The organism is Actinoplanes sp. NPDC051475 (assembly GCF_040689425.1).
Classification (GTDB): Bacteria; Actinomycetota; Actinomycetes; order Mycobacteriales; family Micromonosporaceae; genus Actinoplanes.
Map to the genome: position 1 here is coordinate 398,654 of NZ_JBFAZZ010000003.1, position 57,671 is coordinate 456,324.

At 68.6% G+C, this 57,671-nt stretch carries 48 protein-coding genes and 3 pseudogenes (2 of these 51 running past the window's edge); 33 read left to right on the forward strand and 18 right to left on the reverse strand.

Annotated features, from left to right (window positions below; genetic code table 11):
- Positions 1 to 959 carry the 5' portion of a ricin-type beta-trefoil lectin domain protein gene (locus AB0368_RS09150; RefSeq protein WP_366153283.1) on the reverse strand. It extends 151 nt beyond the left edge of the window, so the window shows 959 of its 1,110 coding nt (coding positions 1-959); the start codon lies at positions 957 to 959; the stop codon falls past the left edge of the window.
- Complete coding sequence (locus AB0368_RS09155) at positions 956 to 3,742, reverse strand: ricin-type beta-trefoil lectin domain protein (RefSeq protein ID WP_366153284.1); 2,787 nt, start codon at positions 3,740 to 3,742, stop codon at positions 956 to 958. Before AB0368_RS09155 ends, AB0368_RS09150 begins: the two co-directional genes overlap by 4 nt.
- 595 nt (positions 3,743 to 4,337) lie before the next feature.
- Here AB0368_RS09155 and AB0368_RS09160 point away from each other — a divergent pair.
- The 5 genes from AB0368_RS09160 to AB0368_RS09180 are packed head-to-tail and all read left to right on the forward strand — an operon-like array spanning position 4,338 to position 9,608.
- Positions 4,338 to 5,348: a phytanoyl-CoA dioxygenase family protein gene (locus tag AB0368_RS09160; protein ID WP_366153285.1), complete on the forward strand. Its 1,011-nt coding sequence runs from the start codon at positions 4,338 to 4,340 to the stop codon at positions 5,346 to 5,348.
- On the forward strand, positions 5,345 to 6,664 hold the full coding sequence (locus AB0368_RS09165; protein WP_366153286.1) for a DUF6271 family protein: 1,320 nt from the start codon (positions 5,345 to 5,347) through the stop codon (positions 6,662 to 6,664). Before AB0368_RS09160 ends, AB0368_RS09165 begins: the two co-directional genes overlap by 4 nt.
- Positions 6,664 to 7,848, forward strand: coding sequence for a type III PLP-dependent enzyme (locus AB0368_RS09170; protein WP_366153287.1), 1,185 nt, complete (start codon positions 6,664 to 6,666; stop codon positions 7,846 to 7,848). The genes AB0368_RS09165 and AB0368_RS09170 overlap by 1 nt, the downstream gene beginning before the upstream one ends.
- The gene (locus AB0368_RS09175; RefSeq protein ID WP_366153288.1) at positions 7,842 to 8,333 is read left to right on the forward strand and encodes a GNAT family N-acetyltransferase; all 492 of its coding nucleotides are present in this window, start codon (positions 7,842 to 7,844) and stop codon (positions 8,331 to 8,333) included. Before AB0368_RS09170 ends, AB0368_RS09175 begins: the two co-directional genes overlap by 7 nt.
- Positions 8,334 to 8,342: 9 nt before the next feature.
- Positions 8,343 to 9,608 (forward strand): MFS transporter, encoded by a 1,266-nt coding sequence (locus tag AB0368_RS09180; protein ID WP_366153289.1) that lies wholly within the window; start codon positions 8,343 to 8,345, stop codon positions 9,606 to 9,608.
- Positions 9,609 to 9,766: 158 nt separating this feature from the next.
- Here AB0368_RS09180 and AB0368_RS09185 read toward each other — a convergent pair.
- Positions 9,767 to 10,093: pseudogene (locus tag AB0368_RS09185) on the reverse strand (Lsr2 family protein); the annotation flags it as partial.
- Between the two features lie 1,084 nt (positions 10,094 to 11,177).
- On the opposite strand from AB0368_RS09185, the gene AB0368_RS09190 reads away from it, so the two are divergent.
- The 7 genes and pseudogenes from AB0368_RS09190 to AB0368_RS09220 form a co-directional block, all read left to right on the forward strand.
- Positions 11,178 to 11,873: a TIM barrel protein gene (locus tag AB0368_RS09190; RefSeq protein WP_366153290.1), complete on the forward strand. Its 696-nt coding sequence runs from the start codon at positions 11,178 to 11,180 to the stop codon at positions 11,871 to 11,873.
- Positions 11,874 to 12,522: 649 nt separating this feature from the next.
- A complete protein-coding gene (locus AB0368_RS09195) occupies positions 12,523 to 14,019 on the forward strand; it encodes a CoA-acylating methylmalonate-semialdehyde dehydrogenase (protein WP_366153291.1) in 1,497 nt (498 codons plus the stop codon).
- Positions 14,020 to 14,024: 5 nt separating this feature from the next.
- Positions 14,025 to 14,942, forward strand: coding sequence for a TIM barrel protein (locus tag AB0368_RS09200; RefSeq protein ID WP_366153354.1), 918 nt, complete (start codon positions 14,025 to 14,027; stop codon positions 14,940 to 14,942).
- 31 nt (positions 14,943 to 14,973) lie between these two features.
- On the forward strand, positions 14,974 to 15,981 hold the full coding sequence (locus AB0368_RS09205) for a Gfo/Idh/MocA family oxidoreductase (protein ID WP_366153292.1): 1,008 nt from the start codon (positions 14,974 to 14,976) through the stop codon (positions 15,979 to 15,981).
- Positions 15,982 to 16,003: 22 nt separating this feature from the next.
- Entirely contained in the window at positions 16,004 to 16,891 is an 888-nt protein-coding gene (locus AB0368_RS09210) for a sugar phosphate isomerase/epimerase family protein (protein WP_366153293.1), read from the forward strand.
- A 69-nt stretch (positions 16,892 to 16,960) separates the two neighbouring features.
- Positions 16,961 to 17,143 carry a 5-deoxy-glucuronate isomerase gene (locus AB0368_RS09215; RefSeq protein WP_366153294.1) on the forward strand — a complete coding sequence of 61 codons (183 nt, stop codon included), beginning with the start codon at positions 16,961 to 16,963 and terminating at the stop codon, positions 17,141 to 17,143.
- Positions 17,144 to 17,174: 31 nt separating this feature from the next.
- Positions 17,175 to 17,309 (forward strand): annotated as a pseudogene (locus tag AB0368_RS09220) (5-deoxy-glucuronate isomerase); the annotation flags it as partial.
- A 141-nt stretch (positions 17,310 to 17,450) separates the two neighbouring features.
- Here AB0368_RS09220 and AB0368_RS09225 read toward each other — a convergent pair.
- The 9 genes from AB0368_RS09225 to AB0368_RS09265 all read right to left on the reverse strand — a co-directional run bounded on the left by AB0368_RS09225 (position 17,451) and on the right by AB0368_RS09265 (position 26,057).
- Positions 17,451 to 18,194: an IclR family transcriptional regulator gene (locus AB0368_RS09225; protein ID WP_366153295.1), complete on the reverse strand. Its 744-nt coding sequence runs from the start codon at positions 18,192 to 18,194 to the stop codon at positions 17,451 to 17,453.
- A complete protein-coding gene (locus AB0368_RS09230) occupies positions 18,191 to 19,042 on the reverse strand; it encodes an IclR family transcriptional regulator (RefSeq protein ID WP_366153296.1) in 852 nt (283 codons plus the stop codon). The genes AB0368_RS09225 and AB0368_RS09230 overlap by 4 nt, the downstream gene beginning before the upstream one ends.
- A gap of 4 nt (positions 19,043 to 19,046) precedes the next feature.
- A complete protein-coding gene (locus tag AB0368_RS09235) occupies positions 19,047 to 20,081 on the reverse strand; it encodes a Gfo/Idh/MocA family oxidoreductase (RefSeq protein WP_366153297.1) in 1,035 nt (344 codons plus the stop codon).
- Positions 20,078 to 20,968, reverse strand: coding sequence for a sugar phosphate isomerase/epimerase family protein (locus tag AB0368_RS09240; RefSeq protein WP_366153298.1), 891 nt, complete (start codon positions 20,966 to 20,968; stop codon positions 20,078 to 20,080). The genes AB0368_RS09235 and AB0368_RS09240 overlap by 4 nt, the downstream gene beginning before the upstream one ends.
- 6 nt (positions 20,969 to 20,974) lie before the next feature.
- Positions 20,975 to 21,856: a sugar phosphate isomerase/epimerase gene (locus AB0368_RS09245; RefSeq protein ID WP_366153299.1), complete on the reverse strand. Its 882-nt coding sequence runs from the start codon at positions 21,854 to 21,856 to the stop codon at positions 20,975 to 20,977.
- Positions 21,853 to 22,869, reverse strand: coding sequence for a Gfo/Idh/MocA family oxidoreductase (locus AB0368_RS09250; RefSeq protein WP_366153300.1), 1,017 nt, complete (start codon positions 22,867 to 22,869; stop codon positions 21,853 to 21,855). The genes AB0368_RS09245 and AB0368_RS09250 overlap by 4 nt, the downstream gene beginning before the upstream one ends.
- Positions 22,869 to 23,801 carry a transketolase C-terminal domain-containing protein gene (locus AB0368_RS09255; RefSeq protein ID WP_366153301.1) on the reverse strand — a complete coding sequence of 311 codons (933 nt, stop codon included), beginning with the start codon at positions 23,799 to 23,801 and terminating at the stop codon, positions 22,869 to 22,871. The genes AB0368_RS09250 and AB0368_RS09255 overlap by 1 nt, the downstream gene beginning before the upstream one ends.
- A complete protein-coding gene (locus tag AB0368_RS09260) occupies positions 23,798 to 24,763 on the reverse strand; it encodes a transketolase (protein WP_366153302.1) in 966 nt (321 codons plus the stop codon). The genes AB0368_RS09255 and AB0368_RS09260 overlap by 4 nt, the downstream gene beginning before the upstream one ends.
- 109 nt (positions 24,764 to 24,872) lie before the next feature.
- Positions 24,873 to 26,057, reverse strand: a complete 1,185-nt coding sequence (locus AB0368_RS09265; RefSeq protein ID WP_366153303.1) for a Gfo/Idh/MocA family oxidoreductase — start codon at positions 26,055 to 26,057, stop codon at positions 24,873 to 24,875.
- 245 nt (positions 26,058 to 26,302) lie between these two features.
- Here AB0368_RS09265 and iolB point away from each other — a divergent pair, with 245 nt between their 5' ends.
- From iolB to ppsA, 10 genes are all read left to right on the forward strand, one after another.
- Positions 26,303 to 27,193, forward strand: a complete 891-nt coding sequence (iolB, locus tag AB0368_RS09270) for a 5-deoxy-glucuronate isomerase (RefSeq protein WP_366153304.1) — start codon at positions 26,303 to 26,305, stop codon at positions 27,191 to 27,193.
- 28 nt (positions 27,194 to 27,221) lie between these two features.
- Positions 27,222 to 29,102, forward strand: a complete 1,881-nt coding sequence (gene iolD, locus AB0368_RS09275; protein ID WP_366153305.1) for a 3D-(3,5/4)-trihydroxycyclohexane-1,2-dione acylhydrolase (decyclizing) — start codon at positions 27,222 to 27,224, stop codon at positions 29,100 to 29,102.
- A gap of 59 nt (positions 29,103 to 29,161) precedes the next feature.
- Positions 29,162 to 30,589 carry an NAD-dependent succinate-semialdehyde dehydrogenase gene (locus AB0368_RS09280; protein WP_366153355.1) on the forward strand — a complete coding sequence of 476 codons (1,428 nt, stop codon included), beginning with the start codon at positions 29,162 to 29,164 and terminating at the stop codon, positions 30,587 to 30,589.
- A gap of 56 nt (positions 30,590 to 30,645) precedes the next feature.
- Entirely contained in the window at positions 30,646 to 31,632 is a 987-nt protein-coding gene (locus tag AB0368_RS09285; protein ID WP_366153306.1) for a substrate-binding domain-containing protein, read from the forward strand.
- 61 nt (positions 31,633 to 31,693) lie between these two features.
- Positions 31,694 to 32,758, forward strand: a complete 1,065-nt coding sequence (locus tag AB0368_RS09290; protein WP_366153307.1) for an ABC transporter permease — start codon at positions 31,694 to 31,696, stop codon at positions 32,756 to 32,758.
- A 1-nt stretch (position 32,759) separates the two neighbouring features.
- Entirely contained in the window at positions 32,760 to 33,575 is an 816-nt protein-coding gene (locus tag AB0368_RS09295; protein ID WP_366153308.1) for an ATP-binding cassette domain-containing protein, read from the forward strand.
- 12 nt (positions 33,576 to 33,587) lie between these two features.
- Entirely contained in the window at positions 33,588 to 34,466 is an 879-nt protein-coding gene (locus AB0368_RS09300; RefSeq protein WP_366153309.1) for an SDR family oxidoreductase, read from the forward strand.
- Positions 34,411 to 34,824, forward strand: coding sequence for a universal stress protein (locus AB0368_RS09305; protein ID WP_366153310.1), 414 nt, complete (start codon positions 34,411 to 34,413; stop codon positions 34,822 to 34,824). Before AB0368_RS09300 ends, AB0368_RS09305 begins: the two co-directional genes overlap by 56 nt.
- 7 nt (positions 34,825 to 34,831) lie before the next feature.
- Positions 34,832 to 36,256 (forward strand): NAD-dependent malic enzyme, encoded by a 1,425-nt coding sequence (locus AB0368_RS09310; protein WP_366153311.1) that lies wholly within the window; start codon positions 34,832 to 34,834, stop codon positions 36,254 to 36,256.
- Between the two features lie 67 nt (positions 36,257 to 36,323).
- Entirely contained in the window at positions 36,324 to 38,690 is a 2,367-nt protein-coding gene (gene ppsA, locus AB0368_RS09315) for a phosphoenolpyruvate synthase (protein ID WP_366153312.1), read from the forward strand.
- Here ppsA and AB0368_RS09320 read toward each other — a convergent pair.
- On the reverse strand, positions 38,680 to 39,501 hold the full coding sequence (locus tag AB0368_RS09320) for a pyruvate, water dikinase regulatory protein (RefSeq protein ID WP_366153313.1): 822 nt from the start codon (positions 39,499 to 39,501) through the stop codon (positions 38,680 to 38,682). The two genes, ppsA and AB0368_RS09320, sit on opposite strands and share 11 nt — an antisense overlap.
- A gap of 636 nt (positions 39,502 to 40,137) precedes the next feature.
- Here AB0368_RS09320 and AB0368_RS09325 point away from each other — a divergent pair.
- Positions 40,138 to 40,476, forward strand: a complete 339-nt coding sequence (locus tag AB0368_RS09325) for an STAS domain-containing protein (RefSeq protein WP_366153314.1) — start codon at positions 40,138 to 40,140, stop codon at positions 40,474 to 40,476.
- A 328-nt stretch (positions 40,477 to 40,804) separates the two neighbouring features.
- On the opposite strand, the gene ptsP is transcribed toward AB0368_RS09325, so the two are convergent.
- From ptsP to AB0368_RS09345, 4 genes are read right to left on the reverse strand one after another with little or no spacing between them, the layout of a single operon-like run.
- Positions 40,805 to 43,309: a phosphoenolpyruvate--protein phosphotransferase gene (gene ptsP, locus AB0368_RS09330; protein ID WP_366153315.1), complete on the reverse strand. Its 2,505-nt coding sequence runs from the start codon at positions 43,307 to 43,309 to the stop codon at positions 40,805 to 40,807.
- Positions 43,306 to 43,968 carry a dihydroxyacetone kinase subunit DhaL gene (gene dhaL / locus AB0368_RS09335; RefSeq protein ID WP_366153316.1) on the reverse strand — a complete coding sequence of 221 codons (663 nt, stop codon included), beginning with the start codon at positions 43,966 to 43,968 and terminating at the stop codon, positions 43,306 to 43,308. The genes ptsP and dhaL overlap by 4 nt, the downstream gene beginning before the upstream one ends.
- A 1-nt stretch (position 43,969) precedes the next feature.
- Positions 43,970 to 44,971 carry a dihydroxyacetone kinase subunit DhaK gene (dhaK, locus tag AB0368_RS09340; protein WP_366153317.1) on the reverse strand — a complete coding sequence of 334 codons (1,002 nt, stop codon included), beginning with the start codon at positions 44,969 to 44,971 and terminating at the stop codon, positions 43,970 to 43,972.
- Between the two features lie 19 nt (positions 44,972 to 44,990).
- A complete protein-coding gene (locus tag AB0368_RS09345) occupies positions 44,991 to 45,740 on the reverse strand; it encodes an MIP/aquaporin family protein (protein WP_366153318.1) in 750 nt (249 codons plus the stop codon).
- A 322-nt stretch (positions 45,741 to 46,062) separates the two neighbouring features.
- On the opposite strand from AB0368_RS09345, the gene AB0368_RS09350 reads away from it, so the two are divergent.
- Both AB0368_RS09350 and AB0368_RS09355 read left to right on the forward strand, forming a co-directional pair.
- Positions 46,063 to 46,824, forward strand: coding sequence for an IclR family transcriptional regulator (locus AB0368_RS09350; RefSeq protein ID WP_366153319.1), 762 nt, complete (start codon positions 46,063 to 46,065; stop codon positions 46,822 to 46,824).
- A 281-nt stretch (positions 46,825 to 47,105) separates the two neighbouring features.
- Positions 47,106 to 47,669: pseudogene (locus AB0368_RS09355) on the forward strand (response regulator transcription factor); the annotation flags it as partial.
- 437 nt (positions 47,670 to 48,106) lie between these two features.
- On the opposite strand, the gene AB0368_RS09360 reads toward AB0368_RS09355, so the two are convergent.
- Complete coding sequence (locus AB0368_RS09360) at positions 48,107 to 50,980, reverse strand: BTAD domain-containing putative transcriptional regulator (protein WP_366153320.1); 2,874 nt, start codon at positions 50,978 to 50,980, stop codon at positions 48,107 to 48,109.
- Between the two features lie 506 nt (positions 50,981 to 51,486).
- Here AB0368_RS09360 and AB0368_RS09365 point away from each other — a divergent pair.
- The 8 genes from AB0368_RS09365 to AB0368_RS09400 form a co-directional block, all read left to right on the forward strand.
- Positions 51,487 to 52,110, forward strand: coding sequence for a DinB family protein (locus AB0368_RS09365; protein ID WP_366153321.1), 624 nt, complete (start codon positions 51,487 to 51,489; stop codon positions 52,108 to 52,110).
- A gap of 273 nt (positions 52,111 to 52,383) precedes the next feature.
- Positions 52,384 to 53,079 (forward strand): PP2C family protein-serine/threonine phosphatase, encoded by a 696-nt coding sequence (locus AB0368_RS09370; protein ID WP_366153322.1) that lies wholly within the window; start codon positions 52,384 to 52,386, stop codon positions 53,077 to 53,079.
- A 452-nt stretch (positions 53,080 to 53,531) separates the two neighbouring features.
- The gene (locus AB0368_RS09375; protein ID WP_366153323.1) at positions 53,532 to 54,503 is read left to right on the forward strand and encodes an acyl-CoA desaturase; all 972 of its coding nucleotides are present in this window, start codon (positions 53,532 to 53,534) and stop codon (positions 54,501 to 54,503) included.
- A 341-nt stretch (positions 54,504 to 54,844) separates the two neighbouring features.
- Positions 54,845 to 55,069 (forward strand): hypothetical protein, encoded by a 225-nt coding sequence (locus tag AB0368_RS09380; protein ID WP_366153324.1) that lies wholly within the window; start codon positions 54,845 to 54,847, stop codon positions 55,067 to 55,069.
- 425 nt (positions 55,070 to 55,494) lie between these two features.
- Positions 55,495 to 55,968, forward strand: a complete 474-nt coding sequence (locus AB0368_RS09385; RefSeq protein WP_366153325.1) for an ATP-binding protein — start codon at positions 55,495 to 55,497, stop codon at positions 55,966 to 55,968.
- Positions 55,969 to 56,165: 197 nt separating this feature from the next.
- Positions 56,166 to 56,624: a hypothetical protein gene (locus AB0368_RS09390; RefSeq protein WP_366153326.1), complete on the forward strand. Its 459-nt coding sequence runs from the start codon at positions 56,166 to 56,168 to the stop codon at positions 56,622 to 56,624.
- A 140-nt stretch (positions 56,625 to 56,764) separates the two neighbouring features.
- Positions 56,765 to 57,037 (forward strand): DUF5994 family protein, encoded by a 273-nt coding sequence (locus tag AB0368_RS09395; protein WP_366153327.1) that lies wholly within the window; start codon positions 56,765 to 56,767, stop codon positions 57,035 to 57,037.
- Between the two features lie 430 nt (positions 57,038 to 57,467).
- On the forward strand, positions 57,468 to 57,671 hold the 5' portion of the coding sequence (locus tag AB0368_RS09400; protein ID WP_366153328.1) for a hypothetical protein. The gene runs 138 nt beyond the window's last position; the window shows 204 of its 342 coding nt (coding positions 1-204); the start codon lies at positions 57,468 to 57,470; the stop codon falls past the right edge of the window.

Consider the following 57,671-nt stretch of genomic DNA (forward strand, 5'->3'; position numbering starts at 1 on the left):
GCCGTCGTGCCGTTGCAGGTCCACAGCTGCACTTTCGTGCCGTTGGCGGTGCCGTTGCCGCTCACATCGAGACACCGATCGCCGTAGATCCGCAGCTCACCGGCACCACTGAGGGTGATCCGCTGATTCGCGCCGCCGTGACAGTCCCAGATCAGCGCCTGCGCGCCGTCGGCGGTGCTCGCTCCGGCGATGTCCAGGCAGCGCAGCGACGTCGTGTGCGACAGCAGCACCGGCGACCCGGCCGGTGGCCTGCTCACCGGGGTGAGGCTGCCGGGCACAAACTTCAGCGCCGCGTACCAGGCGACGGCCATCTTGTCGTATCCGCCGGCGTTCGGGTGCAGACCGTCGGCCAGGTCCGCGGTCGTGAGGGCGGCATGCAGATCGACCAGATGGGTACGGGCACCCTTCTGCGCGACGATCCCGGGAACGGCGGCGTTGAACGTGCGTACCCGTTGCTCGCCGGCCGGGTCGGCGATCGGCGTGATCGTCGCGACGAAGACCTCCGCGACCGGGGCCAGGTTCCGGATCCGGTCGATCAGCGCGGACAACCGGGCCGGCGCGTTGGCGACGTCGTCGTTGCCGTTGATGTCGTTCGTGCCGATGTGCAGCAGGACCGTGCGCGGCGCGGATGTCCTGAGCCAGCCGTCGATGCTGGCGTCGATGTCCCGGATCTTCCAGCCCGAGTGGCCCTCGTGGTCGTGGTCGCCGAGCGCGGCGGGACCGTTGAAGCCCGAGCCGACGAAGTCCACCGTGCGGGCGTCGGCGGCCATCTGCTGCCACAGCTTGATGCGGTAGCCGCCGGGCACGTTGTACCCGTCGGTGATGGAGTCGCCGAGCGGCATGACGCGTACGCCGCCGTTGGACTCCGCCCGGGCCGGCGCCGCCACGGCGGTCGTCAGCCCGGCGGCCAGGGCCAGGCCGAGCCCCACGGCCGCCAGCCTCACGGTCGCGGCGCTCATCCGCGTGCCCAGCGCTGGTTGGCCGCACCGGTGCAGGTCCACAGAACCAGCGGGGTGCCGTTGGCGGTGCCGTGCCCGGAGGCGTCCAGGCACTTTCCGGAGCCGACGCCGACCACCGTGCCGTCGGCGTTGACCGTCCACCGTTGGTGCGCGCCGCCGTGGCAGTCCCAGATCACCACGGGTGTGCCGTCGGTGGTGCCGCCGCCGTACGCGTCGAGGCACTTGAGGTCGAAGACGGTCAGCTCGTTCGAAGCGGTGGATGTCCACGCCTGATTCGTGCCGTTGTTGCAGTCCCAGAGCGCGGGGGCCGTACCGTTGGCCTGGTTGCCGGCCGGCACATCGATGCACTTGCCGGACTCCTGGCCCCTGAGGATCCCGCTGGTGCTGCCGCGTGCCCACTTCTGGTTCACGCCCCCGTCGCAGGTCCGGATCGCCAGGGCGGCGCCGTTGGCCGTACCGTGACCGGTCGCCTCCAGGCACTTGCCCGATGCGACGCCGACGACCGTGCCGTCCGGGTTGAGCGTCCACTGCTGGTTGCCGCCGCCGGTGCAGTCCCAGATGTCGACCGGCGTGCCGTCGGCGGTCCCCGCACCGATGACATCGAGGCACTTCGTGCCGAACACGGTCAGCCGGCGCGACGGCGTGTACGTCCACTGCTGGTTGGCCCCGCTGTTGCAGTCCCACAGCACCGGGCGTGTCCCGCTGGTCTGGTCGCCGCCCGGCACGTCGACGCATCGACCGGACTCCACGCCCTTGAGGATGCCGCCGAGGTCGCCCGCGGCGTTCGGAGCGACGGTCAGGTTGTCGAACTGGTCGGTCTGGTAGCCGACGACCCCGAAGCCGACCTGCCCGGCGGTATAGGCGGTGTCCGTCGTCGTCCCGAGGGCCGTGCCGTCGACGGCCGCCGTGATCCGGTTTCCGGAGAACCCCAGCGACAGCCTGTGCCAGGAGTCCAGCCCCAGCGCCGCGCGGGTACCCGAGACGAGGGTCGTGAGCACGCCGCTGCTGCTGTTACGGGCGATGGACCAGGCGCCTGTGTTGCTCAGCCGCAGCTGGTACCCCGCCTGCTTGTACTGCGGCCGCAGCTGCGTGTTGGCCCGTCCGAGCAAGGTGACGGTGCCGGCCTGCTGCATGTTCACGTCGGTGCTGACCGTGTAGTCGCTCCAGGTGGTGTCGCCGATCAGGCCGTACGCGTCGCTGTCGTCCTGCCAGTTGATCGGCCTCACCGGCGCCACCTGTTGCAGGCACCGGCCGGAGCGTCCGGCGGCACAGTCGCGGATCTCGTACGCGCCCTGCATGGTCTGGAAGTACTTCGCCATACCCCGGTTCGGGTAGCTGTCGTACGTGTCGGAGTACGGCAGCGGCAGCGCGCTGGTCGCGGGGCCGGCCGCCGTACCCTTGCCCTGGCCGGTCGTGGTGGTCAGGGTGTAGATCCGGTTCGGCTGCAGGGTGAGGGAGTAGGCCCCGCCGGCCGGGGTGATGTCGGCTTGCTTGACGAAGTGCTCCGCCGGGTTCGAAGAACCCATGTTCGTCGACCACACATGTACGGTGCCGGTGCTGAGCCCGCCCGAGACGGTCACGTTCACCGTTTGCGTACTGGTGGTGCCGCTGGTCTCGTAGATGGTGGAGTAGTCGCTGTTGTTCGGCGACTTCAGCGACACGTAGCTGCCGTTGGCCCGGTCACCGCCGAGGTAACCGCCGGCCGAGCCGTTCAGGTAGCGCCACCCGGGCCGGGTGAACTGCCCGTAGTGCGCGTTCGCCCACAGGTTCTTGCCGACCCGGTACGCGCCCGACCACGGCGAACCGGCGTCCATCAGGCCGACGGTGGCGTACGGCAGGTTCGGGGTGATCGCGGCGATCAGCGGCCAGTTCATGTACCCGGTCAGCTCGGCGTCGAGGTAGCCGCGGTTGACCGTGCGGATGTACGGCACGACCCCGTCGTTGTCGTCCTGCGACCCGAACTCGCTGGCCCACAACGCTTTCCCGGAGTTCCGCGCGTTCTGGGTGGTGGAGCAGGACTCGGCCTGCGACAGGTACCCGCAGACGTAGTGGTTGCCGAGCACGCCGACGGCGCTGCGCAGGGCCGGGTCGGCGGCGAATTCATCCGCCATGCCCCAGCCGCTGTCGTCGCCGACGATCTGCACGGACCCGTATCCGGCGGCGTTCAGCGACGACCGCAGCATCTTGTACCAGCCGCTGTCGTGGCCACGCTCGTTCCAGCCGCCGAGGTAGTCGATGGTCAGGCCGTGCCCCTTGGCGCAGTTCAGCCAGGAGATGTCGTAGTCGATCATGTCCTGGGACCAGAAGTTCCCGCCGCCGATCCAGCCCGGTGCCGCCCACGGCAGCGCGACGAGCTTGATACCGGGGTTGCGCGCCACAGCCTGCTCACCGAGCCAGAACTCGTAGCCGACGTTGCAGTTGACGTCGCCGCGGACATGCTCGTGGCTGGGCTCGGCGCCGTCGGTGGAGTTCGCGTCGCCGCCGATCTCGAGCTTCAGCAGCTGCACCGCCGCGCCGTAGGCGGGCTTGAACAGGTAGTCGAGGATCTGCGATCGCTGTGGTTCCGGGTAGTCGATCAGCAGCCGGGAGTTGCCGCCGCCGCCACTGATGGCGCCGACACCATCGAACGTACGGCCGGCGATCGCGCCGTTGAGCGCGACCGCGGTGGCGGCGGCCTCCGGTACGGCGGCTTCGGCGGGTCCGGCCGGGGCGATCGTCGACGCGGCGACCGTAGCGACGGCGCAGGCGATGCGAAGTAGCCGGGGCGTGCGGGTAGGAGGCATGGCACTCCCAACAGGACGTGGCGTCTGGTGCGCGGCCGGAGGGTGGCGCAGCAATCGAAGTCTGTCTATAGACGGTTCGCAATGTCAAGGGCCGGTCGCACGGGAAACCACATAGCCGAACATCTATGGACACCGGGCCGCGGGCGCCCCGCGGAGGCGCTGCTCGCCCGATGCGCGTCGACACGGTGCCCTCGGGCGGCAGCAGTGCCCGATGGCCTAGTGACGGTGTTGCGGCCGACTTATCCTACGGAACGGTCAGTAGTGAAACCGCACCCATCGGTGACTTCCAGGTCCCGGCGAAAGCACATCGGAGCGCACTGTAAACAAAGTTTAGTGACCAATGACACACCGCTTTCCCGCCACGGGAGCGCGCCTATTACTTCTGGCCTGTGCAATCGCGGGATTCGCCCCCCGTGACGCGCACGTCCACAGTGGTAGCTCCGTGTTAGGTTCGCACCGATCACGAGCCCCGCCGATTTACACGTGCCGATCAGTGCAGCCGGTTAGATCTCCTTCGAATAAAAGGCTCCCGTCGAACACCGCCGTTCGGCAGGAATTCCGGTGCGCACGTAAACACCCGTGGGAGTGATGTCATATGCCGGAGAGCGACGAATTCCTGTACCGCTCATCGTCCGAGATTCCGTATTTCAGCCGAGATGGCGAGATCTATCTCGCCGAGGTGCCGCTTCGGGATGTGAAGAAGTCCCGGCCGCTGCGAGTGCTGTCCGAGGAGGACTTCGAGTTCTGGCAGACCTACGGCTATGTGATCGTCCGAGAGGCGGTACCGGCCGAGGTGGCCGGGCGGCTGCTCGACTTCGCGTGGGAGTTCCAGGGGTACGACCCGGAGCGCCCCGCGACCTGGTACCCGGAGCGGGAGTTCACCTCGGAGCTGGACCGTGACCTGTACCTCCTCGGCTTCGTCGAGGCGTACCAGCACCAGTACATGTGGGACACCCGGCAGTCCCAGCGGGTCTACGACGCGTTCGTCGACGTCTGGGACACCGACCACCTCTGGGTCAGCCTGGACCGCCTCAACCTGAACCCGCCGAACGTCGGCAACCGCGCCCGTGCTCTCATCCCGCCCACCGAGCGCGGGTTCGACATCAATCTGCATTGGGACGTCGACACCACGCTCGCCGTGCCCCCGCAGCGGGTGCAGGGCATCATCGCCCTCCATGACACCCGGGAGGAGCTGGGCGGGTTCCAGTGCTCACCGGAGCTGTTCCGCCGGTTCGAGGACTGGCGGCTGCGCCAGCCGGCCGGCCGCGACCCGATCCGGCCGGACATCGACCGCACCGAGTTTCCGGTGGTCCGGCCCGAGCTCAGGGCCGGTGACCTGCTGATCTGGAACGGGCTGGTGGCGCACGGCGTCGCCCCGAACACCTCCGCCGACGGGGTCCGCTCGGTGCAATACCTCACCATGATGCCGGCCCTGCCGACGCACGAGCGGCTGGTCCGGTCCCGGATCACATCGTGGCGCGAGCTGATGACGCCGGAATGGAACTCCACCCTGGTCGGCGACCCCTACCGGCACGAGTCGCTGCGCTACGGCCCGGCCCAGCTCACCGACCTGGGCCGGCGCCTGCTCGGCCTGGACGAGTGGTGACCGCCGACCGGCGCAGGGTCTGCCTCGCCCTGCCCACCCACCGGGAGTGTGCGGCCACCATCGCCGCCGTCGCGGCCGAGGCCGCATACGGCGCCGCCGCCTTCGGCGTCGAGGTGGAACTGCTGATCCTGGACTCGTGCGACCCGATGACGTACGCCGGCAACGCGGCCGCCGTACGCGGGCTGCCGGACGCTCCGGGCGTACACGTGACCCATCTGGACGAGGACGCCCAGCGGGAGTTCCTGCAGCGGGTGGTCGCCGACGCCGGCGTCGGGAAGCCCGAATTGATCGCCCAGCTCATGCTGCCCGACCAGGCCTCCTACGGGGCGTGCACCAACCGGGCGTTCCTGGTCGCGGCCGCACTGGGCTGCGAGTCGGTGCACCGGCGCGACTCCGACGTGGCCTTCCAGACGCTGGACGGCATGCCGCTCTACCCGATCCACCACGAGCTGGCCTCACTCGGCAAGCGCGCGGCCGACGCAGCCGCCGGCGTGAGCGAGGTAGCGCTCGACCCTGCGCACGCCGACAAGCCGGTGGTGTCGGTGGGCGCGTCGTTCATCGGCGACCTGTCCGTGGACCTCGAGGAAGTGCGGACGCTCGATCCCCAGGCGTACTACGACATCGTCAGCCTTTGGGCCGCGCCCGGCGCCTCCGAGCAGGCAAAGCGGGAACTGGTCGCCGAATCGTTCACGGGAGCCCCGGACGGCGCGTTCCGCGAGGATCGTTCCGTGCTCGCCCTGGTCGATCCGATGCGCGTCGACATGGCCAACATCAGCTATTACCAGGTGCACGAGGATGTTCCGTTGCCCCCCATGACCGAAACCCTTGGCAGCGACTATTTCCACATTCATCTAGTCCCCGACAGCACCCTTCCCAGCGTGCTGCACAACCGGCACGTCATCAATTACCACACGCCCGACCGCAAGGCCGAGAATGCGTTCCACGTCTACCACCTGCGGTTGGTCAAGTTCCTCCTGTCGATGCTCTACCTGCATTTCATCTACGCCCGTATGGGGGCGGCCGGGGAGCTGCTGCTCGATGCGGACCACCGGATCCGGGTCGCCTCCCTGATCGAGATGGTGCGGGACAGCACCGTCCTGGACACCGCACCTAACGTGCGCTGCCTCAAACAGCTGGAGCGGACCTATCGGAAGCTGGGCGGACGATATGCCCGGTTCGCCGACCGGCTGGCGGCTGGACATGACCGGCTCGTGGTCGAGGCCCGCCAGGACATGGAGGAGTTCGCGCTGTTGATCGAGGCGTGGGGTCCGCTGATCCGGGCGGCCAAGGCAGCCGGCCCGGCGGGTCGCCGCTGATGCCGGAAAGCTCGGCGCTACGGTCCGCCCTCGGCGCGGCGACGGCCGACCGCATCATTTTCGACCTTGCCGGCATCGTGGACCACCACGACGACCTGGCCCGGGAACTGCCCGGCGTCGCGGTCCGGTTCGCGGTGAAGGCGTGCCCGGTGGACGACGTGCTGGACGCGCTGGCCCGGGCCGGCGCCGGCTTCGACGCGGCCGGCCCGAACGAGATCGCCCAGGCGCTGCGTACCGGGGTGCCCGCGGACCGGGTGCACTACGGCAACACGATCAAGTCCGACTCCGACATCGCCGAGGCGTACCGGCGGGGTGTCCGGCTTTTCGCCACCGACAGCGTGGCGGACGTCCGGGCGATCGCCACGCACGCGCCCGGCTCACGGGTGTTCTGCCGGCTGGCCACGCGGGGCACCGGCGCGCTCTGGGGGTTGACCGGCAAGTTCGGATGCTCGGTGGCCGACGCGGTCGAGGTGCTGGCCGCCGCCCGGGCGTACGAGCTGATCCCGGCGGGACTGTCGCTGCACGTCGGCTCGCAGCAGATGACCGTGGCCGCGTGGCGGGAGGCGTTCGACGACCTGGCCCAGGCCATCACCCGGCTGGGCGCCCGCGGCATCCGGCTGGACCACGTCAACCTCGGCGGTGGTCTGCCCGCCCTCGGATACCTGGACAGGCACGGCGTACCGATGCGGCCGCGGCTGGACCTGATCCTGGCCGCGATCCGCGACGGCATGCGCCGCCTACGGCTGATCTGCGCTGCACCGCTCGACTTCCTCCTGGAGCCGGGCCGTCACCTGGTCGCCGACCACGGCGCGATCCGCGCGCACGTGGTCCGCCTGACCGAGCGGCAGGTCAGCGACGGCCGCCGGGCGCACTGGCTCTACCTGAGCTGCGGGCGGTTCAACGGGCTGTACGAGCTGGACCAGATCCGGTACCCGCTCGAGTTCCCGACCCACCGGGCCGGTCCCCGGGTGCCGGCCATGGTCGCCGGACCGACCTGCGACAGCGACGACGCGTTCAGCCCCGGCACCAGTATCGCCGTGCCGGCCGGCCTGGCCTCCGGCGATCCGGTGTGGATCCTGTCGGCCGGCGCCTACTCGGTCAGCTACACCACCGTGGGATTCAACGGCTTCGACCCGCTTCCGCACCAGACGGTCGGCGCCCTGGCCGAGGTCGCAACGTGCTGACCGCGACGGTACGGCAAATCCGGGACGCCGACTGGCCCGCCGTGGTGGTGCTGGAGGCCGCTGCGTACCGGGACCTCGGTCTGTCGGAGAGGCCGGAGCGGCTGCGCACCCGGGCGGCGGATGCGACGTCCTTCGTGCTGGAGGCGGACGGGGACATCGCCGGCTACCTATTGGCGCATCCCCTCCCGTACGGCCGCTTCCCGGTTCTCGCGCACCCCGGGCCGCCCCCGCGGCCGACGTCCAATCTGCACCTGCACGACCTCGTTGTGGCGTCGGGATATCGGCGGGCCGGTGCCGGAAGCCGGCTGCTCGAGCATCTGCTGACGGCGGCCCGGGCTTGCGCGTACCTTCAGGTCTCGCTCGTCTCCGTCGCCGGCAGCGACGCCTTCTGGACCACGCACGGTTTCCGTGCGCGACCGGAAATACCGGTCTCGGCCGACTACGGCCCAGGCGCCGCCTACATGTCCCGCACCCTGGAAGAATAAGGAACCGCCATGGCTCAATCCCCGTCTTTCCGCCGCTCCCAGGTGGCGATCGCCGCGCTGTTCTGCTTCCTGGGTTTCCAGTACGGCACGTGGGTGTCGCGCCTGCCCGCCCTGAAGACTCACCTGGACCTGAGCACCGCGGAGGTGGGCCTGCTGCTGCTCGCCCCCGGCGTGGGCGCGACCGTGTCATTCCCGCTCGTCGCCCGCCTGATGAAGCAGCTCGGCTCCCGGCGGCTGGCCACCGCGTCGGGGTTCGGACTGCTGGCAGTGCTGGCCGCGCTGTCAGTGGCGCCGAACCTCGTCGTGGCCATTGTGGTGCTGTTCCTCGACGGGATCCTGATCGCCTGCCTGAACGTGGCGATGAACGCACAGGGCGCCGCCCTGGAGACCCGGTACGAACGCAACACCATGGCCAAGCTGCACGCGGTATTCAGCGGCGGCACCTTCGCGGCCGCGCTGCTGGCCTCGGCGGTGACCGCCGGCACGGAGACCGTCCGGGTGCACTTCGCGGTCGGCGGGGTGCTGCTGCTGGCCCTGCTGCTGGTCTCCTGGACCGGGACGCTGACCGGCGAAGTCCCCGCCGACGAGGCCTCCGGCGAGGCCCCGGCGCAGAAGAAACGGCGGCGCTGGGCGCTGCCGTCGATGATGGTGGTCTGGCTGTGCATGGCGATGGTGTTCGCCGAGCTCACCGAGGGCGCAATGAACGACTGGTCGGCCCTGTACCTGCGGGACGTGGCACACGCGGCGCCCGAGCTCACGCCGCTGGGCATCGCCACGGTGTCGGCGATGATGGTGCTGGCCCGGCTGTTCGCGGACCGATGGCGGGCACGCTGGGGCGACAAGCGGGTGGTGCTGGTCGGCACCGCACTGGCCGGGGCCGGCCTCGGCGGCGCGCTGCTGCTGGGCTGCTGGGTCCCGGCGCTGGCCGGCTTCGCCTGCGTGGGGCTGGGCATGGCCGCGGTGACGCCGTGCGTGTACGTCGCCGCCGCTCGACTCGGACCGGACACGCTGGCCGTGGTCGCCGCCATGGGCACGGCCGGCCTGCTGGCGGGTCCTCCAGCGATCGGCTTCGTGGCCGGCGCGTCCAACCTGATCTGGGGCATGGCCGTGGTGGTCGCCGCGATCGTGCTGGTCGGGCTCAGCATCGCGCAGGTCCGCTTCACCGCTTCGGAGGCCGTGACCGCCGCTGAAGTCGTAGCTCCCGAGCCGGGAACTCCGGTGGCCGTGGCAGAGGATGCGGCGTTGTCGACCAGCGCGACCAAACCGACGCGCTGAGCCGGGCACATCGGACCAGCCGCGCGTCGAAGGCGTCATACTGCTGCGGCGGCCTTCTTTCTCGCAGTGCGCTTGGCGGCCTTGGCGGGCTCCTTCGTCTTCGTCTGCGAGCTGCGAGTGCGCTTCTCCGGCGTTGCGGCCGGGGCCTTCTGGGCCGCCTCATACGCGTCCACCACGCTGGTGGGAATTCGACCGCGGGCGGACAGCTCGTGCCCGTTCTCGGCCGCCCACGCGCGGATCGCCTGGTTGTCGGCCCTGCTCGTCCGCTGAGCGGTCGTGGTGAGGCCGGGACGCCACGTACCGGCGCCCCGGCCGACGCGGGTCCCGGCGGCCACGTACCGAGAGAACATCTCGCGCAGCGCAGTGGCGTTCTTCTCGGACAGGTCGATGGTGTAGTTCCGACCGTCGACGGCGAACGAGACCGTCTCGCTGGCCTCGCCGCCGTCCAGGTCGTCAATGAGCTTCTGGATGATCTGCCTTGCCATGTTATCTCCCTAATGAGGATTGCGGACCGCCACTGAGCGGGTAGGTAGACGTGTAGTGCACCGCACCCACTGGAGAGTCCTATGCGCGGCGGCAGACGCTATTCCGTATTCTGCACTCTATCCACTCACGTCGGACCCTTATTCTAAGGCTCTCCGCTTCGGCGCTGTGCCGCGACTGCCGCGCCGAGGGTATGGCCGGACTTGACGGAGCCGCCCTTCGACATATGCCCTCGCGCGACCCTTCACCAACGGCGGCCTTGGCCGCGACGTGGACCGACGTCGCGCCGCATCGCGGGCGGTAACCTTTCCAGGCGCGACGGACCAAGACGAGTGAGATGGGGCAGCCCCGAACACCGGCTGCCATCCGGTCCTCGGAATCCTCGGCGCAGCCAGGCTCGCGCGAGGATCAGTCGCCGCTACTCGCCGCCTCCGCCAAAGACGGCCGAAGCCGCGATCCACGCCTCCGCACCGGGCCCGTGCCGGATGGGACGCGACGAGATTGGTAGCTGCCCAAGAGCGGTGCGGGGCCGTTCTCCGTCCGCGAGGCCGGACGGCTTAATCGCCGTCGCCGTTGCAGGCGCGCACGTAGGTACCCCTCTCCGGTCCACACCTCGGTGGGCCGCGGGTCTGGAATTTCCGGCGACGCGCCGGCGATCAATCAAAAGCGGGCGATCCTCGTCGGTTGCTGGCACTCACCTTTGCGGCGCCGACGGCCAGGACGAGCATGAGGACCAGGCCGATGAGGAATCCGAACAAGTGCTGTCCCAGGGTTTCGGAGAGCTCCCATGTCTCCTTCAGCGCGATGAGAAACGCGCCGCCGGAGACCAACCGACGGAAGCCATCAACAACCCATCACCCTTTTTCGATTCAGTCGCCGGTTGGCCCACCTACGCTCGACTGATCGCGCCCCGCGATCTGGAGGTCCCTCCGTGCCCGACGAACGTCTTCTCGCCACCTGCTGGACCACCGCCGGCGCCGCGAACCCATTGCCCGGCGATCAGCGCAGCCCTATCCCCATCCGCGCACGCGTCGAAGCCGCCGCGACGGCCGGGTTCCGCGGCATCGGCCTGCTGCACGCCGACTCATGCCCGCGCTCGACGAGTACGGCGTTCGCGGCCTGCGCGCCCTGCTCGACGACCACGCCATCGTCGATCTCGAACTCGAACTGATCACCGGCTGGTGGACCACCGGCCCGGCTCGCACCAAGTCCGACCGCGTACGCCACGACCTGCTCACCGCGGCCGCCGCACTGGGCGCACGCCACATCAAAGTCGCACCCGACGTCACCGACAGCCCCTGGGACCGCGACCGCTGGGTCACCGAGTTCGCCGCCCTGGCCACCGAAGCCACCGACGCCGGCACCAGGATCGGACTGGAATTCCTGCCCTGGTCCAACATCAAAACCGTCCATGACGGACTCGACCTCGTCCAAGCAGCCGACCACCCCGCCGGCGGCCTCATAATCGACGTCTGGCACACCGAACGCGCACACACCCCACCCGCCGACCTCGCCCAGGTGCCGCTGCGATACATCGTCGGCGTCGAGCTGAACGACGCCGACGGCGAACCGGTCGGGACACTGTTCGTGGACACCGTCCACCGCCGGCGCCTGTGCGGCGAAGGAACCTTCGACCTCCCCGGCATCATCACCGCCCTGCGCACCACCGGATGGCACGGCCCGTGGGGCGTCGAGATCCTGTCCGACGAACACCGCAGGAAGCCTATCCAGCAAGCGGTTACGGACGCTTTCCGAACGGCCCGGACGCAACTGGACCGATAAGTGCTCGCTCGCGTAATTCACACGCACAGCCCGCCATCGCTGGCACGCAGGCGGCCACCCGTTGCAGGTCGTCCCAGGTGCTGGTGATCACGTCGGTGTTCAGCCGGCACGACGCAGCCGAATCCGACAGCCCGACAGCGAGCCACAGTCCGGCGAGGCGCGCTCGGCGAGACTCGGCGGGTAACGAATCCCGTCCTTCATTTCGTACCGACGCGCACGCTGCTACGCCGCAGATCGGACCGCGGCGACGATGTAGGGACTATCTCGCTACCGCGCCGCCTCCGTGCCGATACCACGGCGGCGCACCAGTAAGCCGCGGTCGACCAGGTAAGCCATGGCTCGTCGCGCCGTCGGGCGCGAGAGATTGAGGTCATCGGAAACGGCAACTCAGTGCCCTCCTCCAGATGCTTCGCCATCTGGAACCAGAGCGGAATCGGGCTCATGCGATCGACTTTGAGCAGCCCGAGAACTTCGGCGGAGGTCACGGTGGCCGCGGCGGGAGACGGTGCTTGCACCGTGCCACCATGACAGTACAAAGTGTCTTGTCAGCAATTAGGTATGTCATGACAAAGTCTTGACGGAGGCAACCGAACGGAGTTACATGACAGCCATCAGTCACTGACCGAGCTGAAGCCTTGAAGGGCCGCAGATGAGGATCATCGACCACTGGATCGGCGGTAAGCTCACCGCCGAGAGTTCGAGCCGCGCCTCGGCCGTCTACAATCCAGCCACCGGCCGGCCGCAGGCCGAGGTCCGGCTGGCGAGCACGGACGACGTCGGCGTCGCGGTCGCGACCGCCCGGGGTGCCTTTGCAGAGTGGTCGCAGTCGTCGCTGAGTAAGCGGACGAAGGTCCTCTTCGCCTTTCGCGAGCTGGTCAACCAGCACCTGGACGAGTTCGCGGCGTTGATCACCGACGAACACGGCAAGGTGCTGTCGGATGCCCGGGGCGAGGTGCAGCGCGGCCTGGAGGTCGTCGAGTTCGCCTGCGGCGTACCGACGCTGCTCAAGGGCGACTTCTCCGACCAGGTCTCCACCGGCGTCGACCTCTACTCGTTCCGCGCCCCGCTCGGCGTGGTCGCCGGCATCACGCCGTTCAACTTTCCCGCCATGGTGCCGATGTGGATGTACCCGATCGCGATCGCCTGCGGCAACGCCTTCGTGCTGAAGCCGAGTGAGCGAGACCCATCGGCCTCGCTGCTCGCCGCCGAGTTGTGGCAGCAGGCCGGTCTGCCGGACGGCGTCTTCAATGTGGTGCACGGCGACAAGGAGGCCGTCGACGCCCTTCTCGATCATCCCGACGTCGCCGCGGTTTCGTTCGTCGGCAGCACGCCGATCGCCCGGTATATCCACACCCGGGGAACGGCGAACGGCAAGCGGGTCCAGGCGCTCGGCGGCGCGAAGAACCACGCCGTCGTGCTGCCGGATGCGGATCTCGACTACGCCTCGGACCATCTGGTGGCGGCGGCCTTCGGCAGTGCCGGCGAGCGCTGCATGGCGATCTCCGCCACGGTGGCGATCGGTGGTGCGGCCGATGCCTTGGCAGAGGCCGTGTCCGCCAAGGCTCGCGCGGTCAAGGTCGGCAGCGGCCGGGACAAGGAAAGCGAGATGGGCCCCGTCGTCACCGCCGCCGCCCGCGACCGGATCGTCGGTCTGATCGGCAGCGGCGAGCAGCAGGGCGCCCGGCTACTGGTCGACGGCCGGGCGCTGGTCGTCCCCGGTTTCGAGGACGGGTTCTTCGTCGGGCCGACGGTGATCGATCAGGTCACCCCCGAGATGGAGGTCTACCGTGAGGAGATCTTCGGTCCGGTCCTGTCGGTACTGCGGGCGGACAACGTCGATGAGGCGATCAGCTTGATCAACTCCAATCCGTACGGGAACGGCACTGCGATCTTCACGTCCAGCGGGGAGGCGGCGCGCCGGTTCCAGCGCGGGGTCAACGTCGGCATGATCGGCATCAACGTGCCGATCCCGGTGCCGATGGCCTATTACTCCTTCGGTGGCTGGAAGGACTCTCTGTTCGGCGACAAGCATGTCCATGGCCCGGAGGGCGTGTCGTTCTATACCCGCGCCAAGGTCGTGACGTCCCGCTGGCCGCACGTCGAGCAGAGCATCGGCGCCAGCCTTCAGTTCCCGACCGCGTCGTGAGCACGATGGGCGCCAAGAACTACCGTCAGTTGCGCCTCGGCAGCTGTCCCGACTCGTGGGGTGTCTGGTTCGCGGACGATCCGCGACAGACTCCGTGGCCGCGGTTCCTCGATGAGCTGGCCGCGGTCGGCTACGACTGGCTGGAGCTAGGACCCTACGGTTACCTGCCGACAGATCCGGCCCGCTTGCGGGACGAGCTGGCGGCCCGCGAGCTCAAGGTGGCCGGCGGCACCATGCACGGACTCTCCGGCCTGCACCGGGCCGGCGACTTCGACGCGATCGTGGCGCAGTCCCGCAAGGTGGCCGAACTGACCCGGGCGGCAGGGGCGGACCAGCTGATCTTCGTGCCTGTGCCGGGCTACCGGGACGACACCACCGGCGCCTACCTCGAGCCGGCCGAGCTGACCGAGGACGAGTGGTCGACGCTGATCACCTCGGCCAACGAGCTCGGCAAGATCGTGGCCGGCGACTACGGCGTCCACCTGCAGTTCCACCCGCACGCCGACAGCCACGTCGAGACCCAAGCCCAGACGGAGCGGTTCCTGCAGGAGAGCGATCCGGCGGCGGTGAACCTGTGCCTCGACACCGGTCACCTGGCCTACCGCCGGGCCGACTGCGTGCAGATCATCACCGAGTTCCCCGACCGGATCGGTTACGTGCACATCAAGCAGATGGACCCGGCCGTCGTCGAGCGAGCCGAGCGCGAGGGCCTCGCCTTCGGCCAAGCGGTGGCGATGGGTGCGAGCTGCGAGCCACCGCTCGGGCTGCCGGACGTCCCGTCGGTGGTCGAGGCGCTGGCCGGCCTGGACGCCGAGATCTTCGTGGTGGTCGAGCAGGACATGTACCCGGCGCCGTTCGAGAAGCCCAAGCCGATCGCCGAACGCACCTTCACCTATCTCCGCGGCACCGGCATCGACGGATGACCGCCACCCGTCTGCATCAAGGGAGTTGACCATGGTCGTCCGCATCGGCGTGATCGGCGCCGGCATGATCGGGCAGGATCACATTCGCCGGATCAGTGAGGTGCTCTCCGGCTGCGAGGTTGTCGCGGTCACCGACGTCGACCCGGCCAAGGCCCGGGAGGTGGCCGACGCCCGCCCTGGCATCACCGTGCACGCGACCGGCGACGAGGTCGTCGCCGACCCCGCGGTGGACGCGGTCGTCGTCACGTCCTGGGGGCCGACCCACCGGCAGTACGTGCTCGCCTCGATCGCCGCCGGCAAGCAGGTGTTCTGCGAGAAGCCGCTCGCCGAGAGCGGGCAGGACTGCATCGACATCCTCGAATCGGAGGCGGCTACCGGCCGCCGGTCGGTCCAGGTCGGCTACATGCGCCGCTACGACTCCGCCTACCGCGCGCTCAAAGCGGTGGTCGACGCCGGCGAGATCGGCGCACCGCTGATGGTGCACTGCGTGCATCGCAACCCCTCGGTGCCCGGCCACTACCGCAAGGAAATGATGATCACCGACACCGCCGTGCACGAGATCGACGCCATGCGCTGGCTGCTCGGCGAGGAGATCGTCAGCACCCAGGTGCTCGTCCCCCGCAAGAACGCCAACGGCGTAGAGCTTCAGGACCCCCTGATCCTGCTGCTCACCATGGAAAGCGGCGCGATCGTGGACGTCGAGATCTCGGTGAACATCCGATACGGCTACGACATCCGCGGCGAGGTGGTTGGCGAGAACGGGACGGTCTCGCTGGGCGAGGCCAGCCCGGTCACCGTACGCCGGGAGGGCCGGTTCAGCGGCCACATCCCCGTCGGATGGCGTGAGCGGTTCATCCGCGCCTACGACACCGAGATCCAGGAATGGGTGGACGGCGTCGCCGCCGGCCGCCCGCCGGCCGGCCCGAGCTCGTGGGACGGCTACGTCGCCGCCGTGGTGTCCGAAGCGGGCCTGGAAGCCCTGCGGTCGGGCGCTCGCGTCGACGTGAAGCTGGTCGACAAGCCCGCGCTGTACACGTGATCCCCCCGGCAGAGGTGACCTCATGAAGATCGCGCTTGACCCCTACATGTTGCGCCGTACCCCGCTCGAGGAGCTGCCCGGTCTGGTCGCCGACCTCGGCTACGAGTACATCGAGCTGTCGCCCCGCGACGACTTCATGCCGTTCTTCCTTTATCCACGCGCGGACCGGGCGAAGATCCAGGCGTTCAAGAAGGCGCTGGACGTGGCGGGTGTCGCGATCGCCTCGAACCTGCCGCTGTACCGCTGGTCCGGGCCGGACGAGGACGAGCGTCAGGCGGCGGTCCGCAATTGGAAACGGGCCATCCAGATAACTGTGGATCTCGGCTGCACGGTGATGAACTCCGAGTTCAACGGCCGGCCCGAGCAGGCCTCGCGCAGCGAGAACCAGTTCTGGCGCTCGATGGAGGAACTCCTGCCGATCTTCGAGCGAGAGGGCGTACGGCTGGCTCTCGAGCCGCATCCGGACGACTTCTGCGAGGGCGGCAAGGCAGCGGTCGACCTGATCCGCGGCATCGACAGCCCATTGGTCAGCTTCCTCTACTGCGCGCCGCACACGTTCCACATGGGCGACGATTGCGCCGGAATCATGCGGTACGCCGGTGACCTGCTCACCCAGGTGCACGTCGCCGACTCGTTCAACCACCACGGTTCGTCCGGCCTGCGCTACATCGTGAACCCACCGGGCTCGGCCGCCCGGATTCACCAGCACCTCGATATCGGCCAGGGCGAGGTCGACTGGGAAGAGTTTTTCGGCACCCTCGGCGAGTGCGGCTTCGGCCGTGGGCAGACCCCGGCCGGCCCAGAGCCGATCATGACGGCCTGCGTGTTCGCGTGGGAGGAGCGCGCCGCGGACTCCAGCCGGTTCATGCTCGAGCAGATGCGTTCCTACACCACGAAATGGGCGAGCTGATCGCAGGGAACGAGATCGAGGTGCTCACGGTGGGCCGAGTCGGCGTGGAACGGGTTGGGGACGGTCGAGATGGCAGCCGGTGCGCGGGTCACCTTCCACACCGGACCGGACGAGGTGCTGGTGGTGCCGCTGTCCGGCGGTTGCGACGTGACCTGTGACGATGAGCGCATTACCCTGACCGGCCAGCGGTCGGTGTTCAGCCGGGTCACCGGCTTCGCCTATCTCCCCCGGGATACCACCGGGCGACGGTGAGTCGGAGCTCGAGGAGATCTACTACTTCGAGGTGGCCAAGTCGCCGGCGGGCACGCCGCGGTTGGCATATCAACGGGTGTACGGCCACCGGACCGCCCGATCGACGTCTGCGCCGAGGGTGCGCACCGGCGATGTGGTGCTGATCCCGTACGGGTGGCACGGGCCCTCGATGGCCGGACCGGGCGACCGCGAGTGGTTGGTCCATGACGACCCGGCCCACGGCTGGGTCCGCGACACCTGGAGCGGTCAGGACGTCGACCCGCCTGCCCCTGACCAGTTCTCAGCAAAGGATGCGCTCGTGAGGGGCCTACCGGCGCAGGCCCGCGGACAGTTGCGCTGCCGCGTCAGCCAGGACGCCGGCAAAACGCAGCCGGTCCCGGTCGACGTCGACCGCCAGGCCACCGATCGACACCGCCGCGGCCAGTTCGTCGTTGCCGTCCAACACGGCTGCCCCGAGGGCTCCGATGCCCTGGGTGACGTCCTGGTCCGAGATGGAGTAACCACGCGCCCGGGTCTCCGCCACGTCGGCGAGCAGCTCCTCGGCGGTGGTCAGAGTTCGGGGGGTCAGCCGGGGGAACGGCGCTCGCGCCAGCAGGCCGGCCAGATCACCGCGGTAGGCGAGGCACAGCCGGCCGGCCGCGCCGGCGTGCAACGGCAACGAACGACCGGGCCGCAGCACGAGCACGCCGATGCCACTGCCCTGCGCCCAACGGATGCACAGCGCCTCGTCCCCGCGCGGCACGCTCAGATACGCCGTCTGACCGGTCCGCCGCGCCAGGTCTTGCAGCACCGCGTCGGCCCCGGCCCACTCCTGCAGGGCGGCCGAGGCGGCATCGCCGAGCCGCAGCCAGCGCAGGCTGAGAGCCACCTGGCCCCCCGAGCGGGGTTCGGTCAGGCCGATCGTGCCGAGGGCGTCGACCAGCCGGTAGACACTCGCCCGGGGCATCCCGGTGCGGTCGGAGATGTCGGCCGGGGTGAGCGGCCCCTCCCGGGCCAGAAGCTCGGTGACGGCCGCCGAACGCGCGAGGATTCCTACCGGAGGGTCGCTCATCGAACTATCGGCTTCCCGCCGGGAAGAGGATTGCCCAGCGCACCACTCACCGCGGCGGCCGCGGTCTGGATCAGCGCAATGTTCGCTTCCGCATGATCGCCCAGAACCTGAGCCTGCAGGCCACTTATGGAGATCGCCGCGGCCAGATCACCGGCGTGGTCGAAGACGGGAGCACCGAGAGCCGCTATCCCGGGAGTGACATCTTCGTCCGACACCGTGTATCCGGCCGATCGGCTCAGCTCGGCGTCGGCCAGGATGGCCGCCGGGGAGGGCGCGACGGGGTCGCCCGGCAGGGGAACGCTGTCTCGCAGAACCGTCAGCTGCTCGGCGACCGGCAGATAGGCCAGCAGCGCCCGCGGAGCCGCACCGGAGTACAGCGGCAAGGAATTCCCCAGCTCCAGGGCCAGCGAACGAACCGCCGTTCCCTCGATCCGCTCGACGCAGACAGCCCGCCCGGCGCGCCGGATGCAGAGAAAGCTCGTAGCTCCGGTCTCGGCCACGAGGCGCCTCAGCGACGGCAGCGCGGCCTCGCGAATGTCGATGCTGTCTTCGAGAGCCGCACCGACCGTCAGGAAGTGCAGCCCGAGGCGGTAACCGCCGCGCCGGATACCCTTGTCCAGCCAACCGATACCGTTCAAACTTCGCAGCAGGCGATAGATCGAGCTGAGCGGTTCGCCGGTCGCGGCGGCCAGCTCCGTAGCCGTGAGCTCGCCGGACCGCTCCAGGGCATCCAGCACCGCCCCGACCTTGGAGACCAGCTCCAGCCCGGAGGATTCGCGGTCGTTCTTCCCCGATGGCACGGAAATCGACCGGATCGACGCGAATTCGGATGGCATGGTGTCGGTCATCGCTTCAAGCGGTCCTCGATGGTGGTTCGGGCTCAGGGACGTGTGACGGCCGCACCGGAAAGCCGGCCATGCGGTAGCACTGGTCTATCAACTCGAGGTCGTTAACAGCATCCGCGGCATTGGTCGGAAATGGTGACCCGAATCTCACGGCCGCGGTCAACGCGTCCATCTGATAGTGGTAGGAGCTGCGGGTGCCGAGATGCTCGACCCGCTCGCCCTCGCGGGCACTATACACAATCAATCGATCATCAGCGCTCACCTTGATGAAGTTCTTGACGACGACGTGCCCCCCGTCTCCATCTGCGCGCAGCGAGGACTCCCGGTCGGGATGACCCATGTCCCCGTGCAGGGCTGCTCGCGCACCGCCGGGGAGCGCCAGCTCGACCGTGAACCGCTGATCCACGCCCGGACAGCCTGCGCGCTCACCCATCGAAGCCTCGACGAGCTCGATCCCGCCGCCGAGTTCCCCGGCCACCGCCGCGGCCACGTGCAGGGCGTAGCAACCGAGATCCATCATGGCACCGCCGGCCGGCGGCAACGACCAGCGAAGGTCGTTGTCACCCGGAGGAGGCATCGTCATCCGCACATGCAGCGATGTGAGCGAACCTATCTCGCCGCCCGCGATCACGGCCAGGAACCGACGGAAGACCGGGTGGTAGTGGTAATGAAAAGCATCGAAGACGACCCGGTCACTCTGGGCTGCCACGGCCGCTACTTGACGTGCTTCCGGGGCATTGCTGGCGAACGGCTTTTCGCTGAACACGTGCTTACCGGCCTGCACTGCGGCCATATTCCACGGCCCGTGCAGGCTATTGGGAAGCGCGTTGTACACCACTTCCACATCGGGGTCGGCCAGCAACTCCTGATAGCTGCCGAATGCCCTTTCGATTCCGTTCTCGGCGGCGAACCGGGCGGCCCGATCATGATCCCGGGCCGCGACGGCAACCAACCGTACGAGGCCGTCGGCGGCCGGCGTGACGAGTGCTTCCTGGGCGATGCGGGAAGCTCCGAGAAGCCCCACGCGCAGTGGCCCGGTCATGACACCGGGCTCGCTTCGACCGAGGCGAAGCAGGCGAGGACGGCGTCGCGGGCCTGTTCCAGCGCGGTCTCGACCGGAAGTCGCCGGTGCGCGATGGACATGTGCTCTACTCCCCATGGCCCGGTCCAGCCGAGATGCTGGACGGCTCGGACGAACGAAGGGACGTCGAAGACGCCGGTCCCGCAGACCAGCCGGTTGTCGAACGTATCCTCGAGATGCGTGCCGGCCACCTCGGCGACACCGTCGTCGAGCTCCACCCCCACCAGGTACCGCAGCGGCAGGGTCTCGGTGATGTCGGCATACGGCGTGCCGCCGCGGAACGCGTGCCAGATGTCCAGGATCAGGCCCCCGTTGGGATGGCCGACATCGGTGACGAACGTGATGGCCTGTTCGGTGGTCCGGACCAGGTGGGAGAACGGCGTGTTCTCGAACCCGATCCGGACACCGGCATCGCGCCCGAGGCCGGCCAACTCGTCGAAGCCCCGGCACAGTTCGTCGTAGGTCACCGCGGTGCCGTCGTCGTCGGCCCCGACCTTGATGTTGTCGACGCCCAGGACCGGGCAGGCATCGAACAGGTCTCTCCGGACCGCGTCCGATCGCTGCCGGGCCGGCCCGGCAGTCCACCAATCGGTGATCCATTCGAGCTGCACGGTCGTGATCCCGTTGTCCCGCAGCAGGTGCGCCACGGTGTCCAGCCCGATGGTGTCACGGGCGACGACCAGGTCGGCGCGGGTCAGGCCGAACCCGGTGTATCCGGTCCGGCCGACCGCCTCGATCCGCGTCCGGACGGGTACCGGGCTGGTCGCCGGCCCGCGAGCCGGCATCACATCACCGGCCGAGGTCCAGCAGGCGGCCAGCAGGGCGGGCGGTGTCGAAGCCGCGGCCACGCCGGATCACAGGCCCCGGATGACGGATCGGACGTACTCGGCGCTGGCCCTCACGTCCGCCACCGGACCCTCGCCACGGGGCTCCTCGTCGAGGATCGCGTCCTGCTCCAGGACATACCATCCGGTGTAGTTGTTGGCCTCCAGGTGGCCGACCACACCGGCGATGTCGACATCGCCCTGACCGAGCGGCTTGTACATCCCGGCCCGCACCGCCTCGGTGTAGGTGAGCTCACCCGCCTGTACCCGCTTGGCCAGCGCGTCGTCGACGTCCTTCAGGTGGGTGTGCGCGATCCGGTCCGGTGACTGCCGGGTCAGGGCGGCCGGGTCCGTGCCGCCGATCAGCAGGTGCCCGGTGTCCAGGCACAACGAGATCGACGAGTCTTCCAGGACCTTCTGTACGTCGTTGCCGGTCTCCACCATCGTGCCCACGTGCGGGTGCAGCACGGCCCGTACTCCCCGGTCGGCGGCCAGCCGGCTCAGCCGGTCGAGGTTGCCGAGCAGGGTGTTCCACCCGGCCGTATCGAGGTCGGGACGGGCGTCGTAACCGCGCAGACCGGTGATCGCCGACAGCACGAGCACGTCGGCGCCCACCGCGTCGAAGCCGGCCAGTACCCGCTCGACCTCGGGAACGGGGTCGGTGTCGGTGTCGTGCAACAGCACCGGTGTGAAGTTGCCGAGGCCGTGCAGGCCATAGGTGGCCAGCGTCTCGGCCTTGCCCTCGGGCGACGGTGGGAGGAATCCATCGGATCCGAGTTCGGTAGCGTGCAGGCCGACGACGACCATCTCGCGCAGGACGCGGTCGGGGTTCATCTGGTACCCCCAGCCGGGCACCTCGCAGACCCCCCAGGAGATCGGCGCGCCGGCGACCCGCTCGAGTGCACTTCTCACGATGAAACCTCCTGAAGTCGGACCTCGTCGAGGGTGACGGGGCGGTGTTCGTTCAGCGATCGGGTGGCGGCTTCGGCGATCCAGCTGGCCTCGACCGCGTCCGCCACCGTGCAGGGCGACGAGATGCGGCCCGCCACCAGGTCGGTGAAGGCGGCCAGCTCGGCCCGGAACGCCGCCGCGAACCGGTCCATGAAGAAGGAGTGCGGGGTGCCGGCCGGAAAGGTCACACCCGGTTCGGTGGACCGGATCGGCCAGCGGTCCTCGAGACCGGCACCGACCGAGTCGGCCGAGCCGTGCACCTCCATGCGGACGTCGTAGCCCCGCGCGTTGTACCGGGTGTTGGAGACGACGGCGAGCGCACCGGAGGCCAACGTGAGAACGGTGGCCGCGGTGTCCACGTCGCCGACCTCCGCGAAGATGGCGGCGCCCTGGTTGCTGCCGGTGGCGTAGACCTCGACGACGTCCTGGCCGGTGACGAACCGAACCGCGTCGAAGTCGTGCACGCTACAGTCCCGGAAAATTCCGCCGGAGGCCCGCACGTACCCGTCCGGCGGCGGCGCCGGGTCCATCGTGGTCGAACGGACGGTGTGGATCCAGCCGAGATCACCCTCGCGTACCGCGTCGCGGACCGCGACAAAGGCGGTGTCGAAGCGCCTGGGATAGCCGATCTGCACTGCGATGCCGCTCTGCTCGGCGCGGCGCAGCACCTCGACGCTGTCGGCCGGGTCCGCGGTAACCGGTTTCTCGCAGAACACCGGAACTCCCGCATCCAGCGCCGCGAGGATCAGCTCCGGATGCGCCGGTGTGGCGGCGGCGATCACGACGCCGTCGATCCCGGAGGCCAGCAGGGCGTGCGGAGAGCTGGCCGCTTCGACGCCGAGCCGCTCCACCACCGCCGCGGTCGCCGCCGCGACGGGGTCAGTGACGACCAGTGATTCGACGACGGGCAGACCCTGCAGGGTGGCGGCGTGGAAGGCGCCGATCCGCCCGAGCCCGATCAGGCCGAGACGCATCATGCCCCCTTGACCAGGATGCTGACCCGTTCCGCGACCTGCTCGGCCGACAAGCCGTGCTTGTGCAGCAGGAAGTCGTTGCCGGCGGATTCGCCCCAGGTGTCGTCCAGGCCGATCCGCTCGATGCGCGGCGCCGGCCCCTTGGCGGTGAGGACCTCGGCGACCAGACCGCCGACGCCGCCGATGACCGAGTGCTCCTCGACGGTGACCACCAGCCGGGTGTCCCCCACCGCGGCGCGCAGGCCGTCCTCGTCGAGTGGTTTGAGGGACGGCACGTGCAACACCGTCGCGTCCGCCCCGGATGCGGCCAGCAGCTCGGCGGCGGCCAGGGTCCGCGACGTCTGGGGACCTGTCGAGATCAGCGTGACGTCGCCCCCCTCGCGCAGGCGGTGCACCTTTCCCGGGACGAAGGTGTAGTCCGGGCCGAAGAGATCGGGGACACCGTCGCGCGCGATCCGCAGATACACCGGGCCCTCGTGCTCGGTCGCCCAGTCCATCACCGCGAGCAGTTCGGTGGCGTCGCCCGGCGCGAGGACGGTCATCCCCGGCATGGCGCGCATGATGGCCAGATCCTGCACGTCGAGGTGGGTCTTGCCGACCGCGCCGATCAGCAGGCCGGAGTAGGAACCGACGATTTTCACATTGGCGTGTGACTGGGCCACCAGCACCCGGACCGAGTCCAGCGCGCGGTGGGTGAAGAAAACGGTGAACGACGAAGTCCACGGGATGTAACCGACCGCGGCCATCCCCGCGGCCACCCCGATCAGGTTCTGCTCGGCGATCCCCATCTGCAGGAACCGCTGCGGGTGGGCCGCGGCGAACTTGTCGGCCTTGGTGGAGTTGGCGAGGTCGCCGTCGAGCACGACGATCCGCTGATCCACCTCACCGAGCGCGACGAGTTTCTCGCCCCAGACATCGCGCATGGCTTTCATACCCGGCCTCCTTCGATGCGCAGCGCGTTCCCGGATCCGACGTACGAGGGTTGATCGGAGGCGCCGATGCTGGTTTCGGCAAGGTCTGGCACCAGCTCGGATCGGGCCTGGTCAACCTCTTCGGTCGTGGGCACCGTGCTGTGCCAGGTGTAGGTGCCCTCCGCCATCGAGAGCCCCTTTCCCTTCACGGTCTGGGCGACGAGCACCGTCGGCCGGTCCTGGTCGTCGGGCAGGTGAGCCTTGCGGTAGGCGTCGATGATCTCCTCGTAGTCGTGCCCGTCGAGTTCGATCACCCGCCAGCCGAAGGCCGCGAAGATCGCGCTGACGTCCAGCCCGCTCCACGGGTCGCGGCGGTTGCCGCGGTCAGTGGGCTCGCTGGTGGCGTCCGACGGCAGGCCGAACTGCTGCAGCCCGTTGCGGTCGACGATCGCCGTCAGGTTGGTCAGGCGGTAGCGGACGGCCACCTGCGCCGCCTCCCAGACCATCCCCTCCTGGATCTCACCGTCGCCGAGGAGCACCCAGGTGTGGAACTCCTGGCCCTTGAGCCGCGCCCCGAGAGCCATCCCCACGCCGAAGGACAGCCCCTGGCCCAGGGAGCCGGTGGAGGCGTCCAGGCCGGGCAGCCGGGTGACGTCGGGGTGGCCTTGCAGGCGCGAGTCGCCCTGATCGAAGGTCGACAGTTCGTCCAGGTCGAGGTAGCCGCGGAGGGCGAGCACGGCGTAGAGGCCCAGGGCGGCATGACCCTTCGACAGCACGAAGCGGTCCCGGTCGGCCCAGTGGGGTTCGCTGGGACGGATCCGCAACTCCTGGAAGTAGAGACTCACCAGCAGGTCCATCATCGACAGCGGGCCGCCGATGTGACCGGCTTTGGCCTTGTCGACAGTCTTGATCACTTCCCAGCGGGCTCGCTGAGCCAGGGTGTGCAGGTCCGCGATGCTCCGGGAATGACGGTCGTCGGTCACAGCGTCGTTACTACTGTCTGACGTCACGGGGGACTCAATCCAATCGTGAGCTCGGCCGCAGGTGGCCAACTTATCGTCCATCGAACTAGCTGTCCGCCTGGTGATAACGCTACTTGATGTCGACCCAGCGCCGCTCCGCCGCCGACTGCTCGACCGCGTCCAGCACCTGCGACACTCGCCAGCCGGCCTCGAAATCGCCGTCCGGGCGCCGGTTCTCGGCGATTGCGTGCAGGAACTCGTTGACCTCGATGGTCTTCAGTTCGTGGACGCCCAGCGGCACGCCGGCGAATGGCCAGAACGCCCCGTAGTCGCCATGCGAGGGGCCGAGCTCGATCTCCTTGTAGCCCTTTCGGTCCGCGGGGTCGCCCGTCAGGTAGAGCCGCAGCGTGTGAATGTCCTGCTGGACGAACTGCAGGGCGCCCTTGCTGCCGATCAGCTCGATGCTCTGGTGCCAGGTCCGCCCGGTGGAGACCCGGGACGCCTCGATGTGGCCGCTCGCGCCGGAGGCGAACTGCATCAGGAAGGTGGTCGCGTCGTCGTTCTCCACCTCCCGGCGCGGCGCGGCCAGGTCGGCGCCACTGCCGTAACCGAAGGCGCCGGTGGGCTCGGGCCGGGCGGTGATGAAAGTGCGACTCAGGCCGACCACCGAGGCGATCGGCCCGACCAGCACCTGGGCCAGGGAGATGATGTGGGCGCCGAGGTCGCCCAAGGCGCCGGTGCCTGCCAGCTTGCGTTCGAAACGCCAGGTGAACGGCACATCGGGGTCGCTGCACGCGTCGAGCACGAACCGGCCCTGGAAGGTCCAGATGTCGCCCAGGACGCCGTCCGCGATCAGCCGGCGGGCCTCGGCGATCGCCGGGTTACGCAGATAGTTGAACCCGACCAGGGTCTTCACACCGGCCGCCTCGGCGGCCTCGAACATCTCCTGGGCGTCAGCCGCGCTCAGCGCGAGCGGCTTCTCGCAGTACACGTGCTTACCCGCCGCGATCGCCGCCATCGCGATCTGTTTGTGCAGGAAGTTCGGCGTCACGATGTCGACGACGTCGACCGCCGGATCGGTCACCGCCTCGCGCCAGTCGGTGGTCCAGCGGGCATAGCCGAGCGACTGGGCGCCGCTGCTGGCCAGGTCGTCCATGGCGTCGGCCAGCACCTCGAACCGCGGGCGCAGCGGAGTGCTGCCGTAGACGCTCTCCACATTGCGATAGCCCATGGTGTGCGACTTGGCCATCAGACCGCTGCCGATCATGGCTACCCCGATCTCAGGAACCGAGGAGGTGGCGGGATGCAAGGTCATCAGTGACTCTCCCGGTCTTGGAGTATGCGATGAACCATCGCGACGGGTGGAGCGGTGCGGTCGCTGACCGCGCTGATGTCAAAGTTTCTATCACCTGGTGGACATCCCGTCCATCAGAGGATAGCTTTCCATCTTGTTACACCCGCGACACCGGGAAGCCTCCGCCCGGACCGCAACATCGACATCGGCAGATGCGAAACAACGGACGCACCTGGCCAGTCGGACAAGAGAGGTTGCCCCCCGATATGCCACTGCCCAACAGTTCTCCGCAGGTCCTCTCGGCGGGATGGAAAGACGTCAACCCGGAGGTGGCCGGCTGGACCTACGTCAGCTTCCAGGTTCTGACCCTCGCCGCGGGCAGTTCCGTGCAGCTGCCGAGCAGCGATCAGGAGCGAGCGTTCGTGCCGTTGTCCGGCCGGGTGAAGGCCACGATCCCGGCCGACGCCGAGCAGGACTCCGGTCGCGAGTGGGAGTTCGGGGGCCGGGACAACGTCTTCGCCGGCGTGGGCTGGTGCCTGTACCTGCCGTCGCAGACCGCAGTCACCCTGGTTGCGCTGACCGACATCGAAGTCGCCGTCGCCGAGGCCCCGGCCACCACCCGGCACGCCCCGGTTCTCGTCACCCCGGACGACACCCGGACCGAGCTGCGCGGCGGCGGCAACGCCTCACGCCAGGTGAACAGCCTGATGCTCCCCGACTTCCCGGCCGACCGGCTGCTGGTCATCGAGGTGTGGACCCCGGGCGGCAACTGGTCCAGCTTTCCTCCCCACAAGCACGAACACGACACCGACGACGGGGCGGAGTCCGAGCTGGAGGAGACCTACTACTACCGGCTCCGTGACCCCGAGAACGGGTGGGCGGTGCAGCGGGTTTACAGCCCGGAGCGCGACTTCGACCTGACCGTGACTGTGCGGGACGGGGACATCCTGCTGATTCCCTGGGGCTACCACACGACCGCCGCTATCCACGGCCACGACCTCTACTACCTCAACGTGCTGGCCGGGCCGGCCCCGCGCCGCACCTTGCAGGCGTTGCAGGATCCGTGCCTCAAGCCGACCCAGGACGCCTGGCCCCAGCTGGCCATGGATGACCGCCTGCCCATCATTCCGCGTTACCCGGCGTCGAAGACCGCCTGATCATCTCGAGACCGAGAAGGAAACTGTCGTGACTCAATCCCACCCGTCAACGCAGCGTCTCACCGTCGGTCAGGCCCTAGTGAAGTTCCTCGCCGCCCAGCGCGTCGAACGCGACGGCGAGAACAAGCCCTTCTTCGGGGGTGCGATCGGCATCTTCGGGCATGGCAACGTCGCGGGCGTCGGCCAGGCCCTTCTGCAGTACCGCAAGGACTTCCGCCTTTATCAAGCGCGCAACGAGCAGGGCATGGTCCACATGGCGACCGGTTACGCCAAGCTGCGCAACCGTCTCGGCGCTCTTGCGTGCAGCAGCTCCATCGGGCCCGGCGCCACCAACATGATCACGGGCGCCGCCACCGCGACCGTGAACCGGCTGCCGGTGCTGTGCCTGCCGAGCGACATCTTCGCAAGCCGACGGACCGGTGCTGTGCTGCAGCAGCTCGAGTCCACTTTCTCCTGGGACTACTCGGCCAACGACGCGTTCAAGGCGGTCAGCAAGTACTGGGACCGGATCAACCGGCCCGACCAATTGCCGACCGCACTGCTGGAAGCGATGCGGACCCTCACCAGCCCGGCCGACACCGGGGCCGTGACGCTGGCTTTGCCGCAGGACGTCCAGGCCGAGGCCTGGGACTTTCCCGCCCTGCTCTTCCGCGAACGCACCTGGTACGTACCCCGGGCCCGGGCCGACCGCGCGGCCCTGCGCCGCGCCGCACAGATCATCGCCGCCGCCCGGCGGCCGGTCATCATCGCCGGCGGCGGCGTCATCTACTCGGAGGCCACCGCCGAACTCGCCGCGCTGGCCGAGCGGACCGGCATCCCGGTGGGTACCACGCAGGCCGGAAAGGCCAGCCTGCCGTGGGAGCACCCGCAGATGGTCAACGCCATCGGCGCCTCGGGCACCGCCTTCGCCAACGGTCTCGCACAGCAGGCCGACGTGATCATCGGGATCGGCACCCGGTACACCGACTTCACCACCGCCTCGAACACTCTGTTCGCCCAGCCCGACGTGCAGTTCATCAACCTCAACGTGACGGAACTGGACGCGCTCAAGGAGGCGGCGACCGCGGTCGTCGGCGACGCCCGGGAATCCATCGTCGAGCTGACCGAACTGCTGAGCGACTACACCGTGAGCGCCGAATATCGCGCCACCGCCGAGCAGGCCGCGCAACAGTGGCGCGCGGAGCGCGACGTCATCGTGGCGCTTCCCGACGGCGAGACGACGCTCACCCAAGAGGCGACGATCGGCATGGTGAACGATGTCGCCGGCGATCACCATGTGGTGATCAACGCGGCCGGATCGATGCCCGGCGACCTGCACCGGCTGTGGCGTCCGTCCGACCCCAAGGCCTACGACCTCGAGTACGGCAACTCCTGCATGGGCTACGAGATTGCCGGCGCGGTCGGCAACAAGATGGCCGACCCCTCGCGCGACGTCTTCTGCTTCATCGGTGACGGCACCTTCCTGCTGGCCAACCAGGAGCTGATGACGGCGGTCCAGGAGGGTCTCAAGATCACCGTAATCCTGGTCGACAACTTCGGGTACGGATCGATTGCCGCCCTGTCGGAGACCCGCGGATCGCAGGCCTTCGCGTGCCGCTTCACCTACCGCGGCGAGGACGGCCAGTTCTCCGACGAGCGGGTCGGGATCGATCTGGCGGCCACCGCGGCCAGCCTCGGCGCGGACACGCTGTCCGCCAGCACTCCGGAGGAGTTGCGGGCGGCGCTGGCCGAGGCGGCTACCCGCGACAACTCCGTCGTGATCTACACCAAGGTGGACGCCAAGGGCCGCTTCGGTGGCTCCGGCGCCTGGTGGGACGTACCGGTCTCGGAGGTGTCCGAGCTCGACAGCACGCAGGAGGCACGCAAGGAGTACGAGCAGCAGACCGCGGCGCAGAGGTTGTACCTGTGAGCGCCGATACCGCCGCGGCCGACGTCGCCTTCGCCCGGATCCGCGAGATCGTGGCCGCCGTGCCGACCCAGTTGATCGTCGGTGGCATTCATCGCGACGCCACCGACGGATCCACCTTCGAGGTGCTCGATCCTTCGACCGGCGAGCCGCTGGCAAGGGTGTCCAGCGGGACCGTCGGCGATGCGATCGCCTGCGTCGACGCCGCGGCGGCGGCCGCCGCAGGATGGGCCGCGACGGCGCCCCGGCAGCGTGGGGAGATCCTGCGGCGGACGTACGAGCTGATGGTCGAGCGCGCGAACGACCTGGCGCTGCTGATCAGTGCCGAGAACGGCAAGGCGTTGCCGGACGCCCGCGGCGAGGTGGTGTACTCCGCGGACTTCTTCCGGTGGTACGCCGAGGAGGCCGTCCGGATCCGCGGCGAGATCCAGACCGCGCCGGGGGGTGCCAACAAGATCATCGTGCTCAGGCAACCGGTCGGCATCGCGGTTCTCGTGACGCCGTGGAACTTTCCGGCCGCCATGGCCGCGCGAAAGATCGCGCCCGCGCTGGCCGCCGGATGCACGACCATCCTCAAGCCCGCGGGAGAGACACCGCTGACCGCGCTTGCCGTGGCCGCTCTGATGGAGGAGGCCGGTCTGCCGCCCGGGGTCCTCAACGTGCTTCCGTCCAAGCGATCGGGCGACGTCGTGGCGGCCATGCTGGCTGACCCGCGCGTCCGGAAGTTGTCCTTCACCGGATCCACCGAGGTCGGCCGTACGTTGCTCAATCTCGCCAATGAGCACGTCCTCAACTCCTCGATGGAGCTCGGCGGCAACGCACCGTTCGTGGTCTTCGACGACGCCGATCTGGACGCCGCGGTAGAAGGGGCGATGGTGGCGAAGATGCGCAACGGCGGTGAAGCGTGCACCGCCGCCAACCGGTTCTTCGTCCATGACGGCATCGCCGAGGAATTCACCGAACGGCTGTCCCGCGCAATGGCGGGCCTGGCGATGGGTCTGGGCTATGCCGACGGAACAGCGCTCGGTCCTCTGGTGAATGCGAAGACCCAGCGGAAGGTGGCCGATCTGGTCGCCGAGGCCATCGACAGTGGAGCACGCGCCAGGATCGGTGGGACTCTGCCCGAAGGCTCCGGATTCTTCTATCCCGCGACCGTCCTGAGTGATGTGGCTCCGGACGCAGCGATCCTGCGGACCGAAATCTTCGGTCCGGTCGCACCGATCGTCACGTTCACCACCGAGGACGAGGCGATCGATCTGGCGAACGGCAGCGAGTACGGCTTGGTGTCGTACGTGTACACCGCTGATCTGGGCCGCGGTCTGCGGGTCAGTGAAGCACTCGAAGCGGGGATGGTCGGCCTGAACCGAGGACTGGTCTCAGATCCGGCGGCCCCGTTCGGCGGGGTCAAAGAAAGCGGCCTCGGGCGGGAGGGTGGCGTCGAAGGACTGCTGGCCTTCACCGAGACCAAGTACGTGGCTGTGAGCTGGTAAGGCCCGAACACATCACCTGACCTGCCGTTTCGGCACTGATCCGAGAGGGACGTTCAATGAAGACCAACGCGAGGAGGACCGTCGCGGTCGCGGCCGCGGCGACACTCATCACCGTCCTTACCGCGTGCAGCGGTGGGGGCGCTCAGAAGGACACCAGCACGGGCACCGGAGGAGGCGGCGGGAACTCCGGATATACCTTCGCCATGATCACCCACGAGACGCCGGGTGACACCTTCTGGGACCGCATCAAAGCCGGCGCCCAGCAGGCGGCGAAGGACACCGGGTCCACCCTTAAATATTCGTCCGACCCGGAGGCCACGAAACAGACCGTCCTCATCCAGAACGCGATCGACTCGAAGGTCGACGGGATCGCAACGACCCTGGTCACGCCGGAAGCGCTCATCCCCACGGTGAAGAAGGCAACCGCCGCGGGCATTCCGGTGGACAGCTTCAACTCCGGCATCGACTACTACAAGCAGGCCGGCTCATTGGTGCACTTCGCCTCCAACGAGTACCTCGGCGGGCAAGGGGCCGGCACGCGGGCCAAGGACGCCGGCGCCACGAAGATCCTCTGCACCATCCAGCAGACCGGATCCGTGGCGCTCGAAGACCGTTGCAAGGGCGTGAAGGACACGTTCCCGAACACCGAGAACATTCAGGTCAACGGGGCCGATGACGCCGCGGTCACCTCGGCCATCCAAGCGAAGCTCTCGCAGGACAAGACGATCAACTGGATCATCACCCTCGGTGCCGCTCAGGGGCTGGACGCGGTCAAGGCGGTCAAACAGGCCGGAGCCGACGTCAAGATCGGCACGTTCGACACCAACCCCGACGCGGCGCAGGCCGTCCAGGACGGCACGATCCAGTTCTTTATCGACCAGCAGCCCTACCTGCAAGGTTACCTGTCCATCCAGCAGCTTTACCTCTTCAAGAAGAACGGCAACGTCATCGGTGGTGGCAACGCCGTGCTGACCGGTCCGTCGTTCGTCGACAAGACCAGCATTGCGCAGATCCTTCCGTTCGTTAAGGCGAACACCCGCTGACTCATTTCGGGGGCCGGGGCCTCGACCGGCCCGGCCCCCGCCGGACAGCACAGGAGCTGTTATGAGCACACCCCTCAAGACCGCCCGCCCAGCCGCCCCATCGGAAGCATCCAACCGCGTCTCGCTGGGCCTCTCTAACCGCCTGCTCGCCCGTCCCGAGGTCGGAGCTCTGGTCGCGGCTATCGTGATTTTCATCTTCTTCCTCGCCGTGGCGCCGGCGTTCCGTAGCCCGAGTTCGTTCTTCACCGTTCTCTACCAGTCGTCCACGATCGGCATCGTCGCCGTCGCCGTCGGCATGCTGATGATTGGCGGCGAGTTCGACCTGTCCGCCGGCGTTCTCGTGACAACCGCCGGCCTGTTCAACGCGATGTTCTGCTATGAGCTCGGCATCAACCTGTGGCTGGGCGCTCTGCTTTCTCTGGTGGTCTGTCTGGGTCTCGGGTTCCTCAACGGCTACCTCGTGATGAAGACCGGCATCCCCAGCTTCCTCATCACTTTGGGGACGTTCTTCTTCCTTCAGGGCGCCAACCTCGGGGTGACCAAGCTCGTGACCGGCTCGGTGTCGAGCCCCGACATCTCCAAGATGGACGGCTACTCGTCGCTCAACTGGATCTTCGCGCACCAGTTCAAGATCGGCTCGGTCACCCTGCAGATCACCGTCATCTGGTGGCTGCTGTTCACCCTGCTCTCGGCTTACGTGCTCCAGCGAACCAGGATCGGGAATTGGATCTTCGCGGTCGGCGGCAACTCGGCCTCAGCCCGCGCCGTGGGCGTGCCGGTCCTGCGGGTCAAGGTCGGCCTGTTCATGACGGTGGCCTTCCTCGCCTGGTTCGCCGGGATGCACTACCTTTACAACTTCAATGTGCTGCAGGCCGGCAACGGCGTGGGTAACGAGTTCCTCTACATCATCGCCGCGGTGGTCGGCGGAACCCTGCTCACCGGCGGTTACGGCAACAGCATCGGCGTCGCCATCGGCGCCTTCATCTTCGGCATGACGAGCCTCGGCATCGTCTACGCCGGCTGGGATCCCAACTGGTTCAAGGCCTTCCTCGGGATCATGCTGCTCCTGGCGGTCATGGTCAACCTGTACGTCAAGAGGCTCTCGAGCGCCCGGAAGGTGGGCTGAGATGACCGACACGATCGCCGAACACGCCGACGAGACCTTGCACAAGGGCGAGCCGCTCGTACAGATGGAGGACGTCGGAAAGTCCTACGGCGCGATTCGGGCGCTGAAAGGCATCAACCTGACGGTCAACGCCGGCGACGTGACTTGCGTGCTCGGCGACAACGGCGCCGGCAAGTCGACCCTGATCAAGATCATCTCAGGGCTGCATGCGCACAACGACGGCGTGATGAGAGTCGACGGCAAGCCGGTCACCTTCGGCTCGCCGCGTGACGCCCTGGCCCACGGTATCGCGACGGTCTACCAGGACCTCGCCGTGGTCGCGCTGATGGAGGTGTGGCGGAACTTCTTCCTCGGTTCGGAGATGTCCGGCAGCAAGATGCCGCTCTCGAGCCTGAAGATCAAGGACATGAAGCGGATCGCCGACGAAGAGCTTCGCAAGATGGGCATCGTCGTCAAGGACATCAACCAGCCGATCGGCACGCTCTCCGGCGGTCAGCGCCAGTGTGTCGCGATCGCCCGGGCGGTGTACTTCGGCGCCCGGGTCCTGATCCTGGACGAGCCGACGGCGGCGCTCGGCGTCAAGCAGTCCGGCGTGGTGCTCAAGTACACCGCCGCCGCCCGTGATGCCGGCCTGGGCGTCGTCTTCATCACGCACAACCCGCACCACGCGTACATGGTCGGCGACCACTTCATCATCCTCAAGCTCGGCCAGGCCGTGCTGGACAAGAAGCGGGACGACGTCGCCCTGGACGAGCTCACCCGGCAGATGGCAGGCGGCGACGAACTCACCGAGCTGACCCACGAACTGCAGAGATGAGGGAGCCCGTCCGTGCAGCCGCTACTGACTGACAAGGTCCTGCTCGTCAGCGGAGGAACCCAGGGTGTCGGTGCCGGCGTGGTCCGGGCCGCCGTCCGGGAAGGCGCATCCGTTGCCTTCACCGGCCGGCGACCCGGCGCGGGCCAAGCCTTGGTCGACGAGCTCGCCACTGAGGACGCCGGCTCGCCGCCCCTGTTCGTGCAGTGCGATCTCAGCGATCCCGCTCAGGCCTCGGGATCCGTGCAGGCCGTGGTCGATCACTTCGGCCGCATCGACAGCCTGGTCAACGCGGCCGGTCTCACCACCAGAGGCACGTTGCTGGACACCGACGCGGCCCTGTTCGACGAACACATCGCCATCAACCTGCGGGCCCCGTTCCTGACGATGCAGGCGGCCGTCCGCGACCTCACCGAACGTAAGGCACCGGGAACGATCGTCAACATCATCTCGATGGCGTCGCACGGTGGACAGCCGTATCTGAGTCCTTACAGCGCCGCCAAAGCCGGCCTGGCAGGGCTCACCCGCAACGCCGCCTTCGCCCATCGGTGGGACCGGATCCGCATCAACGGCGTCAACATCGGCTGGACCCAGACCGAAGGCGAGGACGCCATCCAGCGCCACTTCCACAGCGCCGACGACAGCTGGATCGAGCAGGCCGGGCGTGGGGTCCCGATGGGCAAGCTCGGGCAGGTGGACGAGATCGCCGACTTCATTGTGTTCCTGCTGTCCGACCGCAGCGGCGTGGTCACCGGATCGATCATCGACTGGGACCCAGGTCGTCGTCGGCCCCTACGACTGACCCACAGCACACCTCACCAGCCTCAGGGAGCATCCGATGCCCGTCGCCGTGGCCCATCTTCCCTCGACCACCGGACACCTCGCCCTTCGTGAAGCGGCACAACAGGCGGTCCAACGCCGCACGACTCTGACTGTCATCCAAGTGGTCGACGCGGTCGACCTCGACGTCGATGCCGCTCACCGAGCAGGAATGTCCGACGAGATCGCGAACGTTCTGGCCGAGGCGGGCATCACCGACCCGAAATGGGATCTCCGGCTCGCTGCCGCCTCCGACCAGACCGATGACACCGCCGACTCCATCCTGGCCATGGCGGCCGACGCGGGTGCGGATCTTCTGGTGATCGGTGCCCGTCGCCGCTCCCCCGTCGGCAAGGCGATTCTGGGCAGCGTCACCCAGCGGATCATCCTCGCCGCCGACATTCCGGTGCTCGTCGTCAAGGCAGCGGGGTGAACCTCCCTTGACCGCCGCGCCCTCAGTGTCCTATTCGATCACCGTACGGCTCGAGGTGCCGGCCGGTGGCCGGTCTGTGTCAGCGTTGACCACCGCCGTCGAGCACGCGGGCGGACTGGTGACCGCGCTCGACGTGACCGCATCCGGCCATGAGCGCCTGCGGATCGATGTCACCTGCGCCGCGCGCGACACCGAGCACGCCGACGCGCTCGTCGAGGCCATGCACGCCGTACCGGAGGTGGTTATCGGAAAGGTTTCCGACCGGACCTTCCTGATGCACCTGGGCGGCAAGATCGAGATGGTCAGCAAGCACCCGATCCGCAACCGGGACGACCTGTCGATGATCTACACGCCCGGGGTCGCCCGGGTTTGTCTCGCGATCGCCAAGAATCGCGAGGACGCCCGCCGCCTGACCGTGAAACGAAACAGCATCGCGGTGATCACCGACGGGTCGGCCGTACTGGGTCTGGGCAATATCGGTCCGGAGGCCGCACTTCCCGTCATGGAGGGCAAGGCGGCGCTGTTCAAGCGCTTCGGCGACATCGACGCGTGGCCGTTGTGCCTGGATACCCAGGACACCGAGCAGATCATCGCCACGGTCAAGGCGGTGGCACCTGGTTTCGCCGGCATCAACCTCGAGGACATCTCGGCTCCGCGGTGTTTCGAGGTCGAGGAGCGCCTGCGTCAGGAGCTGGACATCCCGGTCTTCCACGACGACCAGCACGGCACCGCGATCGTCGTCGTCGCGGCGTTGTACAACGCCCTTCGTGTGGTCGGAAAGGAGATCGGTCAGATCCGCGTCGTGATGTCGGGGGCGGGCGCCGCGGGGACGGCCATCGCCAAGCTCCTGCTCGCCGCGGGTGTCGTCGACATCGTGGTGACCAACCGGTCCGGCATCATCCACCGCGGCACCAAGGACGTCGCCGGTCAGTTGCTGTGGCTGGCCGAGCACACCAACCGGCTCAGCCTCACCGGATCCCTCCGGGATGCCCTGGTCGGCGCCGACGTGTTCATCGGAGTCTCCGGCCCGAATCTGTTGTCCGGCCCGGACATCGCCACGATGGCCGACCGGTCGATCGTCTTTGCCCTCTCCAACCCCGATCCCGAGGTAGACCCGATGGCGGCGGCCGAACACGCCGCCGTGGTCGCCACCGGTCGATCGGACTTTCCGAACCAGATCAACAACGTCCTCGCATTCCCCGGCGTGTTCCGGGGCCTGCTCGATGCGCGCAGCCGCGACATCACCCAGGACATGTTGCTCGCCGCGGCAAAAGCCCTCGCCTCGGTGGTTACCGAGGACGAACTCAACGCGGCCTACATCACGCCGAGCGTTTTTCACGCCGACGTGCACACGACGGTCGCGAACGCGGTTCGGCGCGCCGCCGGCGGGCCACACGACCTCCGTTCGGTTGACCCCGCCGAGTCGCCGTGACCGCTGGTAGCCGACCCGGACCGACAACCACTGCTCATTCAACGCGCCAAGCTGGGATGCTGTGACGATGCCTACTGACTCGAAGAACGTGCGGTGGTTCAGCGAGCTCGGCCTGACCGACCTCGATCAGGTCGGGGGCAAGAATGCCTCGCTGGGCGAAATGATCGGCAGCCTGGTCTCGGCCGGGGTCCGGGTGCCGGACGGGTTCGCGACCACCGCCGACGCGTTCCGCCGGTTCGCCGCGACCATCGAGGAGCGGATCAACGCCGATCTGGCGGCGCTGGACGTGGACGACGTCCGCCGGCTCGCCGAAGTGGGCCGCGAGATCCGGGCCACGGTGCTCGAGCAGCCGTTCCCGCCCGACCTTGATCGGGACATCCGGGCCGCGTTCGAGCGTCTCGACGGCGACGGCCAGGGCAGTTTCGCGGTGCGGTCCAGCGCCACCGCCGAGGACCTGCCGGACGCGTCGTTCGCCGGTCAGCAGGAGACGTTCCTCAACGTGCGCGGGATCGACGCCGTCCTGACCGCGATCAAGGAGGTCTTCGCCTCGCTCTACAACGACCGGGCGATCGCCTACCGGGTGCACCACCGCTTCGAGCATGCTCAGGTGGCACTGTCGGCCGGGATCCAGCGGATGGTCCGCTCCGATCTGGGCGCGTCCGGCGTGATGTTCACGATAGACACCGAGTCCGGTTTCCCCGACGCCGTCTTCATCACCTCGTCGTACGGGCTGGGCGAGGCGGTCGTGCAGGGTGCGGTCAACCCCGACGAGTTCTACGTCTACAAGCCGGCCCTGCGCGCCGGGCGCCCCGCGATCCTCAAACGCCGGATCGGCGGCAAGGCCACCAAGATGATCTTCACCGACGACCGTACGGTCGGCCGGACGACCGAGTTCGTCGACGTCGCGGAGGCCGAGCGCGGCCTGCTGAGCCTGACCGACGACGAGGTCAGCGAGCTGGCCCGGCACGCGCTGGTGATCGAGGACCACTACGGCCGGCCGATGGACATCGAGTGGGGCAAGGACGGCCAGGACGGCCTGCTCTACATCCTGCAGGCGCGGCCGGAGACGGTGAAGTCGCGCCAATCGGCCGGGGCGGTGCAGAGCTTCCGGATCACCGACACCGGCGAGCCCCTGATCACCGGCCGGGCGATCGGCCAGCGGATCGGCGCCGGCCCGGTACGGATCATGCAGTCGATCGAGCAGATGCAGTCCTTCGTGGCCGGCGACGTATTGGTCGCGGACATGACCGACCCGGACTGGGAACCGATCATGAAGAGAGCCTCGGCGATCATCACGAACCGGGGCGGCCGCACCTGCCACGCCGCGATCATCGCCCGGGAGCTGGGCATCCCCGCGGTCGTCGGCACCGGCAACGCCTCCCGCACGCTCACCGACCGGCAGGAGGTCACCGTCTCCTGCGCCGAGGGCGACACCGGGTTCGTCTACGAGGGCCTGCGCGACTTCACCGTCGAGGAGACCGACACCGGCGCCCTGCCCGACATCAAGGTCAAGATCATGATGAACGTCGGCACCCCCGACCAGGCGTTCGCTTTCTCCCGCATCCCTAACGCGGGCATCGGACTGGCCCGGCTCGAGTTCATCATCAACCGCCAGATCGGCATCCACCCCAAGGCGCTGCTGCACCTGAACGAGCTCGACCAACCCCTTCAAGACCAGATCAAAACCATGATTTCCGGGTACGCCGGGCCGCGCGAATACTTCGTGCAACGGGTCGCCGAGGGCGTCAGCATGCTGGCCGCCGCGTTCGCCCCGCACCCGGTGATCGTGCGGATGTCCGACTTCAAGTCGAACGAATACGCGAACCTGGTCGGCGGCGAGGTGTTCGAGCCGCACGAGGAGAACCCAATGCTCGGCTACCGCGGCGCCTCGCGGTACCTGTCCGGTGACTTCCAGGACTGCTTCGCGCTGGAGTGCCAGTCGATGCGGTACGTCCGCGACGAGATGGGCCTGACCAACGTCAAGCTGATGATCCCGTTCGTGCGTACGGTCGCCGAAGGTGCCGGGGTGATCGACCTGCTCGCCGCGAACGGACTCAAGCGTGGGGAGAACGGTCTCGAGGTGGTGATGATGTGCGAGGTCCCGTCCAACGCGGTGCTGGCCGACGAGTTCCTCGAGCACTTCGACGGCTTCTCCATCGGCTCGAACGACCTGACCCAGCTCACCCTGGGTCTGGACCGGGACTCCGCGCTGGTCGCCGAGTCGTTCGACGAACGCAACCCGGCCGTGCTGGCGCTGATCAGCGCGGCCATCAAGGCCTGTAAGGCCCGGGGCAAATACGTCGGCATCTGCGGTCAGGGGCCGAGCGACCATCCCGACTTCGCGGAATGGCTGGTGAACGAGGGTATCGACTCGCTCTCGCTCAACCCGGACACCGTCGTGGCAACCTGGCAGCGACTCGGCGCTACGTCTTGAGCTGTTTGATCTGCTGAAGGATCAGGGTCGACATCTCCTCGACCGAGGACGCCGACGAGTTGATCGTCGGTACCTTGTGCAGCCGGAACATCGCCTCGGCCCGGCGTAGTTCGTGGGTGCACTGCTCGAGCGACGCGTACCGGGACCCGGCGCGCCGCTCGGTGCGCACCTGGCTGAGCCGCTGCGGATTGGTCAGCATGCCGAAGCAGCGTTCGCGCAGCTTGCGCAGCGGCCGGGGCAGGTCGACACTCTCGAAGTCCTCGTCGACCAGCGGATAATTGGCCACGAAGATGCCGTGCTGCAGGGCCAGGTACATGGTCGTCGGGGTCTTCCCGCAGCGCGACGGCGCCACCAGTATCACCTCGGCCTTGTCCAGGGCGCGCAGGCTCTGCCCGTCGTCGTGCTCGATCGCGAACTCGATCGCGGCCATCCGGTTGTTGTAGCGCTGGATGTCCCCCACGCCGTGCAACCGTGCGGCGACGTGCATGCCTCGCACCCCCAGCGTCGCCTCGACCTGGTCCATGTGCAGGCCGAAGAAGTCGATGATCGGGCACCGGCTGGTCAGCAGTACCGCGCGGATCTCGTCCACCGCCGCCGTGGTGAAGACCAGCGGGGTCACCGGCCCGTCCATCGCCGCGTCGAGAATCGCGACGACCCGCTGAGCCTCCTCGACGGTCGTGATGAACGGGAAGAGTCTTCGCGCGAAAATGAGATCGGGGAACTGGATGAGCAGAGCGTTGCCCATCGTTTCCGCGCTGATGCCTGTGCTGTCGGACAGAAAGAACACCGGAACGACCTGCTCAACCACCATGGCATCATCCTCTCAGTTCGCCCCGGGACGTCCCCTAGCATCGAGGAGGAACTCATGGATCGGGCGGCCGGAAGGAAGACATGCGACCCCTTGAATCCGCCCCGTCGTAAGTGGCTCCGGGCGGCGGACTGCCCGAGGCGGGCTGCCGAGGAAGTCGGGCGAGCGGGCCTTTCGTGATCAGCCCCATGGCCGCGGAGATCGCCGCCACGCCCATCAACGCCTCGACGTTGTGCGACATCAGGTCCAGGTAGGCGTGCACGGGCAGGCTGCCGCAGGCGCCCGGACGATCACGACCCCGCGCCAGAGTTCCTACCCCCTCCCCCGGCTACACCAAATCCGTGTGGCCCGGCAGCTTACGGGAGCACCAGCCAGGGCTATGGAGGCCAGGGCTACGCAGGTGCCAGGGCTACGGGGCCCATCGCAGCAAGAATGGGGGCGGACGGCCGGGCGGCATGTGCCCCACCATCGTTGACCACCATCGGGCACACCCCTGCGAGCGAAAAGCGCAACGTACGGGGATACCCGCACCGCGTCAGGTCTTTCGGCCCTATTGCCAGGCTCGTCTCTTCGAGACCCTCTCCAGTCGCAGAGACGGTCGACATTAACGATCTTGATCGGACGGCCCGGAAGGCTGACATGTTCCCCAGCAACCCCTTCTACGGCGATGATCCGCTGGTGATCCAGGTACAGGCCTCCGCCAGTGCCGCAGCGGTCGTAACGATGTCGGGTGAGGTCGACGTGTGCAATTACGCGCGGATGCAGCAGGTCGTGATCGATCTTCTTCTGCACAAACGCCCCGCCCATGTCCTCCTCGACATGGGCAAGGTGACCTTCTTGGACGCAGCCGGCATCCGTGCCCTGCTGACCTGCCGCTACGACGCCGAGCAACTCGGCATCCGGCTGAAGATCTGCGCCGCGCACAAGCGGGTCCGCTGGGTGCTCACTGTCTGCGACGCCGAGCACCTGCTCCATTGACCGGGCGTCGTACTTGCCTCGAGCCGGACCACCGGCCTTTGAGGTGCCGCGGTCCGGTGTAACACCCCGCTCACTCGACGACGCCACCGCTATTGACGCCAGCAGCACGGCGTCATGCAGCGCACGCCGTTGACGTAGGGCGCGTCCATCAGCTCGAAAGCCTGGTACATGAGTGCCACAGTGGTGCACGCCTCCTGCTAGCCCAATTGCCGGCAGGATGATGGAATCAGGCCGTCCGCCGGCGGCCAGCCCCAGGCCGATACGCAGCGGTGATGCGGTCCGCAGTATCAGGCTCAGAGGGTCGGTGGTGTCGTTGCCTCCTGGTCGGTCATGGCTGTACCGAGGTCAGCGCCGAGCGCACTGCGGCGGCGTCGGGCAGAGCTAGGCAAGCGGGCAGCAGCTTGGCCAGGGCGGTCAAGTCGACCTCGCGCAGGCGGGCCTTGACCGCCGGCAGCGCTGCGGGCGAGACCGAGAGCTCCGTGACGCCGAGCGCGGTGAGTACCGATCCGGCGAGCGGGTCAGCTGCGGCCTCTCCGCACACACCGACCCGGAACCGCCCGGCTCCAGCGTGGCACACCGCTTCGACGAGCCGGAGCACGCCCGGGTCGAGTGCGTCGCCCAGCGCGCTCAGCTCGGCGTGGCCGCGTTCGGCGGCGAGGGTGTACTGCGTGAGGTCGTTCGTGCCGATGCTGACGAAGTCGACGAGCCCAGCGAAAGCCGCCGCCTTGAGTGCCGCAGCCGGTACCTCGATCATGACACCGAGCTCAAGGCCGGGCGGGCGCACCCCGCCCGTCTCGGCCTGCAGCACGTCGGCGAGGAGCACGTGCACCTGCTGCAGCTCGCCGGGGGTGCTCACCATGGGCACCATGATCCCGAGGGGGTGCTCGTGGGCCACGCGCACGAGCGCGGTGAGCTGGTCGCGCAGTAACTGCGGCGAGGCGAGGGTCAGACGCACCCCGCGCACGCCGAGAAAAGGATTCGCCTCCGGAGCGGAGCGCAGATAGGGCACCGGCTTGTCGCCGCCGACGTCGAGGGTGCGGAAAGTTACCCGCAGCCCGGGCATAGCCTCGGCGATCTGGCGGTAGAGCTGTTCCTGTTCGTCCACACCGGGCGCGGCGGTCCGGTCGAGGAAGAGGAACTCTGTGCGCACCAGGCCGGCGCCGTCCGCACCGAGCCGGGCGGCATCCAGCGCGTCCTGCACCGAGCCGAGATTCGCCTGGACGTGCACGCGCCGGCCGTCGCGGGTGACGGCGGGTTCGCCGGACCGGGCCTGTTCGGCCGCGGCGCAATCGGCCTGCTCGGCGGCGGTCGCGCGGTAGCGGCTGAGCATGTCCTCCGGCGGGTTGACGAGCAGCAGGCCGGTCGTGCCGTCGACGACGAGTGCGGTGGCTTCGGGCAGCTGCAGCACCTCGTCGCCGGCTCCGGCGACCGCGGGGATGCCGCGCGAGCGGGCCAGGATCGCCGCGTGTGAGCTCGCGCTGCCACGCGCGAGCACGATCGCCGTGATGTGCTCGCGGTTCAGGCTCGCGGCCTGAGCCGGGGTGAGGTCGCGGACAACGAGCACCCCTTGCCCGCTCGGCCCGCCGGCGCCGCCGCCGGTGAGCTCGGCAAGCACCTGGTCGCCGACGGCGCCCACATCGTGCCCGCGCTCGCGCTGGTAGGAGTCGGCGAGCGCGGCGAATGCCTGCTCGGCGGCGGCGACGGCCCGGGTCCAGCCGTCCTCGGCGCTGTGCCCCGCGCGGATCGCGGTCTCGGCGGGTCCGGTGATCGCAGGGTCGTCCAGGATCGCCTCGTGCGCCGCGAAAATCGCGGCCTCGGCGGCCCCGAGCTCGGCCTGCGTGCTCGCGGCGAGCCTGGCAAGGGTACGGCGCACCGCCTCGCGTGCGCCGTGCAGACGTCGCAGCTCGGCGTCAGCATCACGCGGGCCGGAGCCGTTGCGGGGTGTGGGCAAAGCGCCGTTGCGGGATTCAGGCACGGTGCGCCAGAAGCGCGCCGGGCCGATGCCGATGCCCGGCGAGACCCCCTGCGGGCCAAGGCTGTTCGCCGCGACGGTTGCCTGCGCTGCCGGTGCGGCTGGCACCGATGTAAGGAGGTCGTCGTCCCCGAAACCGCTGCGCGCCAGGGTGAGCACCGCGTTGAGAGCCTGCTGCGCCGCGGGGCCGGTCGCCTCGACCTGCAGGCGGTGTCCGCGCTCGGCGCCGAGGGAAGCCAGTTGCGTCGGGCTCGTCGCCGCGGCGGGGCCGGCTCCCGTTGTGAGGTTGCGTAGGCTCAGCTGCGCGTCGTGTTCGCGTACGAGCGTGACGAGCCGGGCGATCGGCCGAGCGTGCAGGCCGTGCAGGTTCTCCACCGTGATATCCCCGCGGGCCGCCGGTTCGCCGGGCAGCACGCCGGAGCCGGTCCCGGCCACCGGGCTGTCTTGCTCGCCGAGGTGACGCTGCTTCGCCTGTAGCGCGGCGGCGGCCTCGGCGGCAACCTCTGCGCGTGAGGCGCCGCTAGCGGCGGCGACCGCCGCCGCGACGAGCCCTTCGACGATCGGGGCGGGAGAGAGGGTGACCCGGTCCCGTCCGGTGGGGTCGTCGAGCAGGTCGAGGGCGAGCTCCGTGCTCAGGATGGCGCTGCCGAGGTCCATCAGGACGACGACGCCGTCGGGGCCGTCCACCTTTTTCAGGGCAGCCATGATCTGCAGGGCATCGGTGCCGAGGGTGGTCTCGTCGAGGCCGGCCGCGACCGCCAGGCGCAGGCTGCGCCCGGCGAGCATCTGGGCGGCCAGGTCCACTGCGGCCCGGGCCAGAGCGCGGCTGTGTGAGACGACGACGATGCCAACGCCGTTCACCCGGCCTCCCCGGCAGCAGGCTCGAAGTCGATGCCGGTGTCCAGCGCGGCGCGGAAGAACAGGCAGACGGTCGTGGCGCCGGGATCCTGGTGACCGACGCTACGCTCGCCGAGGTAGCTGGCCCGGCCCTTGCGGGCGAGGAGCGGAATGGTCGCGGCGCAGCCGTCGTCGGCGGCTTTGCTCGCCGCGGCGAGCGCGCCGGCCAGGGGCTCGCCGGCGGCGAGCGCGGCCTCGAACGCCTCGACGGCGGGGGCCAGAGCGTCGTACATCGTCTTGTCTCCAGCCTCGGCCTTGCCGCGTTGGACGACGCCGGCCAGGCCCGCGCGCAGCGCTGTTGCGAGGGTCTCGACCGCAGGTGCGTCCTGGTCGCCCAGCGCAGTGCCCATGCGCAGAAAGAACGTGCCGAACAGCGGGCCGGAGGCGCCGCCGACGGTGGAGATCAGGGTCATGCCGACCTTGGTCAGGCGAGGGCCGCCGCCCGCGGCCGGCTCGTCGAGCGCGGCCGCGGCGGCGGTCAGGCCGCGGTTCATGTTCGCCCCGTGGTCGGCGTCGCCGATCGCGGCGTCGAGCCGGGTGAGCTCGTCCTCGTTCTCGGCCACGAGCCGGGCGAAGGCCCGCAGCCACGCGTCGAGCGCCGTCATGGTCACGCAGTTGGTCATCTCAGACTCCCCACCTCAGGGCCGGGGTGCGCACGGGGGCGTCCCAGAGGCCGAGCAGTTCGTCGTCCACCTTCAGCAACGTCACACTCGCCCCGGCCATGTCGAGGGAGGTGATGAACGGTCCGACGAGCGAGCGCGCCACCGTGACGCCGTGTGCTGCCAGGATGCGCGCGACCTCGCTGTAGAGGACGTAGAGCTCGATCAGCGGCGTGCCGCCCAAGCCGTTGACGAAGGCGATGACGCCGTCGCCGGAGGTGAACGGCAGATCGGCCAGGATCGGCTCGACCAGCAGCTCGGCGAGTTCCTTGGCTGCCACGAGCTTCATGCGCTGCCGTCCAGGCTCGCCGTGGATACCCACGCCAAATTCGAACTCGTCGTCTCCAAGCTCGAACGTCGGGTGACCCACCGCGGGCACGGTGCAGCTGGTCAGCGCCGCGCCCATGCTGCGGCCATTGGCGTTGACCTTGCGGGCGACGTCGGCGACCTGGGCGAGGCTGCGGCCCTGCTCAGCCGCTGCACCCGCGATCTTCTCCAGCAGCACAGTCGCGCCGACGCCGCGCCGGCCCGCCGTCCAGGTGCTGTCCTTCACCGCGACGTCGTCGTCGGTGACGACGGCGACGACCTCAACGCCGGTCTCCGCGGCAGCCATCTCCGCGGCCATCTCGAAGTTCATGACGTCACCGGTGTAGTTCTTCACCACGTGCAGCACACCGGCGCCGCCGTCAACGAGCTTGGTGGCCGCGACCATCTGGTCGGGTACCGGGGAGGTGAAGACCTCCCCGGCGCACGCGGCGTCGAGCATGCCGAGGCCGACGAAACCGCCGTGCAGCGGCTCGTGACCGGAACCGCCGCCGGAAATGATGCCTACCTTGCCGTTGCGCGGAGTGTCGGCACGGTAGATCACCTTGTGCTGGTGGTCGACCTTGAGATCCGGGTGGGCGGCCTCGACACCCTTGAGCGCATCGGAGACGACCGTGGACGGGTCGTTGATGATCTTCTTCACGGGGATTCTCCTCGGTAGCTCAGGCGGCGACGCGCTCGTCGGAAAAGGCAGCGACGCGGTCCGCGGGTGTGCGGCTCATGACGCCGTAGAGCAGCCCGGCGAGAGCGCCCGCGAGCAGTTCCGCGGCCCAATAGACGGGCAGCTGCCTCCAGTGGACCGTGCCGCCGGCCAGCTGCTGCACGAGCATCGGGCCGAAGGTGCGAGCCGGGTTGATCGACGCGCCGGTTGCGGGGGCGACCGGGATGATGGCGGCGAAGACGACCAGGCCGATCGCCACCCCGGCGAAGCCGGCCGCGGCCTTGCGATGGATCACGCCGAAGACAGTCATGACGAGGATGAACGTGCCTACGAACTCGGCCGTGAAGGCCTGCGCCGCGGAGATCCCGGAGTAGGACGCGACGCCAAGACCGACATCGCTGGCCTTGTGACCGAGAACGCCGAGGATCGCCGCGGCGCCGATCATCGCGCCAACAACCTGCGCGCCGAGGTAAGCCGGTACCTGGCTCCAGGGGAACTTCTTCGTCACGGCCAGGCCGATAGTGACCGCGGGGTTGATGTGGTTGCCGCTGATGTGACCGAAGGCGTAGACGGTCGCGACGACGATCGTGGCGAACGCGAAGGAGATCATCCCGAGGTCGGCCATCGTGAATGGCGCCGCGCCGTTGATCATGAGGGTTGCGGGCACCGAGCCCACACCGATGAAGACGAGGAACGCCGTGCCGACGGCCTCGGTGAGAAGTTTCTGGGTCATGGTGGGTTCGTCCGCCATGCCTGCCTCCTTGGTTTCGATGATGACACCGGCGGAGCGATCGGATGGCCGCCCCGTCGACCCGGCTCGGCATGCCCGGCCAGGCTTGTCGGTGGCCTCGCTCCCGCCGGTTCGTGTCGCCTGAGTAGGCTCTCGCCGTTCGAAGAATTTGCGATGATGCCGACGTGCATTCGATAATGTCGAACGTGTGACGGAGGTTACGCCGCAACGGCGGCAGTGACAAGGGGCGGACGCGTGGTTCTCGCAGGGCCTTCGACATGCCGCACAGCACTGCGGCACAATTGAGCTACGCGGGGTTCTCCCGCAGAATCGAGGAGGCGTGGTGATCCAGTCGGTCGACCGAGCCGTACGCGTGCTCAGCGCCCTGCAGGGCAGCCGCCGCATGACACTCACCGAACTCGCCGGAGCGCTCGGCCTGCCCGCCTCGACCGTGCACGGCATCGTCAAGACGCTCGTCGGGCACGGCATGGTCGTGCAGGAGCGCGGCTCCACCCGCTACATGCTCGGCCCGCGCGTGCTGCTGCTCGGCAACGTCTACCTCGACACCCTCGAACTGCGCTCGCGCACCGCGCCCTGGGCGGGGGAACTCGCGCGGCGCACCGGCTTCGCCGTGCGCACCGGGGTGCTGCTCGTCAACGAGGTCGTGATCATCCACCACGAGCCCCGGCCGGACGGCAGCCGGCAGATGCCCGAGGTCGGCATCGTGATCCCCGCGCACGCCTCCGCGCTTGGCAAGGCGATCACCGCCTTCAGCGCCGAGGCACAGAAGACGGCCGGCGAGGCCACGCCGCTACGCAGCATGACCGGTGAGACGCTTACCGACCTTGCGGTACTGCAAAGTCAATGGGACGACGCTGCCGCGACGGGCGTGGCGAGCGAGATGGAGGAGGCCGTGCTGGGCGAGTGCGCCCTGGCCAGCCCGATCTTCGACGCCTTCGACGGGGTGGTCGGGGCGATCGCGGTCGTCGTACCGGCGACCGCATGGCCGGTCGAGACATCGGTGCGCGAGGCGCTGCGCGAAACGGCGCGGGCCATCTCACGCGAGCTCGGCGCTCCTGGCTGGCCCGGTCCGCGCGTGGTCTGAGCCGCCGCCTTCCCAGGCCGCGATCTGGGCGGCGATGCGCTCCATTCGCGTGAGTGGGCGCAGGCCGACGCGGACCACCGAAGCGGCCGCGGCCGCGATCAGCGTAAGCACGAGCGCGGGTCGACGCCGCACCATCGCTGTCGCCGTAGACGTGGTCGTCCGTGTTCAGGGTGTCGCGCGTCTTGGTCCGCTTGTTGTACGGGGCAGCCTTGTACGGTCACGCCCGCATCGATGAGACCCATCCACCGGGTCTACGTGTACGCGGCCGGCGAGCGGTGACCGCAGGACACGAGGCGTTGCTCGCAGCGACCGAGTTCGAGCCGGACCTCGTCGTGCTCGACGTCATGCTGCCCGATCTGGACGGCTTCGAGGTGATCGAGCGTCTGCGGGCGGCCGGTCAGCTGGTGCCCGTGCTGTTTCTGACCGCTCGTGACGCCGTGCAGGACCGGATCTCCGGCCTCGCCGGCGGCGGCGACGACTACGTCACCAAACCGTTCAGCCTGGAAGAGCTCGTGCTGCGCATCCGGGCGATTTTGCGCCGGAGCCGGGGCGCCCGGCCGGACGCCGGCCCCACCGCACTGCGCTACGCCGATCTCGAGCTGGACGAGCAGGCGCACGAGGTGCGCCGCGCCGGCAAGGTCATCGACTTGTCGCCGACGGAGTTCAACCTGTTGCGATACCTGTTGGCGAATGCGGGGCGGGTGGTCAGCAAGGCTCAGATCCTCGAACAGGTGTGGCGCTACGACTTCGGCGGCGACGCGCGGATCGTGGAGCGGCGTACCCGGCTTGCCCTCGGTGATATCCGTACGAAGCTTGTCGAGGTCGAGGTAGTACGGGCCGTCCGTCGTCTCGGCCGACAGGATGCACGACGGGGCCCCGGCGGCCGAACCGCTCGGGCCGGGCGCGGCGGCCCCTTCGGCTGCGGGCTCGTCAGAGGCGCAGCCCGCCGCTCCCATGATCAAACCGCCGAGTCCTATCCCACCGAGAGTGGTGAGAACGGTACGGCGACTCGGGTGTCCGGCGTTTCCGGCGCTCTTGCCGATCGGATTGTCGTCCACGTGCGTTCCTCCAGACCGTTGTCCTGTCTGCTTGCAGCGACGGTAGGAGGGTTGGCTCGGTGTCAGCTCAGAGCGGCCTCAATGTCATCTCCCAACTTCACCGTTAGGTGGAACACCACGGCTGCGGCGGCCCGGACACCGCGCCGCATTCCCGCACGACTGAGCCGGGGCGGTTGAGGGTCCGGCTGGCCCTGCGCGGGATGTCGAGGACCATAGGCAGGAAGCTAGCCGAAATTGTGACGGAGCTCTGACGACCGTTCAGCGACCGCGCCGGATCCGGCACCGAGGCTGTGCAGCTTGTCGCGCACCGGGTCGGCGTCCGGGTGGCCGATCTCGTCGAGGATCTTCAGCGCCTGCCGCCACGCCTGGGCGGCAGGCGCGTCTCGACCGGCGGCGAGCTGGGTGTCGCCGATGTGGACCAGCGTGTCCGCTTCCAGGTAGCGGTCGCACGTCGACCGGTACAACCGCGCGGCGTGCTCGAATGAGGACAACGCGTCGTCGTACTCCCGCAGGTGGTGCTGGGCGTAGCCCAGGCTGTCCCAGGCCGCCGCTTGGCCGTTGCGGTCGCCGATCTCGCGATGTCCCTCGATCGCTTGCCGGCACCGGTCCACGGCCTGGGCGTACTCGCCCAGCAGGATGTGCGTCCAGCCGACCTCGTTGTGCACGCTGGCCTGCCCGCTGGCCCACCCGCTCGACCGGTACAGATCACTGGCGATCCGGTAGTGGTCCAGCGCCTCGTGATGGCGCCCCCGCTGATTGGCCAAGAAGGCGAACAGGCGATGTGTCCGCGCCCCGCCGTTGCGGTCACCGATCTCGGCGAAAAGCTCCAGCGCCCGGTTCAGGTGCAGGTCCGCCTCCGCCCATCGCCGCAGCCGGCCATTGACGAAGCCGAGCGACCGCAGCGTGCAGGCCTGGCCGTGCCGGTCGCCGATGCGTTCGGCGACCTGGGCCGCGGTGGACTGCACATTGAATTGCACCGGCCAGGAACCGATCCGGTCCAGGTACAACTCCAGCGCGGTAGCCAGCTGCCAGCTGTGCCGGCCGCTGCCGTGGCGGGCGTCCTGCTCGATCGCCGCGATCAGGACGGCCTGTTCGGTGTCGAGCCAGGCCACGGCGGCCGGCTGATCGAGCACGGTGACCGGGTCGGCGCCGACGACCGGTGGCTCGAGTTCCAGGCGTTCCCGGCCGGGAAACAGGACACTGCTCGCGGCGTGCGCGCTGTGCAGGTAGTAGTCGTACAGGCGGCGACGGGCCCCGGCCGTCTCCTCGGCGGATTCCGGCTGCCGGGCGAGTTCCCCGGCGTACGCCCGCAGCAGGTCGTGGCAACCGAAGCGCCCCGGCACGGTCTCCACGATGAGGTGGGCGCGCAGCAGCTCGCTGAGCTGCGGTCGCAGCTGCGCGGCGGTCTGCCGGGTCAGGCGTGCCGTCGCTGCGAGCGAACAGTCCGGCCCCGGATGCAGCGCCATCAGCCGGAACAACCGCGCGGCGGCGGGCGTGAGGGTGCGGTACGACCAGGCGAAGACCGACCGGGCGTCGGAGCCCGGCGACTCCCCGGAGAACGCATCCAAGCTGCCGTGCGCGGCACACAACTTCTCGGCGATGGAATGCAGCGAGAACCCGCGGTTCATCGCGGCCCGGGCACTCACCATGGCCAGGATCAGCGGCAGGCGGCCGGACAGCTCGATGATGTCCGCGACGGCACGGGGTTCCAGGCCGACCCGGGCCGCCCCGATCCGGCGGGACAGGAGCTCCCTGGCCTCCGCGTGCGGCATCAACTCCAGCGTGACGGCCGTCGCACCCTGCGCCGCAACCAGTTCGTAGAGCTGATGGCGGCTTGTCACGATGGTGAAGCAGCCGGGCGCGCCGGGCAGCAGCGACCGGACGTGCTCACTGTCCCGAACATTGTCCAGCACGATCAGCACCCGGCGACCGGCGAGCAGGCTCCGGAACAGCGCGGCCTGCGCCTCCAGGCTGGGCGGCACGCGATGCGGCGGCACACCCAGGGCGTCCAGAAAGCGCAGCATCACCTCGGCCGGGCTGGTGACCACGCCACTCGGATGAAATCCGCGCAGATCGGCATAGAGCTGTCCGTCCGGGAACAGATGGGCGACCTGATGGGCCCAGTGCACGGCGAGCGCGGTCTTGCCCACGCCGGCCATGCCACCGACGGTGACCATCGAGGCCGCCCGCGCCTCGGCCGACTCCGACAGCAGCGTACGGAACAGGTCGAGCTCCTGGCGCCGGCCGGCGAAGACCACGAGGTCCATCGGAAGCTGGGCCGGACGCAGCGCGGGCAGGGTCTGCACCTCCGCCGGCGAAGCCGGGGTCTGCGGGGCGGACGTCATCGCGCGCAGCACCTGCTGTTGCGCCGACTGCAGGTCCGGCCCCGGGTCCAGGCCCAGGTCGACGGCGAGGGCGTCACGCACCGACCGGTAGACCTCGAGCGCCTCGGCCTGGTGGCCGGTCGCGGCCAGCACGAGCATCAGCCGCGCCTGCAGCACCTCGTCCAGCGGATGCTCCAGGGCGGCCTGCCGCAGCGCGGCCAACACCCCTTCGGCCACCGCCGGTTCAGCCGCCGGCACCCATTCAGCCGCCGACTTCAGGGCCGACAACCGTTCGCCGTCCACCGCGGTGAAGCTCTGTTGTGAGCGGATCTCCGGCGAGATCCCCGCGGCCGTCGGACCGTGCCAGAGACTCAACGCCTCCAGCAGCTTCCCGGCGGCCTCACCACGCCGGTCCAGCTCCGCGAGCCGAGCCGCCTCCTGGCGCAGGCCGCGGAACCGAAACAGGTCGACGGTGTGCGGGTCCACGTCGAGGCGGTAGCCGCCGGAACTGCGGATCAGCCAGCGGGAGGTGCCGCGAGCCGGCAGGCCCGGCTCGAACAGCCGGCGCAGCGCCCCGATGTGTTGGTGCACCGCGTTCGCCGCGGTGTCCGGTGGCGACTCCCCCCAAAGGATGAGCAGGATTTCGCCGAACGACACCGGGCGATCGACGTGCACCAGGAGTAGCGCCAGGAGCGCCCGGCGCTTGGGCGGCCCCAGATCCAGCTCGGTGTCCCCGCGCCACGCCCGTACCGGGCCGAGCACTCGGAAGTCCACGACGACATAGCGTAGCCCGAGGCGCTTCACACGCGTCTGCACAGAAACAGCCTCCCCGCCACAGGAGCGGAGTGAAGCGATCACCAACATGAGTTTCGCCGATCAGAGCATCGACTATCTTGTTGGAACGGGTTCTGCAGTAGCGGCCGGCTTAACCGGCAGGCCGACCCGTGCCGAGACGAGGGCCATCGTGCTCTGTCAACTGGTCGGCGAGCCGGGTTCGTTCGGCCGGCCAAGCTTGCCGGGCGGCCGCGTCCAGGTGGTCGAAGTCCCGGACGCTCACAGCGCGACGTAGCTCCGCGTCAAACGTCTGATCTTGCTCGAGGGGTGAGTTGCGTGCCTCGTCGAGGAACAGGCCCGCGACCCATCACCAACTGCGACGCCGAGATCGGGCGCTCGACGCAGGAGGCGATCCCGGGCTGATTCGCCAGCTGGATCCGCGAGGCGTCAAACGTCCGTGGCTCCTGGGTGGCTCCTCGTGTTGCCGCGTGGCAAGCTCGTCTTCCGTGATCGATGATTTCGCGAAGGACTACCTGCACGGCCAGCTCAAGGTGACCCGTGAGGCGCTGGTCTGGAAGCTCGACGGTCTGTCCGAGTACGACATCCGGCGTCCCTTGACGGTGACCGGGACCAACCTTCTCGGGCTGGTCAAACACCTGGCGACGTGGGAGGCGAGGTACCTCGGTGAGATCTTCGACCGCCCTTTCCCGGAGCCGCTGCCCCGGTGGCAGGACGCGGACGGCAGCGACCTGTGGGTGACTCAGGACGAGACGCGCGAACAGATCATCGGCTTCTACCAGCGCGCCCGGAACCATGCCGACGCGACGATCACGGAGCTTCCCATTGATGCCTCCGGCTACGTGCCGTGGTGGCCGCGCCCCGACGTGAAGCTGTTCAACATGATGGTCCATGTCCTGCAGGACACCACCCGGCATGCCGGACACGCTGACATCCTGCGTGAGCAACTCGACGGCCGGACCGGGGTGATGGCTGAATACGAGGAACGGATCGACACGGCGGCTCGCGCGACACACCGGGCAAAGGTCGAGCGGGCTGCGCAGACAGCGGCCGGCGGCACGGGCCATGCCGACCCCAACCAACCCGCGACAGCGGAGCAGGGCGCGCGGTAGGCGCGGGACCCGTCCGGGGTGTCCACGACACCAGCGCTCAGAAAGCCTCACATGCTGTAGCCGATCCTCATGCCGCTCCCCCGATCTGCGGCGCGGGACGCTGACGGGAAGTCTTCGCAGCCGGGCGATGCCCGGCGCCCGCATGCTCGAGGATTCGGCGCACCGCGGCGCGGTACTCGGGACCTGCTCCGCCTCGCCCTGCCAGCGAGCCGGCGCGAAGCGGACCCAGCGCATGTCGAGGCCTCCGAGCTGCTGTGGCGGATGCTGCCGCCGTTGACGTTCGCCTCCCACCGCCTGGTGATCGTCGCCGTCCTGGAACCGTGTTACGAGGTCGGTGGCGACGGTTTTGATTACGCCGTGGACGGCGACACGGCGTTCTTCGGCGTGTTCGACACCGTCGGGCACACCCTGCGCTCCGGTTTAGGCACCGCCACGGTACTGGCAGGAATTCGCGCGGCCCGCGCCGACCGCGCCGGCCTGTACGCGATGGCCCGCGCCGCCGACGAAGCGTTGGCGCAGTATCTGCCGGAAGTGCGGTTCACCACGGCAGTGCTCGGCACCCTCAACCTGGAAACCGGGCTTCTGCGCTACCTCAACGCCGGGCACCCTGCGCCGATGCTGCTGCGTCACGGCAAGGTGGTGAACCGTCTGGACCGCGGCAGACGGCTGCCGCTGGGCATGGACGATGCAGGGCTGGAAATCGCTGAGGAGACCTTAGAACCGGGCGACCGGTTGCTGCTGTTCACCGACGGGGTCACCGAAGGCCGCGACCGCAACGGCGCACAGTTCGGCGAGGACCGGCTCGCCGACCTTGTCCGGCAGCACACCACCGCCGGGCTGCCCGCACCGGAGACGCTACGGCGGCTGTGCCACACCTTGCTGGAGCACTACGACGGCCCACCGGCCGACGACGCCGCCATGCTGTACATCGAATGGTCCCAAGCCGCCGCCGACCGGATGACACCATAGGGCTCACTGCGGCACGTCTGGTTTCAGCGTTCGGCGCGCGAAGGCTGCTCGTCGGTGAGGACGGACAGCACGCCGGTGATGTCCAGGCTGCGGGGGACGCTGCCGCGGGGGTTGGTGGCCCCGGTAGGCGACGCCCTCGACCTACGGGTACGGGCGGATGCGAAAACCTGCGCGATTCCCGGCCACGCGGAACGAACTTGCGGGCCGGTGCGCCGGCCGATCGACTTGCCTGTGACGGTCTGAGTGGAGCATCTCTGCAACCGGTTTCGTGGCCGGTTTGGCGGCGTGTTAACCGGGTAATCGGGCCGAACGCTCGTCCAGAGCCAGGCAGCCCCCGCTGTTGTCAGTATGTTGATGGAGCGACCGTGACGGCTACCGACACATCCCCCGGCAGACAGTGTCGTCGGACCGAGCCGGCGACCACAGCGCTACGCGGTAGCGCGTACTCCGCCTTGTCCCGGCAGATCAAACAGGCCGGCCTCCTCGATCGGCGGCCTGGCTACTACACCGTGCAGATTGCCTTCCTTCTGGCCCTCGTGGCAGCCGGCATTACCGCCCTTGTGGTGCTCGGCGACTCATGGTGGCAGTTGCTCGTGGCCGGGTACTTCGCGGTGCTCTCCACCCAGCTCGGTTTCCTCGGCCATGACGCCGGGCACCGGCAGATCTTCCGGTCAGCGCGCCGCAACTATCTGCTCGGCGTCCTGCTCGCCAATCTGGGCGTCGGGTTCAGCTACGGCTGGTGGGTCGACAAACACAACCGCCACCACGCCCACCCCAACGACGAGGACAAGGATCCGGACATCGGCGCGGGTGCGCTCATCTTCACCGAACGGCAGGCGAAAGCCAGTGGGCCCATTGCGCGGATCTTCTACCGCTACCAGGCATGGACGTTCTTCCCGCTGCTGCTACTGGAAGCGGTCAACCTGCGAGTCGCCAGTGTGCAATACCTGCTCACCCGCCGGGACCGCGCCCGGATCCGCGAAGGGCTGCTGATCACCCTGCACGTCGTGGCATACCTGGCCGCCGTCTTCGTGGTGCTCCCGCCCGGCAAGGCGCTAGCCTTCGTGGTGCTCCACCAGGCCCTCTTCGGGCTGTATCTGGGCTGTTCCTTCGCGCCTAATCACAAGGGCATGCCGCCCCTGAGCACTGCCGATAACGCCGACTATCTGCGTCGGCAGGTGCTCACTGCGCGCAACGTTCGCGGGCATTGGCTCACCGACTTCGCCCTCGGCGGCCTCAACTATCAGATCGAGCACCACCTGTTCCCGTCGATGCCGCGGGGCAATCTGCGCCGGGCCCAGCGACTGGTCAAAGACTTCTGCGCGAGTCAGCACGTGCCCTACCTGGAAACCGGACTGTTTTCCTCGTACGCCCGAGCGCTTCGGCACCTGGACACGATCGGCAAAACGGCCCATGCCATATGAGGTCATGGTCCCTTCCAGGTATCAGTCTGAACCGCTCCACCACCCATCATCAGGGTGCAGTCCGAGCGGTGGCGCCCCTCTGAACGGCAACGACCCATACTGGTCACACCACAAGGACGAGGCAGCAACAGTGCTGTGGCCGGGAGAACCCCGTGCGGTCGAGCAGCAGTTGCACGTTGGGAAGGTGGCCCCGCCGACGGCAGACGGCGGCGCGACCCTGGATCTCGGTGCGGCAATGTGGGTGTGCCGCGCGGATCTGCCGACATATGCTGCGCGAGAAGACCGAGGAGCCCGCGGCAGCGTCACCGCACCTGGCATCCGCGACGGGCTAGCTTTGGGACATGGCAACTACGGTGCTACGCGTCCGGCTCGTCGGCGGCGACCGCATGGACATCACCTATGACAAACCGGACGTCTCCGACGAGGACGAGCTTGTTGAACAGGTGATCTCGACACTGGCACAAGATTCGGGAATGCTGCGCGCCAACCACGGTGATCGGCTCGTGGTGCTGTACGGCCGAGGGGTGGCTGCGATCGAAGTGGCGCCTCGCGGCGCTGTGCTGTGACGGATACATGGGCCGGGCTGCGAGCGACTCTAAAGTCAGCCCCTGCAACCCGCACCTCGGATGGAGCGGCCGTGCGCGCAACCCTGCCAGCGGACACCGCTGGTGACTGACCGGGTGCTCGACCGTCCGCGCTGGCGATGGTCCCGGCGGGCCGATGCCTCGTTCACTGCCGTGGTAGTTCGTCGTTTCCACCAGCCGGTCACCGGCCAGCGACCGCACGAGCGCGTCCCGCCACATGGGAACCGGCCACACCGGTCTCCCTCCGCAGCGGCTGCAACGGCACATCCGCCGTTGGCACGGGCAGCTGCTCGGCCCAGGTCGAACTGTCCAGGCACGGCGTGACTCTGACCCCGTCGACGTTGCGCAACCCGCGGGTACCGATGCGATGGTCGTCTACTGCGCGTTAGTGACTTCCCGTACCGGGTATGCGGCCGCTTGGCCTATCACGCGGAGTATGTGGGAGGGGACGACGCATCGCTGAGACACGAGGACCGACGCCGCCCGTCATCTGCGAACAGCTGCTGCCGGTCGCGCATGCGGCACGACATGCCCGCAACGTGGTGACCGACGCCTGTCTGCGATGGGGTATGCCGCACCTGGTCGCCCCGGCCGCCCTCATCATCAGTGAACTCGTGAGCAACGTCGTCGATCATGCCCACACACTCATGACAATCGAGGTGGTGTGCCGCCCGTCGCACCTCTACCTCGCCGTTCAGGACGGCGCTACCGATCCCCCGGTCCGACGCGATCTCGACGACACCATCCCGCCCGTCCACGGACGCGGCCTGATCCTGGTAGAGACTGCGGCCACGGCCTGGGGATACGACTACCAGGAAGGCGGCAAGACCGTCTGGGCGACTGTGTCCCGGGACCGAGCGACGCCCGGCCCCCTGCCGTAGGCACCTGGGCCGGCGACTCGACCACTCCGCCGCCCCGGGGACCGGAGGCCCACCGGCAGGCGCCTCGGTCCGGCAGTCCACGTAATAGGGGCACACTGAAGTGCATGGCCCTGAGCGATCACTCCGCGTCCGCCCAGCCACCAGTCGACCCGGAGCTGTCCAGGCAACGGCACGGCAGATGCGCGAGGACGCCGAGCGTGCCCGGAGCGCTCAACGTAGAGATCCGTCGCTCGAACGACCGGCTGCGTGAGCAGGGCCGCCCCGGCAGCGAAGCGATCTGGAAGACGACGATTCCGGAGCGCTTTCCAGTACGGACTGACGACATCCATGTGGCAGCCCTTGGTGCCAGGCGCCAGGGGCTCGTCATGTCTCGCGCCGGCCAGCGGGCTGCCTCGCCCCAGGACAACCCTGCCAGCGCCCGGCGGGGTCGCCCTGAGCCCGTACAAAACGATCAGCAGACCCGGGTGTTCGGGCCATCACATCGCCTGGTCGACGCCGATGCGGCTCCGATGGCAGGTGCCGCCAGCCACCACGGTCAGCACGCCGGTCCCCGCTGGCAGCATGTCGTCAAGTTGAATCACAGTTCGTGGGCCGAGGAACTCCAATTCGTGAACGATTCGCCGAACGCGCCTTTCGACGTGACGGGTGACGCCTGAACCTCGAACGGTGAGGACAGTGGCGGCTCACCTTGCGATATCGGTCGACCGTGAATTCGTTTGGGCGGGCCGAACAGGCGTACGGTGGGGATATCCCGGAACCGACGACATCCCGCCTGAGGTGCGCCATACCGGCTCCGGTGCAGGCGACGCCATCTCTGCTCTGCACTCCGTCACAGACTCGGAGGGATCTGCCCCACCCGTGCCGACTCATCGTCGACGGCCGAGCCGTTCGCCTGGGCTGGTACACCTCCCAACCGGCCGGTCTGCTGGCCGTGATCTGCGACTTCGATCGAGACCGCATCCACCTGTTGGTCGTGCCTGCGCGCGCCACTGCGGTCTGCGCCGCGACCGCGATGACCGCCGCCGCTACCGCGGACAACCGGCAGCGCACCGCCCGCGCTGCTCGCTGACATCGACTGCCGGAACTAACCCCGGACCCGCCGGCGCGGTCGGGCGACGTACCAGACAGCAAGGCTGCTCAAGTGCCAGCCGGCGCCGCCCGCCGGGCCGCGCAGATTTGCCTCAGACAGCCGGCCCGGTCGGGCGCCGCACTGAGGACAGACAACGACAGAATTGAGGCACGACATGACATCGATGGCGCAGCAGATCAAGGCATTCCTGTCCGGCCCCCGGGGCCGGCGTGTGGTTACGCGGGGACGGCAGGAAATGGCCAAGCCACAAACCCAACGGAAGCTCCGTGAACTGGCCAACAGGTTCAACCGGAAGCGGTGACGCAGCATCAGAGCAGACGATGAAGCATTATCGGAACGAATTCTGGACGAGTAAGTCCCAACGGCCGCGGTGCTGCGGGCGTAGACGAAGGGTGTTGAAGATCAGTTTGTGACGACCGATCTCGACACCCTTCTGACCGTCCTGTACGTGAAGATCGACGACTGGCTTAGACGGCCGCGCAGGACGAGACGTCCGCCGAAGTTGTCCGACGCGGAAACGCTCACCCTGACGGTGGCTCAGGCCCTGCTCGGGGTGCGCTCGGAGGCCCGCCGGCTGCAGTTCGTTCCCGGGCACGTACCCGAGGCGTCTCCG

What these genes read in the sequence shown, in the direction of transcription:
- ppsA (WP_366153312.1), top strand. Translation starts at nt 36,324, where the DNA reads ATGCCTACTGACTCGAAGAACGTGCGGTGGTTCAGCGAGCTCGGCCTG.
- AB0368_RS09325 (WP_366153314.1), top strand. Translation starts at nt 40,138, where the DNA reads ATGTTCCCCAGCAACCCCTTCTACGGCGATGATCCGCTGGTGATCCAG.
- AB0368_RS09210 (WP_366153293.1), top strand. Translation starts at nt 16,004, where the DNA reads ATGAAGATCGCGCTTGACCCCTACATGTTGCGCCGTACCCCGCTCGAG.
- AB0368_RS09345 (WP_366153318.1), bottom strand. Translation starts at nt 45,740, where the DNA reads ATGGCGGACGAACCCACCATGACCCAGAAACTTCTCACCGAGGCCGTC.
- AB0368_RS09195 (WP_366153291.1), top strand. Translation starts at nt 12,523, where the DNA reads ATGAGGATCATCGACCACTGGATCGGCGGTAAGCTCACCGCCGAGAGT.
- AB0368_RS09160 (WP_366153285.1), top strand. Translation starts at nt 4,338, where the DNA reads ATGCCGGAGAGCGACGAATTCCTGTACCGCTCATCGTCCGAGATTCCG.
- AB0368_RS09295 (WP_366153308.1), top strand. Translation starts at nt 32,760, where the DNA reads ATGACCGACACGATCGCCGAACACGCCGACGAGACCTTGCACAAGGGC.
- AB0368_RS09255 (WP_366153301.1), bottom strand. Translation starts at nt 23,801, where the DNA reads ATGAAAGCCATGCGCGATGTCTGGGGCGAGAAACTCGTCGCGCTCGGT.
- AB0368_RS09170 (WP_366153287.1), top strand. Translation starts at nt 6,664, where the DNA reads ATGCCGGAAAGCTCGGCGCTACGGTCCGCCCTCGGCGCGGCGACGGCC.
- AB0368_RS09385 (WP_366153325.1), top strand. Translation starts at nt 55,495, where the DNA reads ATGCGGCCGCTTGGCCTATCACGCGGAGTATGTGGGAGGGGACGACGC.
- AB0368_RS09155 (WP_366153284.1), bottom strand. Translation starts at nt 3,742, where the DNA reads ATGCCTCCTACCCGCACGCCCCGGCTACTTCGCATCGCCTGCGCCGTC.
- AB0368_RS09205 (WP_366153292.1), top strand. Translation starts at nt 14,974, where the DNA reads ATGGTCGTCCGCATCGGCGTGATCGGCGCCGGCATGATCGGGCAGGAT.
- dhaL (WP_366153316.1), bottom strand. Translation starts at nt 43,968, where the DNA reads ATGACCAACTGCGTGACCATGACGGCGCTCGACGCGTGGCTGCGGGCC.
- AB0368_RS09235 (WP_366153297.1), bottom strand. Translation starts at nt 20,081, where the DNA reads ATGACCGGGCCACTGCGCGTGGGGCTTCTCGGAGCTTCCCGCATCGCC.
- AB0368_RS09285 (WP_366153306.1), top strand. Translation starts at nt 30,646, where the DNA reads ATGAAGACCAACGCGAGGAGGACCGTCGCGGTCGCGGCCGCGGCGACA.
- AB0368_RS09215 (WP_366153294.1), top strand. Translation starts at nt 16,961, where the DNA reads ATGGCAGCCGGTGCGCGGGTCACCTTCCACACCGGACCGGACGAGGTG.
- AB0368_RS09290 (WP_366153307.1), top strand. Translation starts at nt 31,694, where the DNA reads ATGAGCACACCCCTCAAGACCGCCCGCCCAGCCGCCCCATCGGAAGCA.
- iolB (WP_366153304.1), top strand. Translation starts at nt 26,303, where the DNA reads ATGCCACTGCCCAACAGTTCTCCGCAGGTCCTCTCGGCGGGATGGAAA.
- AB0368_RS09250 (WP_366153300.1), bottom strand. Translation starts at nt 22,869, where the DNA reads ATGCGTCTCGGCCTGATCGGGCTCGGGCGGATCGGCGCCTTCCACGCC.
- AB0368_RS09380 (WP_366153324.1), top strand. Translation starts at nt 54,845, where the DNA reads ATGGCAACTACGGTGCTACGCGTCCGGCTCGTCGGCGGCGACCGCATG.
- AB0368_RS09265 (WP_366153303.1), bottom strand. Translation starts at nt 26,057, where the DNA reads ATGACCTTGCATCCCGCCACCTCCTCGGTTCCTGAGATCGGGGTAGCC.
- AB0368_RS09305 (WP_366153310.1), top strand. Translation starts at nt 34,411, where the DNA reads ATGCCCGTCGCCGTGGCCCATCTTCCCTCGACCACCGGACACCTCGCC.
- AB0368_RS09225 (WP_366153295.1), bottom strand. Translation starts at nt 18,194, where the DNA reads ATGAGCGACCCTCCGGTAGGAATCCTCGCGCGTTCGGCGGCCGTCACC.
- AB0368_RS09190 (WP_366153290.1), top strand. Translation starts at nt 11,178, where the DNA reads ATGCCCGCGCTCGACGAGTACGGCGTTCGCGGCCTGCGCGCCCTGCTC.
- AB0368_RS09180 (WP_366153289.1), top strand. Translation starts at nt 8,343, where the DNA reads ATGGCTCAATCCCCGTCTTTCCGCCGCTCCCAGGTGGCGATCGCCGCG.
- AB0368_RS09320 (WP_366153313.1), bottom strand. Translation starts at nt 39,501, where the DNA reads ATGGTGGTTGAGCAGGTCGTTCCGGTGTTCTTTCTGTCCGACAGCACA.
- AB0368_RS09230 (WP_366153296.1), bottom strand. Translation starts at nt 19,042, where the DNA reads ATGACCGACACCATGCCATCCGAATTCGCGTCGATCCGGTCGATTTCC.
- AB0368_RS09200 (WP_366153354.1), top strand. Translation starts at nt 14,025, where the DNA reads ATGGGCGCCAAGAACTACCGTCAGTTGCGCCTCGGCAGCTGTCCCGAC.